This is a genomic window from Pseudomonas sp. B21-035, from assembly GCF_024748945.1.
In the GTDB taxonomy this organism is placed as follows: Bacteria; Pseudomonadota; Gammaproteobacteria; order Pseudomonadales; family Pseudomonadaceae; genus Aquipseudomonas.
Map to the genome: position 1 here is coordinate 5506397 of NZ_CP087179.1, position 56375 is coordinate 5562771.

General features: G+C 62.7%; 52 protein-coding genes (2 of these 52 running past the window's edge). 31 read left to right on the forward strand and 21 right to left on the reverse strand.

Features of this window, described 5'->3' with window-relative positions:
- The 5 genes from LOY22_RS25240 to LOY22_RS25260 form a co-directional block, all read left to right on the forward strand.
- A protein-coding gene (locus LOY22_RS25240; RefSeq protein ID WP_195885249.1) for a type VI secretion system tip protein VgrG crosses the window boundary here: on the forward strand, positions 1-1665 show its 3' portion. 279 nt of this gene lie to the left of the window's left edge; 1665 of the gene's 1944 nt are visible here — the last part of the coding sequence; its start codon lies beyond the left edge, outside the window; it ends in the stop codon at positions 1663-1665.
- Between the two features lie 15 nt (positions 1666-1680).
- The gene (locus tag LOY22_RS25245; RefSeq protein ID WP_258595286.1) at positions 1681-2115 is read left to right on the forward strand and encodes a DUF1795 domain-containing protein; all 435 of its coding nucleotides are present in this window, start codon (positions 1681-1683) and stop codon (positions 2113-2115) included.
- 12 nt (positions 2116-2127) lie between these two features.
- Positions 2128-6423, forward strand: a complete 4296-nt coding sequence (locus tag LOY22_RS25250; protein WP_230090910.1) for an RHS repeat-associated core domain-containing protein — start codon at positions 2128-2130, stop codon at positions 6421-6423.
- 2 nt (positions 6424-6425) lie between these two features.
- Positions 6426-6761, forward strand: coding sequence for a hypothetical protein (locus tag LOY22_RS25255; protein ID WP_093378468.1), 336 nt, complete (start codon positions 6426-6428; stop codon positions 6759-6761).
- 86 nt (positions 6762-6847) lie between these two features.
- Positions 6848-8002, forward strand: coding sequence for a lysozyme inhibitor LprI family protein (locus tag LOY22_RS25260; protein ID WP_045201195.1), 1155 nt, complete (start codon positions 6848-6850; stop codon positions 8000-8002).
- On the opposite strand, the gene LOY22_RS25265 is transcribed toward LOY22_RS25260, so the two are convergent.
- The 3 genes from LOY22_RS25265 to LOY22_RS25275 all read right to left on the reverse strand — a co-directional run bounded on the left by LOY22_RS25265 (position 7973) and on the right by LOY22_RS25275 (position 11348).
- A complete protein-coding gene (locus LOY22_RS25265; RefSeq protein WP_093378464.1) occupies positions 7973-9187 on the reverse strand; it encodes an MFS transporter in 1215 nt (404 codons plus the stop codon). The genes LOY22_RS25260 and LOY22_RS25265 overlap by 30 nt on opposite strands.
- A 125-nt stretch (positions 9188-9312) precedes the next feature.
- Positions 9313-10137, reverse strand: coding sequence for a hypothetical protein (locus LOY22_RS25270; protein WP_045201193.1), 825 nt, complete (start codon positions 10135-10137; stop codon positions 9313-9315).
- An 8-nt stretch (positions 10138-10145) separates the two neighbouring features.
- The gene (locus LOY22_RS25275) at positions 10146-11348 is read right to left on the reverse strand and encodes an MFS transporter (RefSeq protein WP_045201192.1); all 1203 of its coding nucleotides are present in this window, start codon (positions 11346-11348) and stop codon (positions 10146-10148) included.
- Positions 11349-11445: 97 nt separating this feature from the next.
- On the opposite strand from LOY22_RS25275, the gene LOY22_RS25280 reads away from it, so the two are divergent.
- Complete coding sequence (locus LOY22_RS25280; RefSeq protein WP_093378461.1) at positions 11446-12348, forward strand: LysR family transcriptional regulator; 903 nt, start codon at positions 11446-11448, stop codon at positions 12346-12348.
- 114 nt (positions 12349-12462) lie between these two features.
- Positions 12463-14127, forward strand: a complete 1665-nt coding sequence (locus tag LOY22_RS25285; RefSeq protein ID WP_093378458.1) for an FMN-binding glutamate synthase family protein — start codon at positions 12463-12465, stop codon at positions 14125-14127.
- Between the two features lie 30 nt (positions 14128-14157).
- Here the strand turns inward: LOY22_RS25285 and LOY22_RS25290 are convergent, their stop codons facing one another.
- Together LOY22_RS25290 and LOY22_RS25295 are read right to left on the reverse strand one after the other, a co-directional pair.
- Positions 14158-15459, reverse strand: a complete 1302-nt coding sequence (locus tag LOY22_RS25290; protein ID WP_045201189.1) for an OprD family porin — start codon at positions 15457-15459, stop codon at positions 14158-14160.
- 227 nt (positions 15460-15686) lie between these two features.
- Positions 15687-16376, reverse strand: a complete 690-nt coding sequence (locus LOY22_RS25295; RefSeq protein WP_093378455.1) for a DsbA family protein — start codon at positions 16374-16376, stop codon at positions 15687-15689.
- Between the two features lie 246 nt (positions 16377-16622).
- Here LOY22_RS25295 and LOY22_RS25300 point away from each other — a divergent pair, with 246 nt between their 5' ends.
- Positions 16623-18725: a TonB-dependent siderophore receptor gene (locus LOY22_RS25300; RefSeq protein WP_093378453.1), complete on the forward strand. Its 2103-nt coding sequence runs from the start codon at positions 16623-16625 to the stop codon at positions 18723-18725.
- 70 nt (positions 18726-18795) lie between these two features.
- Here LOY22_RS25300 and LOY22_RS25305 read toward each other — a convergent pair whose 3' ends face one another.
- The 4 genes from LOY22_RS25305 to LOY22_RS25320 form a co-directional block, all read right to left on the reverse strand.
- Positions 18796-18996, reverse strand: coding sequence for a hypothetical protein (locus LOY22_RS25305; RefSeq protein ID WP_045201186.1), 201 nt, complete (start codon positions 18994-18996; stop codon positions 18796-18798).
- A gap of 184 nt (positions 18997-19180) precedes the next feature.
- Positions 19181-20287 (reverse strand): agmatine deiminase, encoded by a 1107-nt coding sequence (gene aguA / locus LOY22_RS25310; protein ID WP_195885252.1) that lies wholly within the window; start codon positions 20285-20287, stop codon positions 19181-19183.
- A 20-nt stretch (positions 20288-20307) separates the two neighbouring features.
- On the reverse strand, positions 20308-21186 hold the full coding sequence (aguB, locus tag LOY22_RS25315) for an N-carbamoylputrescine amidase (RefSeq protein WP_258595292.1): 879 nt from the start codon (positions 21184-21186) through the stop codon (positions 20308-20310).
- 170 nt (positions 21187-21356) lie between these two features.
- Positions 21357-24266, reverse strand: a complete 2910-nt coding sequence (locus tag LOY22_RS25320; protein WP_258595294.1) for an aminotransferase — start codon at positions 24264-24266, stop codon at positions 21357-21359.
- 213 nt (positions 24267-24479) lie between these two features.
- On the opposite strand from LOY22_RS25320, the gene rfbB reads away from it, so the two are divergent.
- Genes rfbB through LOY22_RS25355 form a run of 7 tightly spaced genes read left to right on the forward strand, consistent with a single transcriptional unit; the run spans position 24480 to position 31556 of the window.
- Positions 24480-25562 (forward strand): dTDP-glucose 4,6-dehydratase, encoded by a 1083-nt coding sequence (gene rfbB / locus LOY22_RS25325; protein ID WP_258595296.1) that lies wholly within the window; start codon positions 24480-24482, stop codon positions 25560-25562.
- Complete coding sequence (gene rfbA, locus LOY22_RS25330; RefSeq protein WP_093378435.1) at positions 25559-26431, forward strand: glucose-1-phosphate thymidylyltransferase RfbA; 873 nt, start codon at positions 25559-25561, stop codon at positions 26429-26431. The genes rfbB and rfbA overlap by 4 nt, the downstream gene beginning before the upstream one ends.
- Complete coding sequence (gene rfbC / locus LOY22_RS25335; RefSeq protein WP_045201180.1) at positions 26431-26976, forward strand: dTDP-4-dehydrorhamnose 3,5-epimerase; 546 nt, start codon at positions 26431-26433, stop codon at positions 26974-26976. Before rfbA ends, rfbC begins: the two co-directional genes overlap by 1 nt.
- A complete protein-coding gene (gene rfbD, locus LOY22_RS25340) occupies positions 26973-27848 on the forward strand; it encodes a dTDP-4-dehydrorhamnose reductase (RefSeq protein WP_213602961.1) in 876 nt (291 codons plus the stop codon). Before rfbC ends, rfbD begins: the two co-directional genes overlap by 4 nt.
- Positions 27849-27883: 35 nt before the next feature.
- Complete coding sequence (locus tag LOY22_RS25345) at positions 27884-29698, forward strand: ATP-binding protein (protein ID WP_045201178.1); 1815 nt, start codon at positions 27884-27886, stop codon at positions 29696-29698.
- A complete protein-coding gene (locus LOY22_RS25350; RefSeq protein ID WP_258595298.1) occupies positions 29695-31104 on the forward strand; it encodes a sigma-54 dependent transcriptional regulator in 1410 nt (469 codons plus the stop codon). The genes LOY22_RS25345 and LOY22_RS25350 overlap by 4 nt, the downstream gene beginning before the upstream one ends.
- On the forward strand, positions 31101-31556 hold the full coding sequence (locus tag LOY22_RS25355) for a YiiD C-terminal domain-containing protein (RefSeq protein ID WP_045201176.1): 456 nt from the start codon (positions 31101-31103) through the stop codon (positions 31554-31556). The genes LOY22_RS25350 and LOY22_RS25355 overlap by 4 nt, the downstream gene beginning before the upstream one ends.
- Here the strand turns inward: LOY22_RS25355 and cysQ are convergent.
- On the reverse strand, positions 31545-32372 hold the full coding sequence (cysQ, locus tag LOY22_RS25360; protein WP_093378418.1) for a 3'(2'),5'-bisphosphate nucleotidase CysQ: 828 nt from the start codon (positions 32370-32372) through the stop codon (positions 31545-31547). The genes LOY22_RS25355 and cysQ overlap by 12 nt on opposite strands.
- Positions 32369-32935: an ADP compounds hydrolase NudE gene (gene nudE, locus LOY22_RS25365; protein WP_038998207.1), complete on the reverse strand. Its 567-nt coding sequence runs from the start codon at positions 32933-32935 to the stop codon at positions 32369-32371. The genes cysQ and nudE overlap by 4 nt, the downstream gene beginning before the upstream one ends.
- 79 nt (positions 32936-33014) lie before the next feature.
- Here nudE and yrfG point away from each other — a divergent pair, with 79 nt between their 5' ends.
- Entirely contained in the window at positions 33015-33677 is a 663-nt protein-coding gene (gene yrfG, locus LOY22_RS25370) for a GMP/IMP nucleotidase (RefSeq protein ID WP_195885258.1), read from the forward strand.
- Here yrfG and lysM read toward each other — a convergent pair whose 3' ends face one another.
- A complete protein-coding gene (lysM, locus tag LOY22_RS25375; protein WP_093378408.1) occupies positions 33678-34118 on the reverse strand; it encodes a peptidoglycan-binding protein LysM in 441 nt (146 codons plus the stop codon).
- An 84-nt stretch (positions 34119-34202) separates the two neighbouring features.
- Between lysM and LOY22_RS25380 the strand changes: the two genes are divergently transcribed.
- From LOY22_RS25380 to LOY22_RS25405, 6 genes are all read left to right on the forward strand, one after another.
- Positions 34203-35090, forward strand: a complete 888-nt coding sequence (locus LOY22_RS25380) for a LysR family transcriptional regulator (RefSeq protein WP_123565238.1) — start codon at positions 34203-34205, stop codon at positions 35088-35090.
- 95 nt (positions 35091-35185) lie between these two features.
- Positions 35186-36025, forward strand: coding sequence for a formate dehydrogenase accessory sulfurtransferase FdhD (gene fdhD / locus LOY22_RS25385; protein ID WP_045201171.1), 840 nt, complete (start codon positions 35186-35188; stop codon positions 36023-36025).
- A complete protein-coding gene (locus LOY22_RS25390; protein WP_093378405.1) occupies positions 36022-38358 on the forward strand; it encodes an FdhF/YdeP family oxidoreductase in 2337 nt (778 codons plus the stop codon). Before fdhD ends, LOY22_RS25390 begins: the two co-directional genes overlap by 4 nt.
- Positions 38359-38568: 210 nt before the next feature.
- Positions 38569-39048 (forward strand): glycine zipper domain-containing protein, encoded by a 480-nt coding sequence (locus LOY22_RS25395; RefSeq protein ID WP_176794206.1) that lies wholly within the window; start codon positions 38569-38571, stop codon positions 39046-39048.
- Between the two features lie 287 nt (positions 39049-39335).
- Complete coding sequence (locus LOY22_RS25400; RefSeq protein ID WP_258595313.1) at positions 39336-40148, forward strand: protein-glutamate O-methyltransferase CheR; 813 nt, start codon at positions 39336-39338, stop codon at positions 40146-40148.
- 121 nt (positions 40149-40269) lie between these two features.
- On the forward strand, positions 40270-40926 hold the full coding sequence (locus LOY22_RS25405) for a response regulator transcription factor (protein ID WP_026001197.1): 657 nt from the start codon (positions 40270-40272) through the stop codon (positions 40924-40926).
- Between the two features lie 6 nt (positions 40927-40932).
- Here the strand turns inward: LOY22_RS25405 and LOY22_RS25410 are convergent, their stop codons facing one another.
- Entirely contained in the window at positions 40933-41361 is a 429-nt protein-coding gene (locus LOY22_RS25410) for a thioesterase family protein (RefSeq protein WP_093378395.1), read from the reverse strand.
- A 139-nt stretch (positions 41362-41500) separates the two neighbouring features.
- Between LOY22_RS25410 and LOY22_RS25415 the strand changes: the two genes are divergently transcribed.
- Both LOY22_RS25415 and LOY22_RS25420 read left to right on the forward strand, forming a co-directional pair.
- Complete coding sequence (locus tag LOY22_RS25415; RefSeq protein ID WP_258595315.1) at positions 41501-41929, forward strand: hypothetical protein; 429 nt, start codon at positions 41501-41503, stop codon at positions 41927-41929.
- Entirely contained in the window at positions 41929-42201 is a 273-nt protein-coding gene (locus LOY22_RS25420; RefSeq protein ID WP_093378391.1) for a type II toxin-antitoxin system RelE/ParE family toxin, read from the forward strand. The genes LOY22_RS25415 and LOY22_RS25420 overlap by 1 nt, the downstream gene beginning before the upstream one ends.
- A 63-nt stretch (positions 42202-42264) precedes the next feature.
- Here LOY22_RS25420 and LOY22_RS25425 read toward each other — a convergent pair whose 3' ends face one another.
- Complete coding sequence (locus LOY22_RS25425; RefSeq protein ID WP_093378388.1) at positions 42265-43806, reverse strand: phosphoenolpyruvate carboxykinase; 1542 nt, start codon at positions 43804-43806, stop codon at positions 42265-42267.
- Positions 43807-43985: 179 nt separating this feature from the next.
- The gene (hslO, locus tag LOY22_RS25430) at positions 43986-44888 is read right to left on the reverse strand and encodes an Hsp33 family molecular chaperone HslO (RefSeq protein WP_045201165.1); all 903 of its coding nucleotides are present in this window, start codon (positions 44886-44888) and stop codon (positions 43986-43988) included.
- A gap of 105 nt (positions 44889-44993) precedes the next feature.
- On the opposite strand from hslO, the gene LOY22_RS25435 reads away from it, so the two are divergent.
- Positions 44994-45797 carry a phosphatase PAP2 family protein gene (locus LOY22_RS25435; protein WP_093378385.1) on the forward strand — a complete coding sequence of 268 codons (804 nt, stop codon included), beginning with the start codon at positions 44994-44996 and terminating at the stop codon, positions 45795-45797.
- Here the strand turns inward: LOY22_RS25435 and LOY22_RS25440 are convergent.
- On the reverse strand, positions 45794-46195 hold the full coding sequence (locus LOY22_RS25440; RefSeq protein ID WP_213602942.1) for an RNA-binding S4 domain-containing protein: 402 nt from the start codon (positions 46193-46195) through the stop codon (positions 45794-45796). The two genes, LOY22_RS25435 and LOY22_RS25440, sit on opposite strands and share 4 nt — an antisense overlap.
- Positions 46196-46404: 209 nt before the next feature.
- On the opposite strand from LOY22_RS25440, the gene LOY22_RS25445 reads away from it, so the two are divergent.
- Together LOY22_RS25445 and rimK are read left to right on the forward strand one after the other, a co-directional pair.
- Entirely contained in the window at positions 46405-46821 is a 417-nt protein-coding gene (locus LOY22_RS25445; protein WP_371128664.1) for an ATP-dependent zinc protease, read from the forward strand.
- Positions 46818-47723, forward strand: a complete 906-nt coding sequence (gene rimK, locus LOY22_RS25450) for a 30S ribosomal protein S6--L-glutamate ligase (RefSeq protein WP_010221234.1) — start codon at positions 46818-46820, stop codon at positions 47721-47723. Before LOY22_RS25445 ends, rimK begins: the two co-directional genes overlap by 4 nt.
- Here rimK and LOY22_RS25455 read toward each other — a convergent pair.
- Positions 47720-49033, reverse strand: coding sequence for an ATP-binding protein (locus LOY22_RS25455; RefSeq protein WP_038998193.1), 1314 nt, complete (start codon positions 49031-49033; stop codon positions 47720-47722). The genes rimK and LOY22_RS25455 overlap by 4 nt on opposite strands.
- A 128-nt stretch (positions 49034-49161) precedes the next feature.
- Entirely contained in the window at positions 49162-49902 is a 741-nt protein-coding gene (gene ompR, locus LOY22_RS25460) for a two-component system response regulator OmpR (protein WP_045201163.1), read from the reverse strand.
- Between the two features lie 241 nt (positions 49903-50143).
- On the opposite strand from ompR, the gene LOY22_RS25465 reads away from it, so the two are divergent.
- From LOY22_RS25465 to LOY22_RS25480, 4 genes are all read left to right on the forward strand, one after another.
- Positions 50144-52462 (forward strand): Tex family protein, encoded by a 2319-nt coding sequence (locus tag LOY22_RS25465; protein WP_093378382.1) that lies wholly within the window; start codon positions 50144-50146, stop codon positions 52460-52462.
- The gene (locus tag LOY22_RS25470; protein WP_258595333.1) at positions 52462-52845 is read left to right on the forward strand and encodes a PaaI family thioesterase; all 384 of its coding nucleotides are present in this window, start codon (positions 52462-52464) and stop codon (positions 52843-52845) included. The genes LOY22_RS25465 and LOY22_RS25470 overlap by 1 nt, the downstream gene beginning before the upstream one ends.
- A gap of 153 nt (positions 52846-52998) precedes the next feature.
- Entirely contained in the window at positions 52999-54585 is a 1587-nt protein-coding gene (gene gshA, locus LOY22_RS25475) for a glutamate--cysteine ligase (protein ID WP_045201160.1), read from the forward strand.
- A 1-nt stretch (position 54586) separates the two neighbouring features.
- The gene (locus LOY22_RS25480) at positions 54587-55213 is read left to right on the forward strand and encodes a TetR/AcrR family transcriptional regulator (RefSeq protein WP_045201159.1); all 627 of its coding nucleotides are present in this window, start codon (positions 54587-54589) and stop codon (positions 55211-55213) included.
- Between the two features lie 56 nt (positions 55214-55269).
- On the opposite strand, the gene LOY22_RS25485 is transcribed toward LOY22_RS25480, so the two are convergent.
- The 3 genes in view from LOY22_RS25485 to ssuC are tightly spaced (at most 19 nt apart) and all read right to left on the reverse strand, a layout consistent with a single transcriptional unit that may run on beyond the window.
- A complete protein-coding gene (locus tag LOY22_RS25485) occupies positions 55270-55485 on the reverse strand; it encodes a molybdopterin-binding protein (RefSeq protein WP_010221227.1) in 216 nt (71 codons plus the stop codon).
- A 19-nt stretch (positions 55486-55504) separates the two neighbouring features.
- Positions 55505-56317, reverse strand: a complete 813-nt coding sequence (ssuB, locus tag LOY22_RS25490) for an aliphatic sulfonates ABC transporter ATP-binding protein (RefSeq protein WP_093378378.1) — start codon at positions 56315-56317, stop codon at positions 55505-55507.
- On the reverse strand, positions 56314-56375 hold the 3' portion of the coding sequence (gene ssuC / locus LOY22_RS25495) for an aliphatic sulfonate ABC transporter permease SsuC (protein WP_045201157.1). Its footprint extends 733 nt past the window's final position; the window shows 62 of its 795 coding nt (coding positions 734-795); its start codon lies off the right edge, out of view — the gene reads right to left on this strand; the stop codon is at positions 56314-56316. Before ssuC ends, ssuB begins: the two co-directional genes overlap by 4 nt.

A 56375-nucleotide genomic window follows, 5' to 3' on the forward strand; every position in this document is an offset into this window, starting at 1 on the left:
GTGACGCTGCGGCCTTGGCTGTGGCTGCTGAGCAAGACCTCCGATTGCCGCATTTTCCAGAACCAGAGCATCCCGCAGATCATCAAGCAGGTATTTCGCGACCTGGGGTTTTCCGACTTCGAAGACAGCTTGAGCCGCCCCTATCGCGAGTGGGAGTACTGCGTGCAGTACCGCGAGACCAGCTTCGACTTCGTCAGCCGCTTGATGGAACAGGAAGGTATCTACTACTACTTCCGCCACGAAAAGGACCGCCACGTGCTGGTGCTGGCCGATGCCTATGGCGCCCACCAGGTGGTGCCGGGCTACGAGTCGGTGCCGTACTTTCCACCTGATGGTCAGCACCGCGAGCGTGACCACCTCAACGACTGGCACCTGGCCCAGGAGGTGCAGTCCGGCTCGCTGGAGCTTAACGACTACGACTTCCAGCGCCCCAGCGCGCGCATCGACGTGCGCTCGCAAATGCCGCGCCCGCACAGCGCCGGCGACTACCCGCTGTACGACTACCCCGGCACCTATGTGCAGAGTGAGGACGGCGAGCATTACGCCCGTACCCGTATCGAAGCGCTGCAAAGCCTGCATGAACGCATCGAACTGCGCGGCAATGCCCGCGGCCTGGCGGCAGGCAACCTGTTCAGCATGAGCGGCTTCAGCCGCCAGGACCAGAATCGCGAATACCTGATCGTCGGTGCCCGCTATTACATCGTCCAGGAGCGCCTGGAAACCGGCGCCGGCGGCGGCAATGCACAGTTCGAAAGCAACCTCAGCTGCATCGATGCGCAGCAGAGCTTCCGCCCCCTGGCCAGCACCCTGCGCCCGCAGGTCAAGGGCCCGCAGACCGCCATCGTGGTTGGCCCGGCCGGGGAAGAGATCTGGACCGACCAGTATGGCCGGGTCAAGGTGCACTTCTACTGGGACCGCCATGACCAGTCCAACGAGAACAGCTCGTGCTGGATTCGCGTGTCCCAGGCCTGGGCCGGCAAGAACTGGGGTTCGATGCAGATCCCGCGGATCGGTCAGGAAGTGATCGTCAGCTTTCTTGAAGGCGACCCCGACCGGCCGATCATCACCGGCCGGGTCTACAACGCCGAGCAGACGGTGCCCTACGACCTGCCGGCCAATGCGACCCAGAGCGGAATGAAAAGCCGTTCGAGCAAAGGCGGCACGCCGGCGAACTTCAACGAAATCCGCATGGAGGACAAGAAGGGCGCCGAGCAGTTGTACATCCACGCCGAGCGCAACCAGGACATCGAAGTCGAGAACGACGAGAGCCACTGGGTGGGCCACAACCGCAACAAGGTGGTGGACTTCAGCGAAGTGGCGACCATCGGCGAAGACCGCATTCGCGCGGTCAAGCGCGATGACATTTTGCTGGTGGGCTCGACCAAGACCGACAGCATCAGCCGCAGCTACCTGATCGAGGTTGGCGAAAACCTGCGCCTGGTGTGCGGCAAGAGCGTGCTCGAACTCAACGCCAGCGGCCAGATCAACCTCACCGGCGTGCAGTTCAACTTCAACGCCGAAGGCAATGCCCAGTTCAACACCGGCGGCACCCTGGACCTGAACATCGGCGGCGCCCCCGGCGCCACTGCGGACGGGCAAGGCGTCAAAGGCACCATCGATGGCGCCGTGGAAGCGATCTTCCCCAAGCCCAAAGCCAGCCAATAAAGAGATTTGTGCGTCATGACTTATCGCCTCAACGAATTCCAGCTCGCCCTGCCCGATGCCGAAATGCAGGACACCAGCATCAACATCCTGCGCTTTGCCAAGCTCGGCACCTCGCTGATCATCAGCCGCAGCTTGCTGGCCGACGGCGAAACCCTGCAAAGCAACTTCGACGGCCAGCTCGAGCGCCTGCAACAACAGGTCAAGGACCTGCGCTTCCAGCCGCGCCAGGCCGTGCGCTTGGGCGCCGAGCAGACGGTGGAAAGCATCGAGCTGCGCAGCCAGTTCAGCAAGGGCAACGAAAAGGTCTTCCAGTACCAACTGGCCCTGGTACTGCCCGGCACGCGCAAGATGTTCGCCCTGAGTTACGTCAAAGCCCAACCGCTGGGTGATGCCGAGGCTGCGCACTGGGCAGCGATCAAGCAATCACTGAACTTCGACACCCTGGCCTGATGAGCACCTTGCATGTCTGACGCTCTTTGGGCCGCCCGCCAGGGCGATGCGCTGATGCACACCTCGATGATGGCCGACATCGTCGGCGGTGTGCTGGAAGTGGCCGCCAACGTCGCCATCGGCATGTTGGCCACCGCGGCGGTGACTGCGGCGCTTGGGCTTACCGTGGTCACCGGCGGCCTCGGCTGCTTCGTGCTCGGCGCGGTGGTCGGTATCGTGGTCGGCGTGGCCATGAGCAAGACCGGGGCCGACAAGGGTTTAAGCAGTTTATGCGAGGGTATCGGCAATTTTCTGTTCCCGCCTTCGGTGCAGGCCAACATCCTCACTGGCTCGAAGAACACCCACACCAATGGCAAACCGGCCGCCCGCGCTGCTGGCGTCATCGTCGCCGCGGCGGCGCCCGCTGGCAGTGATGCCGCCCAGCCACCTGCCGAAGAGGAAGAAGAAAGCTTCCTCGACATGGCCAAGGGCTTTTTCTCGCAGATGTGGCGGCCCACGGTCGCCAGCCCCGCACCAAACACCGAGCCTGCCGACGACGACAAGATCCTCTGCAGCAAGCACCCGCCAATGCCGCCGCAGTACCTGGCCGAAGGTTCGAGCAAGGTCACCATCAACGGCCATCCGGCTTGCCGCAGCGGCGATCGCAGCACCTGCGAGGCGGTGATCGTCGACGCCGGGCTGATCTCCAGTAACGTGCGCATTGGCGGCGGCTCGATCGTGGTCCGCGAGATTCGCAGTGGCAAGACCCCGGGCATCGGCCTGGCGATAACCGCTTTGATGCTGCTGCGCGGGCGTGGCGGCAAGTTCTACAGCGAACTGGGCTGTATGGTAATTGGCGGCGTTGCTACCTACCTGACCGAGCAGGTAGCAGGTGCGTTGACATCCGCTGTAGCCGGCTCTGCGCATCCGGTCCATAGCCCCACCGGGGCCAAGGTTCTTGCTGACGACGATGATCTGGACTTCAGCTTGCCCGGCTTGATCCCGCTGGAGTGGCAGCGCTTCTACAGCAGCCGTGACACCCGCCACGATGGCCTTTTCGGTGCGGGCTGGAGCGTCGATTACGAGGTATTTGTCAGGATCGAACTACACCCGCAAGGCGGCGAGCGAGTGCTGTTTACCGACGATCAGGCGCGTATTATCGACATGGGCCACATACCCCGCGGCGATGCCGTCTTCAGCGCAGGTGAAGGCCTGAGTGTACGCCGCGAGCATAACGGTGAACTGCTGATCGAGCGTACCGACGGATTGTATCGCCTGTTCCAGCCGACTCCGAACGACCCACTGCACCTGCGCCTGGCGCAATTGGGTGACCGCAACGATAACCGCATCTATCTTGATTACGACGCCAGTGGTCGTTTGACCGGGCTGCGCGATACCTTCGACTTGATCCAGGTACAACTGCATTACAGCACTCAATGGCCAGGGCGGATCAGTTCTCTCGAGCGCCTGTATAGCGACGGCGCATCCGAACTGCTGGTCAGTTATGGTTATGACGACAACGGCGACCTGGCCCAGGTGCGCGACGCCAATGGCCAGTTGCAACGCAGCTTCAGCTACGACCAGGGCCGACGCATGGTCGAGCACCAGTTGCCCAGCGGCCTGCGCTGCTTCTACGAATGGACTCGCGCTGCCGACGACTGGCGCGTCGCTCGGCACTGGACCGATGATGGCGACGAGTATCGTTTCGACTACGACATCGAGGCCGGCATCACCCGGATCACCGACAGCCTGCAACGGGTCAGCAGCCGCCACTGGAACCCGCAGTACCAGATCACCCAATACACCGACGCCCTCGGCCACACCTGGTGCTTCGAGTGGAACGACGAGCGCCAGTTGCTCGCTGCCACCGACCCGCAAGGTGGGCAATGGCAATACCTGTACGATGAGTCCGGCAACCTGTGCGAAAGCATCGACCCACTCGGGCGCAGCGAGTCAACCCTATGGCTGGAGCATTGGTCTCTACCCCGAGTAGAGACCGACTACGCAGGCAATCGGCGAAGCTATCGCTACGATCAGCGCGGCAACTGCAGCAGTGAAACCGACCCACAAGGCAACATAACTCGCTATCGCTACGACGAACGAGGCCAAGTGGTAGAGGTGATCGACGCTACAGGCAAGCGCCAACACTTGCGCTGGAATGATTACGGCCTGCTCAGTGAGCAGGTTGACTGTTCGGGCTATCCCACCCGTATGAACTATGACCGTCGTGGCCATCTACAATCTGTCACCGACGCCCTCGGCGAACGTACCGAATATGAATACGACGCACGAGGCCGCTTGCAACTGCGACGGTTACCGGATGGGCGCAGCGACCTTTACCAGTATCACTGCAACGGTCAGCTCAGTACCCATACCGACCCGGCCGGGCACACCACCCAGTTCCTCTATACCCGTCGCGGTCAGCTGCACCTGCGCATCGATCCGCACGGGCGCAAAGTTCAGTACGGCTATGACGCCTACGGCCGTTTGCTCACGCTGACCAACGAAAATGGTGAGCGTTATCGCTTCGCCTGGGATCAAGGAGATCGCTTGACCCAGCAACAGTATCTGGATTCAAGCACCCGCTGTTATCACTATGATGCGCTGAACAACGTTACGGCTCAGACCTATGTCCCGGCGCCCGATGACAACGAGCCGACACTCAAACCGATCTGTCACCACTACCAACTGGATGCCGCCGGCCGGGTAATCCAAAAACGCACTGACGATGGATTAACCGAGTACAGCTACGACGCACTTGATCACCTGATCGCCATCTGTTTCACCGATACCAGCGGCAACAGCGAACAATTGGAATTCGGCTATGACGAACTCGGACAGCTTGTTGAGGACTGCAGTCAGGCCGGCTTACTGCAGCACTACTACGATGAACTTGGCAACTTGACCCAGACCCGACTGGGCGACGGCCGCTGGCTAAATCGTCTTTACTATGGCAGTGGCCATCTGCACCAGCTCAATCTCGATGGCCAGGTGATCTGTGACTTCGAGCGCGACCGCCTGCATCGAGAAGTGTTTCGCTCCCAGGGACAGCTCTGCACCCGCAGCGAGTACGACCGTAGCGGCCGCCTGCGCTCCCGGCTGCGTCGTTCACTCCAGCAGCCGCCACAGCTACCAGCGCCCGTTCAACAACGCTTTGACTTCGACCCTGCCGACAATTTGATCGGTCGTTTCAATCAGGATCTTGCAGGCCAGCACCAGCAACTGCTGCATTACGATGCCAGCGCTCGCATCATGGCCAGCCAGAACACAGGTCAGGGCCAGAGCGAAGTCTTTGCCTACGATGCCGCGGCTAATCTGCTCGACGGTTCAGAGCTCGGAAAGGGCCTTGTCCGCCATAATCGTTTGCTTTCTTACCAAGACAAGCGGTATCGCTACGACGCCTTTGGTCGGATGATCGAAAAACGTAGCAGCCGCCACGGCGTGCAACGGTTCAGCTACGACGCAGAACACCGCTTGATCCAGGTCCGCAGCCATATCGGCGGCCGAGAACGGGTGCTGAACATGCGTTATGACCCATTGGGTCGACGCGTCGAAAAAAGCCAGCACGACGATGCTGGCAATCTGCTGGAAAAGACCCGTTTTACCTGGGATGGACTGCGCCTTTTGCTGGAGCAGCAGCATGGCCGAACCAGTCTCTATCTCTATGATCAGGACAGCCATGAGCCTCTGGCGCGGGTCGACGGCGCTGGCGCACAACAACACGTGCGCTACTACCACAACGACCTTAACGGCTTGCCAGAGCAATTGACCGAATTCAAGGGTGACGTTCTCTGGCAGGCGAGCTATCTGGTATGGGGCAACACCCTGCAGGAAACCCGCGAAGGATATTACCTCGAAGAGCAGAATCTCAGGTTCCAAGGGCAGTACCTGGATCGGGAAAGCGGACTGCACTACAACACGTTTCGCTTCTATGATCCTGATATCGGACGCTTCACCACACCCGATCCCATCGGCCTGCTGGGGGGCATCAACCTTTATCAATACGCACCGAATCCGCTCGGTTGGATCGACCCGCTGGGTTGGAAGAAGAAATGCAGCTTCCGAAAACCCCGACGGGTAAAAAGCAAATCAACGGGGCGCACCAGACCCCGGAACCGCAACGAAGAGTTCGCTCTGGATCATGTCAAGAAACATCCGGAAAACGGGATAGAGATCATCAAGCCCGACCAGATCGGAGACCCTCACTTCAAAGGCAAGGGCTGGTCAAAAATGGAGCGTAAAGTAAACGGGGTCAACGTCCACTACATGGCCAAGCTCGATCCTAAAGGGAAAATGACCCACGTCACTGACTTCAAGATAAAGGACTGAAGATGAACTACACCCATCGAAACAGCAAAAATCAGAAGAGCCACTGGGAACAGTGCGAGCGGCAGCAGGCGCCCTACATAGAGATCAGCGACATCAATGAAACGTACAAGAATGTTTTCTACGACATTACCAATCTGTCAGGGGACCTCGAAGAAATTTCCGAAGCAGTGAAAGCGATCTACACAAGTTATGTTGCGTTCTACCTTGTGCCTCAGATCGATATCGAGCCTCTGTTCGAGCAATATTACTTTTTTAACCTGATCGTCAAATCTGCACACGCAGAGATCATTGCAGAGCAGCTGCATTGCTACCTGAGCGCACAACTCAACGGCCAATGAACCCCAGGCACATTGCTGCGGCAGATTCCGCAATGGCCCTTGCTGACGTATCATCCGCACCCTGCTCAACCTCACATGGATGTCCGATGAAAGCCGCCGCGCGCTTGCTTCCTGCTGCCCTGTTCGCTGCCTGCCTGCACAGCCCCGCGACCCTTGCCGCAGGCTTTGACTGCAGCAAGGCCAGCACCCTGCTGGAAACCGCGATCTGCACCACACCGTCGCTGTCGGCCAAGGACGACACGCTCAACGAGCGCTACAAGCCGCTCAAGGACCGCAAGATCTTCCGCGAGCTGGAAAACTTCTGGCTGCGCGAGGTGCGTAACCGCTGCGAGACTGCCGCCTGCCTGGAAGTCGCCTACGACCAGCAGATCAAACTGCTGACGCCAGTACCGGCACTCTCCCAGGTTGATCCCAAAAGCCTGCAGCCCCTGCCCCGCGACCAGCGTTATACCCAGGTCGAGGATGAGCCGTGGCAGCGCTTTCCCCTGGCCACCGTTGCCGACATGAGCGAAGACAGTTTTGCCTATCTGGTGGACGTTGCCACCCTCGATGGCGTGCTGAACGTGGTGCTGTTCGTTGCCGAAAAGCAGGATGACGAAGGCAGCAACCCCGGCAATATCTATGACAGCCGCCCGATCGGCACCCTCTACGAATACTCCGACGCACGCCCTGGCCTGCACCCGTTCGCGCGCAATGTGCGCTTTGATGGCTGGAACAGTATCACCGCCAACGATCAGGGCCGGCGCTATGCCGGGATCATTGACGGGGTGTTCTACTACCGGCAGAAAATGAGCGGCGAGGCGCAGCAAAGCATGGCCTACACACTGGGTTCCAAGGCCACGCCGCAGCCTTCAACGCAACTGTACGCGGCCGAGTCCAACAGCAAGCGTTTCGCCAAGGCGCAGATCAGCGGCGACCTCAACCACGATAACTCCGGCCTGCTGATCTATTACCCGCACCTTACCGGCGACAGCAACCCCTACGACCGGGTGATGGACAAGGATGCCGGCGGCTGGAGCCTGGTCAACCCGACCTGGAGCCCGACCCGGCCGGTCCTGTACTTCGACAACAACGGCGGCTTCGCCTGCATCTGGAGGGTCGACCTGGTGACCAAGCGCCTGGAGAAGATCGTCCCCGAGCATGAGGCAGTTGCCGCTCGCCCGGTGGATGTCATCGGCCGCGAGGCGATCGTTTACCTGGAAGCCGACCAGTTAATGTTTGCCATCGCCCCGGACCAGTAACGCCTGCGCAACGTTACGGGCGCGCCTGCGCCCGAACAGGCGGCCAAGGCTGACCGCCCAGTTGAGCAACGCCACCAGCAGCAGGCACAGCATCATCGCCTCGGTGCCGCCGCTGACGATCAGCTGCCCGGCCAGCCAGGGAAAGCCGAACACCCCGAGAAAGTACGCCAGGCTGAATAGCAGCAAGGCCTGCGGGGTATGCCCGGGCGGTGCCTGGTTGGCGGCCAGGCCGTTGATTACCGAATAGTTCAGACCGTATCCAACCCCCAGCAGCGCTGCGGCCAGCAGATAGCCAAGGTTGCCCTGTACCCACCAGCCCAGCGCCAGCACGGCGAGCACGATAAAGCCCGAGAGCAGGCACGAGGCACGGTAGGCATCACGCTTGACCACCCAGCCGGCGATCAGCAAACGGCAACTGATGGCCGCACTCATGAAGCCGATGAAGAACAGCGAATAATCCAGGCCGCGCCCGGCGGCATAAGAGGTCTGGAAGCTGCCCAGACCACCGAAGATCGCGCCGCCCAGGCCGACCATGAGAACCGGCCAGCGTGCGGGCGAGGCCAGTACGGTTGCGCCAGCGCGGCGGCTGATGCCAACCGGCTGAGTGGCGTGCCGTGGCTGGCGGGCCAGATGGTTGAAGATCAGCAGGCCCGCGACTGCGGCACCCGCGGCGGTGTAGAACGCCGTCTGCACCGGCAGTTGCAACAGCGCTGCCAGCTTGCCCGCCAGCGGCCCGGAACCGATGCCGCTCATCATGCTGCCCGAGAGCAAAGCGAAGCAGTGGGTACGCCGCTGGGCTTCGACCCGCTCGGCCACCAGGATCGGGCCCAGGGTGTAAAAAGCCCCCCAACCCAGGCCCAGCATCAGGCCGCAGAGCATCAAGCCCGCGCCGGTGCCAGGCACCAGGGCGAAGCCCAGGCAAGCCGCCACCAGGCTCAGCGCCGACAGGGCGATGGCTCGTGCCGAACCCAAGCGGTCGGCCAGATGGCCACTGCCAAGTACGGCGACGATGGTGCTAAGCATGGCAACTGAAATGATCTGCCCGGCATCCTGCTCGTTGCCGCCACGGCTGCTGACCAACAGCGACAACAGGAAGGTCGAGCCATAGGACAACGACAGCAGGTAGCTGGCCAGGCACAGCAGGCCAAAGCCAGGGGCAGCTTGTTCGGTACGGATGGCGGACATGCTCGGACGTCACTCGGCGAAGTGGAGCTGCCTTGTAGCATGGCCTAGCTCCACGACCGTTATAAAACTGCCGGAGTTGGGTTCAGCCGGCAGCGAACTGTGCCTGCGCGCGGCCTATCCAGCGGTCAGTGCAACAGCTCGGCGCATTCCTTCATCACGCCAGCCTTCAACCGCAGGTAGTGCTCGAAAATCTCTCGCGCCGCCGCCTGGTCGATATTGATCTGCATGGCTTCGACAAACTGCTCGACCGCCGCCACCGCGTGGGCAAAATGATTGCTCTCGGTGCCGCCAGTGTGCACGGTGACCCAGGCCACCGTTGCCCGCGCGCGCTCTGCCGGTATGCCCATGTCACGGACGAACCACTGCTTGAACAACGGATGGATGAACTCGACCTCGCCGTGGGTATAAACCTCATGCACCAGGGTGGTCAGCAGGCCTTGCAGCAGGTCGCGCTCGCGCAGGCGCTGGCGATCGGTCCAGTCCTTGAAGGACTGGGCCGAAGGCAGGCAGTTGGCCTTGAGCATCCACTGATCATCACCGCAGAGGGGCGTCGCCATGTTGTAGAACAAATCGGCGTGCAGGGTATTGCCCAGGGCCCCGAGGTCTTCATCGGTGATCCGCTGCAGGCTGCCGCAGGCCCGATACAGCTGGTCGGCAGCCATGGAGCCGGCGTCGGAGCGGGCCAGCAGGGTCAGGCGGTTGGCAAGGCCCGAGACACTGGCCGCGGAGTTGTTGGTTTTCGACCAGCTGGCGAAGAACTTGCGCAGCACTGCCGGTGAATGCTTGCGCTCAGTCAACAGGGCAAAGGCCTTTTCAATCTCCATCAGCTCTTCTTCTACCGCCCAGAAGGCTTCGAACAACGCGTGCTTGAGGGTGCTGGCCGGCATGTCATTGAGGACCGGCTCGACGATCGAAAGCAGCTTGCTGTGCAGGGCTATCACGGTGTTCATTGGCGTATTTACGTCCTTGTAATGGAGGGGTCAGCGGTTTCTTTGAACGCGTTCTTGTCGGTGGAATCGGTGGGCTGCCAGCCGAACCAGGCGATCAGCATCACCAGCAACTGCGCGGCCATGATCAGCGGCACACAGCCTGACCAGCCCCAGCGCTGCCACAGCAGCGCCGGCAACAGCGCACCGACGCTGCCGCCCAGGTAATAGAACGTCAGATAGCAGCCCACCGCGCCGGCCTTGTTGTGCCTGGCAGTGGACGTAACAAAGGCATTGGCCGCCGCCTGGGCCAGGAACACGCCGGTGGAACTGAGCGCCAGCCCCAGCACGATCCACCACAGGCTGCTGAGCAAGGTCAGCATCGAGCCCAGCAGCCCCAGTACCCCGGCGAATACCACCAAGTGCGCCGGCGGCCTGGCGCTGGCCAGCTTGCCGGCAATCGGCGTGACCACCAGCGCCAGCAAAAACACCGCATAAACCGAACCCAGCGCGGCAACGCCAAGGTTGAACGGCGCGGCCAGCAGGTGCAGGCCGACATAGGTGAAGGTGGCGATCTGCGAAAACAGCACACAGAAACCAACCAGATAGGCCGCCAGCAACGGTCGGTTGCGCAGCATGCTGATACGACTGTTGGCGATGGTGATTTCGATCAGGCGCGCGCCGCTGGGCAGCAGCCGGTGAATGCTCAGGCCGATCAGCACGGTCAGCAACGCCAGCAGGATGAACGCTTCGCGCCAGCCCAGGTATTGGGTCATGACCCCGGTCAGAAAACGCCCGGCGAAACCGCCGAGAATGGTCCCGGCGACGTACAGGCTGGTAACTTCGGTGACTTTCGCCCCCTGCCAGCGCTCGCCGACGTAAGCCACGCTGGTGGCGAAGATCACCGGGATCAGCATGCCCTGGACAAAGCGCCAGAACAGCAGGCTGTTGAGGTCACTGGCCCCTGCCAGCATCAAGCCCGGCACGCTGAGCAACAGGGTTGCCGCCACCAGCACGGTCTTCTGGCTCCAGCGCCGGGTCAGCACGCCGACGAAGGGCGCGACCAGGGCCACGGCCAGGGTCGTGGCGGTGATGCTCCAGCTGACGTGCCGCGCATCCACGGCGAAGCTCTGCGCCAGCTCGGCGAGGATGCCCTGGGTAGCGTAGAGCGGCAGAAACGCGGCGCATCCGCAGAGGAACATCGCGATTCGTGCGGCAGACAGGCGCGATTGCATGGGAAAACTCGTTACAGTGACGAGTATTGTTTATAAGGTGCGGTCATTGGCACTGGCCAATACCGATTTCCGACCGATTGATACCTCAAGGTGCAACATGCTCGATGTGCGAAAGCTGCGCTATTTCATTGCCGTCGCCGACGACCTGCATTTCGGCCGCGCCGCGCAGCGCCTGCACCTGGCGCAACCGGCACTGACCCGGCAGATCTCGGCCCTGGAAAGCCAGCTGGGTTTTCGCCTGTTCGAGCGCAGCAGCCGTGCAGTCAGTCTGACCGGCGAAGGCCAGCAGTTCCTGCCTTACGCCCGCGGGGTACTGGAGCAACTGACACGCAGCGAAAGCTTCGCCGCCAAGCTGGCCGCCGGCACAGCCGGGCAGTTGAGCATCGGCTATGCCAGCTCGGTGGCCTTGAGTGACCACTTCACCCAGGCAATCCAGCAGTTTTCCCACGCCTACCCGCAGGTTCGCCTGACCCTGGTTGAAGAAGCCTCCAGCGCGCAATGGCGCAACATCGTCGAAGGCACCCTGGAAATCGGCCTCAGTCGGCTGTTGCCACCCCAGGAGTTCACGGAGCTGCACGTCCAGCCACTCGACCAGGAGCCGCTGCTGGTGGCACTGGCCACGAACGATCCGCTGGCGGCACTCGACACCATCAGCCTCACCCAGCTGCAAGCGCATCCTGTGGTGCTGTACACCGACGAGCAAGGCACCGGGCTCAACGATGCCATCGAGCGCTTGTTCCAGCATTGCCAATTGCCCTTGCTGCGGGGCCCGCGCGGACGGCAGATCACTTCGATCATTGCCCTGGTAGCCGCCGGCCAGGGCATTGCCCTGGTGCCTGCCTGCACCCGTGCCCTGAACCAGCGCGGCGTGTGCTACCGGCCCCTGAACGAAGCAGCCGCCAGCATCGACCTGCTCGCCATCAGCCACCGCCAGCGGCGCTCGCGGGCAGCCGAGGCGTTTCTGCAAATACTTGCCCGGGCAACCACACCCTGCGCATGAGCACGGCCCTCTGGCAAGCACGCCCGGGATAAAAGTGTTTTACCGAAACCACTGGTTTTCTGGCGGGACGCTTTGCCTATCCTAGGAAGGATCTCTCATATCAGCGGAAGATCCATGAAAGCTTCGCTTCCCAGCCGCTACGCCTGCCTTGTCGGCTGTCTCGTTTTCAGTTTTGCCAGCCTGCCGTTTGTTTCTGCCCATTCCTGGTTGTGGCCGTTCACCCTGATCAGCGCCCTGCTCAGCCTGGTCGGCCTCAATGACCTGCGCCAGAGCCACCACGCGGTGCGGCGCAACTACCCGATCCTGGGCAACATTCGCTACCTGATCGAAACCATCCGCCCGGAGATCCGCCAGTACTTGCTGGAAGGCGACGATGACAAGCTGCCGTTCTCCCGGGCCCAGCGCTCGCTGGTGTATGCACGGGCCAAGAACGAGAGCGCCGAGAAGGCCTTTGGTACGCTCAACGATGTCTACCGGCCAGGCTTCGAGTTCATCAGCCATTCCATGCTGCCAGTCGAAACCCCCGACCCTGCCTCATTTCGCATCAACATCGGCGGCCCGCAGTGCCGCCAACCTTACTCGGCGTCGATCTTCAATATCTCGGCGATGAGCTTTGGGGCACTCAGTGCAAATGCCATTGCCGCGCTGAACAAGGGCGCAAAACGTGGCCGCTTCGCCCATGACACCGGCGAAGGCAGCATCAGCCCCCATCACCGCGAGCACGGTGGCGACCTGATCTGGGAAATCGGCAGCGGCTATTTTGGCTGCCGCACCCCGGAGGGTCGTTTCGATCCGCAGCGTTTCGCCGAACAGGCCGGCGACCCACAGGTGAAAATGATCGAGGTCAAGCTCAGCCAGGGCGCCAAACCCGGCCACGGCGGGATCCTGCCTGGGCACAAGGTCAGCGCCGAAATCGCCGCCACCCGTGGCGTGCTGATGGGCCAGGACTGCATCTCACCGGCGGCGCACAGCGCCTTCCGTAGCCCCGTGCAACTGCTGCAGTTCATTGGCCAGTTGCGCGAGCTGTCTGGCGGTAAACCGGTGGGCTTCAAGTTCTGCCTTGGCCACCCGTGGGAATTCATGGGTATCGCCAAGGCCATGCTGGCTACCGGCATCGTCCCGGACTTCATTGTCGTCGACGGCAAGGAAGGCGGCACCGGCGCCGCGCCACGGGAGTTCAGCGACAACATCGGCGTGCCGATGCGCGAAGGGCTGATGTTCGTGCACAACACCCTGGTGGGCCTGAACCTGCGCGACAAGATTCGCATTGGTGCCGGCGGCAAGATCGTCAGCGCCTTCGACATCGCCAGCGTGCTGGCCATTGGCGCCGACTGGGTCAACTCGGCCCGCGGCTTCATGTTCGCCATCGGCTGCATCCAGTCGCAAAGCTGCCACACCAACAAATGCCCGACCGGCGTGGCGACCCAGGATCCGTTACGCCAACGCGCCCTGGTGGTGCCGGAAAAGGCCGACAGGGTTTACAGCTTCCATCGCAACACCCTGCATGCCCTGGCCGAAATGCTGGCTGCTGCCGGCCTGGACCATCCGGCCGAGCTCAAGCCCAAGCACCTGGTGCGGCGCATCAGCGCCAGCGAGATCCGCCTGTTTTCGCAGTTGCATGTGTTCCTCAAGCCCGGTGAGTTGCTCAGCGGCTCGATCGACAGTGAATTCTATGCACGGATGTGGCGCATGGCCCGCAGCGACAGCTTCGAGCCGGAGAGCGGCGAGGTGCAGGCGATCAAACCTGCTGTGCGGCGAAAACAAACAACCCCGGCCTAGGCCGGGGTTGCTGGAGACACCAGACAGCTATCAGAGGATGCTGATCGGGTACTCGACGAACACGCGAACTTCGTTGCCGTCGTCGTTGTAGCCGTTCTGACGAACGCTTTCGGAGGTACGCAGGAACGAGCTACGCAGTTTGACGGACAGGTCCTTGGCCGGGCCTTCCTGAACCACGTACTTGAACTGGTTGAAGATTTCGCGCTCTTTACCTTCGCCGAAGCCGTGGGTGTTGATGTTGTCACCACGCACGTAGGCCACTTTGTAGGTCAGGCCCGGTACGCCAAAGGCGCCGAAGTCCAGGCCGTAGCCCAGCTGCCAGGAACGCTCGTCTTCAGCGTTGAAGTCGGACCAGTAGGAGTTGGCCAGGTAGATGGTCGAGCCACCGTCACCCACGCCACCGGCGTTCTGGTAGAAGCCGTACTGATAACCGGTGTCGCCAGTGCTGCGCTGGTGGGCGATGGTGATCGAGTGCGGGCCGAAGGCGTAGGTAGCCGCCAGGCTCCAGATGGTGTTGGAGTCACCGGTCAGGTCGGCGGCAGCGACGTACTTCTTGTCGATGTCCGACTTGTAGCCGTTGAAGTCCAGGGTCAGCGACTGGTCGTCGGCGATCGGGTGAACGTAGTTCACGCCCAGGTAGTGCTTCTTCAGCACGTCTTCGACGTCGGAGGTGTACAGCGACGCCGAGAGGTTTTCGCTGAACTTGTAGCTGCCGCCGAATACGTTGATCGACTTCAGGCCACCGCTGTCACGGCCTTCAGCACTTTTACGGGCTTCCTGGGTGAAACGACCGGCGTTCAGTTCCAGGCCCTTGATCTCCTTGGAGGTGATCAGGGTACCGGTGTAGCTTTCTGGCAGCAGGCGACCATCGTCGTACTGCAGCACTGGCAGCTCAGGCATCTGGTCACCGTACTTCAGTACAGTGTTGGAGATGCGGAACTTGATTGCTGCGCCACCACGGGCCAGGTTGTGCGGGGAGTTCTGCTGGTTGGTCGGCGAGTCGCCGTCCGCCGGCTTGAAGAAGTCGATACCGCCACCGCCGTTGCGGCCTTTACCACCGTCCAGACGCACTGCGTACAGGCCGAAGGCGTCGACACCGACACCAACGGTGCCCTGGGTGTAGCCGGAGGAGAACTTGCCGATGAAGGCCTGGCCCCACTCGCTCTGGTCGTTGGTATGGTGCTTCTTGTCACGATTGATGAAGGCATTGCGCAGCAGAACGCTGGCTTTGCTGTCTTCTACGAAGCCCTTGGCCTCGGCCTGGTCATTGGCCATAGCCTGAGTCGCGGCCATAAGCCCCAGCGCGACCAGACTGATCCTGGTTTTCAACATTTTATTTTCCTTATTACTTAGTCAAAGACGCTCTGCGACCAAACGCCAAAAACCACGCCCCCTGCGTGGGTTGACGCTCACGGGTCTGAAAATAAAAAGCCCGCCTGCGAGTGTTCGCAGCGGGCCTTTTTTCTGGACTCTTGGCCGATGGGCCTACAGGCGTTGACCGAATCCTATCCGTGTGCGGATCAGCATGTCAAAAATTCGTGAAAAGTAAGTGTTTCTGCTTACAGATCGCAGCCATCCGCGGCACAGAACGCCGCGTTTGCGGTATCTTTCTCCGCGCTCAGATAGAACTCCCTGTCCAGCCAATGCACGAAGGCCTCAGGCTTGCCGAGGAAAGGACCGATGTCGATGACCTGCAGCCGCCCTTCGCGTTCCAGCACCAGGGTTGGATAGCCCTGGCCACCGACGCTGGCCATGAACGCACGACTGGTGCGCATATGGCTCTGGGTATCCACATCGCGCAATGCACTGGCAAAGGCGGGTGCAGGCAGGCCCATCTCGGCGGCGATGGCCTTGAGCACGCCATCATCGGCAATCCGCCGGCCTTCCACGTAGTGCGCACGCTGCAAGCGCGCCAGCAACTCCAGGCCACGCCCGGCGAGCTGCTCTGCTGCCAGGATCGCCGCTATGGGTGGCTGTGAATCGAAGACGGCGTCGTTGTCACGCAACAGGCCCTCGAAGTAGTCCTGGCCGAAGGGCTGCCCGGTGTACTCGGCAATACGCCGGTCATGGGGCATGACGAAGTCGCGCAACTGCGCCGAGACCTTCTGGCGATTGGCTCCGGCCATCATCCCGCCACCGTGCAGCACAACCGGCATCAGCCCGCTGGCCGCATTGATCAACGGCTCGGCGCCGTAGCACCAGCCGCACAGCGGATCGAACACATAGTGAAGGGTGGTTTGTACCGGCATGAGCGCCTCCTGAAAAAATGATGACGTCAGGTTAGGCCGGATGAAGGTTGCGAAAAACGCTGCACGGGTTACAGCTTTGTTGCGAAAAACAGTACAAATTCACCGCTAAAACTAAAGGCTGATAGACAGAAATATTTTGAAACAAACAGCTCGTCGATAGATCCAGAAACAATTAACGTTAGTAAATGGCAAGCATTATCATTCGCGCAAAATTTCCTCACTCTAATAAATGCCCGGATGTCCGTCATGCTTGCCCCTTGCCGCCTCTCTCCCCTGACCCTGGGCCTGTCGCTGTTTTTCAGCTCAGGGTTGGTCACTGCTGCCACCACCACGTTGCCCGAAGTCTCGGTTACCGCCGAGTCTGACCGTGAACGCGATGACCCGCGGGTACGTGAAGTCAGCACCGCAACCCGTACCGCCACGCCCGCCCGCTACGTGCCGCAGGCTATCGATTCGGTGAAGACCAGCAACGTGCTGGATTACGGCAGCAACGACCTTGGCAAAGCCCTGAGCGGCATCCCCAACGTCAGCAGCGGCGCCGATACGCGCTTTGACAGCGTGCGCATCCGTGGCTTCGATGCCAGCAACGACTTCTACCTCGACGGTATTCGCGACGACAGCCAATACGTGCGCGACCTGCACAATATCGAGCGGGTCGAGGTACTCAAGGGCCCTGCCGCGGTGCTCTATGGCCGTGGCAGCCAGGGCGGGATCGTCAACCGGGTGAGCAAGATGCCGGAAGCCGGCCGCCGTTCCAGCATCGAGGCCCAGGGCGGCAGCGAGGACCTGCGCAGCCTGTATGCCGACCTCAGCGCCGACCCGAGCGACAACATCAGCCTGCGCCTGAACATGGGCAACCAGGACAACAACAGTTTCCGCGACGGCATCGACGGCAGCCGCCAGCTGTTCGCTCCCTCGATGAGCTGGCAGCTGACACCGCAGCTGAACTGGCTGGTGCAATACGAGTACAGCCGCTACAACCGTACCCCCGATCGCGGCATCCCCAGTGTCAACGGCCGCCCGGCCGACGTTGGTCGCGACACCACCTACGGCGATACCCAGCGCGACTTCATCGACGACAAGGCGCAATCGCTGCGCTCGCGCCTGAACTACCAGCTCAACGACACCTGGCAAGTGCGCCACACCCTGGGCCTGTTCAAGCTCAACAGCGATTTCGACAACACTTACCTGACCGGCTACAACGCCACCACCAACCAGGTTACCCGCCAGCGCTGGCAGCAGGACCTGAACACCCGCAACCTGTTCAACAACCTGGAACTGGAAGGCAATTTCGACACCTTCGGCCTGCAGCACACCCTGCTCACCGGCCTTGAGTTCGGTAACCAGCGCCGCGATCCGATCCTATACACTGCAGCGACTTCCGGCGCAGGCGCTCGCCCGGTGCCGGGCCTGGACCTGAACAACCCCAACCGTAACCTGCAGCACAACGGCACCATGGTGGTCTCCAGCAACAACCACACCGTGGTCGACAGCCGCGGCCTGTACCTTCAGGACCAACTGCGCCTGAATGATCAGTGGCAAGTGCTGGCCGGGGTGCGTTTCGACCAGTTCGAAGTGCAAACCACCAACAAGGTCCGCGGTATCTCCGAGAAGCAGGACAGCAACAGCACCAGCCCGCGTCTGGGCGTGGTCTATTCGCCGTGGAAGGAACACTCCTTCTATGCCTCCTGGAGCAAGACCTTCTCGCCAGTCGGCGGCGGCCTGATCGGCATTACCCCGGGTGCGGCCGGCAATACCAACGAAACCAGCCCGGAGCAGACCCGGCAGAAGGAAATCGGGGTCAAGAGCGACTGGCTCGACGAACGCCTGAGCACCACTCTGGCGGTCTATGAGCTGGAACTCTACAACCGCCGCACCAGCGACCCGAACAACCCGGGCATCACCTTGCTCAGCGGCCTGCAGCGCTCACGCGGCGTCGAGCTGACCGCCACCGGCAACATCGTTGGCAACTGGTACGTACGCGGCGGTATCGGTATCCAGGATGCAACCATCGTCGAGGACAACAACGGCCAGGAAGGCAACCGCGTGAGCAACGTTGCCAAGCGCAACGGCAGCCTGTTCGTTACCTGGAAACCGGAAATGGGCTGGTACGGCGAAACCGGCCTGACCCTGGTCGGCGAGCGCTATGCCGACAACCAGAACACCGCCGTGCTGCCCGGCTATGGCCGTTGGGACGCGCTGGCGGGCTTTCGTACCAAGGACTGGGACCTGCGCGCGGCGCTCAACAACATCACCGATAAAACCTACTACAGCTCGGCCACCAGCGCCGCGCAGATCCAGTTTGGCGACCCGCGCAGCCTGATCGTGACCGGCACCTACAGCTTCTAAACACCAGGCAATAAAAAAGGGCGGTATTGTTCAGGCAATGCCGCCCTTTTCATTGTTGTTGCCGAACCCTCTAGCGGCTGCCATCACCCAGCAGCGCTTCCAGCTCTGCCTCGCTCAGCAGGCCTGCCGGATAACGCGCCAGTAACGAGCGACGCTGATCGGCCTTCCTGACCCGGTTTGCTCCATGGTGTTTCAACCATTGCGCCACGCGCTGGAGGGACTCGTGATTCACCGCTGATGGGGGCGAAGCCGGCTCACTTGCTGCATTCATTTCGACACGTACTCCCTGGGGCCGTGAGCGGCTAACCTACTCAAACTTTGTGACAGAACCATGCTGGTCTATCTGTTTGAAATACAATGCAAAACAAATACAAGAGGTGTGCCAGAAGACTATGCCGGTCGTCGTCCACGCATAAAAAAGCCCGTCAATCGACGGGCTGTTTTCTTACTGCACTTCAGCCTTTGGCTGGCGCCGGTTGTTGCTGGGTCAGGCAATGGATGTTGCCGCCGCCCAGGAGCATCTCGCGCCCGGGGATCATGACCACTTCATGGTCAGGGAACACCCGCGCCAGAATCGCTCTAGCCTCGGCATCTGCCGGGTCGTCGAAGCTCGGGGCGATGATGCCACCGTTGACGATCAGGAAGTTGACGTAGGAGCCAGCCAGGCGCACCGACGGGTTGCGCTCCTGGCTGCCGGCCACCGGATCGACCCCGGCGCACTCTTCTTCAGTGGCGAACAGCGGCCCCGGAATCGGCATCTTGTGCACGGTGAAGGCTCGACCTTTGGCGTCACGGCTGTTTTCCAGCACCTCAAGTGCGCTATGGCAGCGTGCATAGTTGGGGTCTTGCGGATCATCGGTCCAGGCCAGTAACACTTCTCCTGGGCGGACGTAACAACAGAAGTTGTCGACGTGGCCGTCGGTTTCGTCGTTGTACAGACCATCGGGCAGCCAGATGATGCTGTCCACGGCCAGGTGGTCACGCAGGATGGCTTCGATCTGCTCGCGGTTCAGGTGCGGGTTGCGGTTGTGGTTGAGCAGGCATTCTTCAGTGGTGATCAGGGTGCCTTCACCGTCGACATGGATCGAGCCGCCTTCGAGCACGAAGCCTTCGGTGTGGTAGCGCTGGCAGCGCTCCATCTCCAGCACCTTGCTGGCCAGTTGCTCGTCGCGGTTCCACGGCGCGTACAGGCCACCCTCGAAGCCGCCCCAGGCATTGAACCCCCAGTCGACGCCGCGTACTTCACCGCTGTCGTTGATGACGAAGGTCGGGCCGGTATCACGCACCCAGGCGTCGTCGTTGCTGATTTCCACCACGCGGATGTTCGGCAGGTCCAGGCGGGCCCGGGCGTTGTCGTACTGCGCGGCCGAGACGGCAACGGTCACCGGCTCGAAACGGGCGATGGCCTTGGCCAGGGTCACGTGGGCAGCCTGTACCGGCTTGCCACCCAGGCGCCAGTTGTCCGGGCGCTCGGGCCAGACCATCCAGACCTGGGTTTGTGGCGCCCATTCGGCAGGCATGTGGAAGCCGTCGGCGCGCGGGGTACTGGTAAGCGTTTTCATAGAGGATCCTTGCTGAACTTTCAGGATTGCAGCGCGCCGTCGAGGGTCTTCAGCGGGCCGTACAGATTCGGACGACGGTCGCGGAAAGTACCCCAGGCACTGCGGGTGTGCTCAAGTTTATCGAGGTCGAAAGTATGCACCAGCACACCCTCCTCGGTCTCGTTCAGCGCCTGGACCTTCTCGCCGTACTGGTCGGCGATGAAGGAGGAGCCGTAGAAGGTGATGTCGTAGCCGTCCTGTTGTTCGCGGCCGATACGGTTACTGGCCACCAGCGGCATCAGGTTGGCACCGGCATGACCTTGCTGCACACGCTGCCAGTGGTCGCGCGAGCAGATGCTCTGGTCGTGCGGCTCGCTACCGATTGCGGTCGGGTAGAACAGCACCTCGGCGCCGAGCAGGGCCATGCTGCGTGCGCACTCGGGGAACCACTGGTCCCAGCAGATGCCGACGCCGATTTTCGCGTAGCGGGTCTGCCAGACCTTGAAGCCGGTGTCGCCCGGGTTGAAGTAGTACTTTTCGTGGTAGCCGGGGCCATCCGGAATGTGGGTCTTGCGGTACACACCGAGGTTGCTTCCGTCGGCATCGATGATCGCGATGCTGTTGAAACGCGCACGCCCGGCCAGCTCGTAGAAGCTGATCGGCAGCACCACCTGCAGCTCCTTGGCGAGCTTCTGGAAATGGCCGAGGGCGGCGTTGGTTTCAACCGCTGTGGCCAGTTGCAGGTAGTCCGGATTGGGCTTCTGGCAGAAGTACGGGGTTTCGAACAGTTCCTGGATCAGGATGATCTGCGCGCCCTTGGCAGCCGCTTCGCGGACCAGCCGCTCGGCGGTTTCCAGGTTGCCCTGGCGGTCCCAGGAGCAGGCCATCTGGGTGGCGGCAACAGTGACAGTGCGGCTCATGCATTCCTCCTCGGCAGGTGCTCGGGCCAACAAGGCCAGGCCACCCTGGTAATAATGGAGGCATTTATATCCGATAAATATCGACTTTAAAAGTGGCAAATAGAAAATATCAGGCGTAAAAAAGCCGGTTAATTCGATAACAATCGTATTAACCGGCTTTAGCTCAAGGGTTACAGGTCTTCCAACAGTACCCGGTCGATGCTGTCGACGAAGAAGTCCACGCTCGCGCGGGTGGTGCACATCGGCGGCTTGATCTTGAGGATGTTGAGGTAATCGCCCGTAGGCTGCATGAAGATACCCAGGTCACGCAGGCGGTTGCACAGCAGGGTAGTCTCGGCACTGGCCGGCTCCAGGCTCTGGCGGTCACGCACCAGTTCCAGCCCCAGGTAGAAGCCGGAGCCGTGCACGGCACCCGCCAGCGGATGTTTATCGACCAATTGTTGCAGCCGTGACTTGAAGTAGCCGCCGACTTCCCGGGCGTTGTCCCATAGCCCTTCTTCTTCCATGACATCAAGCACGGCCATGCCGATTCGGCAACTGACTGGGCTGCCGCCGGCGGAGGAGAAGAAATAGCCCTCGGCTTCCAGCGCCTCGGCAATCTCGCGGCGGGTGATGACCGCGCCCAGTGGCTGGCCGTTGCCCATGCCCTTGGCCATGGTGATGATGTCCGGCACCACGCCCTGCTCTTCAAAACCCCAAAACCAGGTGCCCAGCCGGCCATAGCCGACCTGCACTTCGTCGGCGATGCATACCCCGCCCGCAGCACGCACCTTGGCATAGGCTTGCTGCAGGTAACCCGCAGGCAACGAGATGCCGCCGGCATTGCCGTACACCGGCTCGCAGATGAACCCGGCCAGTTGCCGCTGCTCGGCAGCCAGCGCGTCGAGCTTGGCATCGACGTCGCGCAGATAGTCGGCGGCGCTCTCGGCGCCACGGTAGGCGCCGCGATAGGTGTTGGGCGCAATCACCGGGTGAACCCAGTCCGGCCGGGTGCTCAAGGCCTGGGGGTTGTCGGCGATGGAGGTGGAAATCGCATCGGTGGCCACCGACCAGCCGTGATAGGCCTCAAGTACGCTCAGCAGGTCACGCCCACCGCTGTAGGCCCAGGCCAGGCGGATCGCCAGATCGTTGGCCTCGGTGCCGCTGTTGACCAGAAATACCCGGTCCATGCCGCTTGGTGCCAGGGCCAGCAAGCGCTCGGAGAATTCGGCGATGGCGGCATAATGAAAACGCGAGTTGGTATTGAGCAACGACCATTGCCGCGCCGACTCGGCGACCATGCGCGGGTGCCCGTGGCCGAGCACCGCAACGTTGTTGAGCATGTCCAGGTAGGCCCGCCCCTGCATGTCGAACAAGTAGTTGCGCCAGCCGCGCTCGATATGCGGCGGCTGCTGGTAATAGTGTTTTTGCGAGCGGGCGAAACTGGCATCGCGCCGAGCCAGCAAAGCCTGGGCATCGACCAGCGGTTCGGCGTCGCAGGCAAAGCCGAGGATGGCTTGCGGCGAGGGGCACAGTGCCTGCCAGGCCTGGGCCCGCGAAGGCACGACAAAAGCTGGTGGATACAAGCCGGCCACCCGGCATAACTGGACCGTCAACAATGCGCCAGTGGCGCCCAGAGACTGTCCGATGGCCAATGCCTGCCCGTCGGCCGGCGTCTGATCCAGCCCGTGCAACCACAGGCTGCATTCACTGCCCTCAAGGCAGCCGCTGTCTTCGCCATACTGGTGCCAGGTCCCGGCCCAAGGAGCCTGGAGCACCGTGGCGCAAGGCAGATGCAGTTCGACATGCAGGGCGAACGTCGCAGGTTCCGCGGGATTGTCGATGTGGGTCTGCGACAGACGATACTGCCCATACAGGCTGCTGGCAGCGCCTGAAGCACTGGCCTGCTGCGCCAGCAAGCGCTGGTCAATGCCGGCTTGCTCCCAGTTGCCGGCCTGGTAATGCTCGCTTAGCACGCCCAGGTCCACACCAATCACCTGGGCAGCCACCGGGTTCGGCAGGAGTGGCGCCGAGCCTTCCAGCGCCAGCGCAGGCAGCTCATGCCCGCTCGCCTGCATAATCGCCGCCTGCATCAGTTCGAACGGCACACTGGTAGCGACGTCGAAAATTTCCCACTCATGGGCCAGATTGTCCCGGCTGTAGCTGTTGCCGGGGTCGATGCTCAGTTGTTGCTCGCTGCTTAGCACCAGCACCGCAGCGCGGGCCACCACCAATGGCCACAAGGCGTTGAGTTCGGCGGCGCTCAGCGGGTTGAGCGCATGATAAGCCTCGATCGCCGGCAAGATGCGCAGGGGATCGCCTTCGGCGTGGTGCAGCAAGGCCGCGCAGGTGACCGAGAGGTCGGCAATGCGCCAGGTGTGCATCAGGTCGCCGAAATCGATGACCCCCTGCAGTTGCCACTGGCGCTGCTCATCGCGCGCCCACACGGCGTTGTCATCGGTGATGTCCAGGTGCACGGCTTGCGATGGCAGATCGTTGATCAACGGCTGCAGATGTTCCCAGGCCTGATCTGCGGCGGCTTTTACCCTGGCTTGCTGCGGGTTGTTATCCAGTATCGGCAACAGGTGATCGATCAACGCCTGGGCATGGCGCGGATCCCATTGCAATATGCGCTCAAGGCCCGGGTGAGTGAAACTGGCCAGAGCCTGGTCGACCCGCGCGCACAGGCGGCCGAGTTCCGCCACCAGACGCGGCTCCATGTGCTTGATGCGGGTCAGTGACTGGCCTTCTATATAGTCGAGCAGGCGCACGCGTAGCGGTTGGCCGTCGACAGTCACCGTCAGCAGTTGCTCACCGGATCGGGCAGCCTGCACCGCAGGCACTGGCAGCCCCTGATCGCGCAGGAAGCCGAGGGCGGCATGCTGGGCTTGCAGTTCCTGCTCGGCATAGGCGCCATGGCAAACCTTCAGCACGTAGCGCCCATGGTCCGAATCGATAAGAAAATTCAGGTCTTGCTGGCTGCCCAATGCCTGCAATGAGCCGCTCAGGCCAAAGTGTTCCTGCAACAGGGTTGCGGCCTGCTGTTCACTGACTTCAGGGCATGGCTGGCTGGAGCGATGGATCAGGGTACTGAGCGACATGGGCAGGGGACCTCATTTTTTTGTTGCCTATATCGCCACTGCTTGTGCCGGTTGGCAAGAATAACGGCTAAAATTGCGCAACATTTGCTCAGTTTCATCGAGCAGCCCGGGTAAGAAGGACTGTTCGGCGCTTTTTGCTTGCGCCTGCCTGCACCCGGCCACAAGCTGTGCACCCTAAGTTCAATGTCAGTTACGGAAGAAAGGCAGTCCGACATGCGAATTCTTATCACCGGCGGGGCCGGCTTTATCGGCTCGGCGCTGGTGCGTCACCTGATCACCAATACCGAGCACGAAGTGCTCAACCTCGACAAACTGACCTATGCAGGCAATCTGGAATCGCTGACCAGTATCGCGACCGACACCCGCTATGAGTTCGTCCAGGCGGATATCGTCGATCAGGCCACCGTTAGCGCTGTGCTTGAGCGCTTCAAGCCACATGCGATCATGCACCTGGCGGCAGAGTCGCATGTCGACCGCTCGATTGACGGCCCTTCGGACTTCATCCAGACCAATATCGTCGGCACCTACAGCCTGCTCGAGGCCACCCGCGCCTACTGGCTGGGCTTGCCGGCCGATGAGCGTGGCGCGTTCCGCTTCCATCACATTTCCACCGACGAAGTGTATGGCGACCTGCATGGCGTCGATGACCTGTTCGCCGAAACCACGCCTTACGCTCCAAGCTCGCCCTACTCCGCCAGCAAGGCTGCGTCCGACCACCTGGTCCGCGCCTGGCAGCGCACCTATGGCCTGCCGGTGCTGATCACCAACTGCTCGAACAACTACGGGCCGTTCCACTTCCCGGAAAAACTCATTCCGCTGGTGATCCTCAATGCCCTGGCGGGCAAGCCGTTGCCTGTGTATGGCAACGGCCTGCAGGTGCGTGACTGGCTGTTCGTCGAAGACCATGCCCGCGCCCTGCTCAAGGTGGTAACCGAAGGCAAAGTTGGCGAGACCTACAACATTGGCGGCCACAACGAGCAGAAGAACATCGACGTCGTACGCGGCATCTGTGCCCTGCTCGAAGAGCTGGCGCCACAACGTCCGGCTGGCATTGCCAACTACGCCGACCTGATCACCTACGTTCAGGATCGCCCTGGCCACGACCAGCGCTACGCGATCGATGCCAGCAAGATCGAGCGTGAACTGGGCTGGGTTCCCGAAGAAACCTTCGAGACCGGGCTGCGCAAGACCGTACAGTGGTACCTGGACAACCTGCAATGGTGCCAGCGGGTACAAGACGGCAGTTATCAAGGCCAGCGCCTGGGCGCCAGCGAATTCAAGGATCTGATTGCATGACCAAAGGTATCGTCCTGGCGGGCGGCTCCGGCACCCGCCTGCACCCCATCACCCTGGGTGTTTCCAAGCAACTGCTGCCGATCTACGACAAACCGATGATCTACTACCCGATCTCGGTACTGATGCTGGCCGGTATTCGCGAAATCCTGTTGATCTCCACCCCGCAGGATCTTCCGCACTACAAGCAACTGCTGGGTGATGGCAGCCAGTTCGGTATCGAAATGAGCTATGCCGAGCAGCCCTCTCCGGACGGCCTGGCACAGGCCTTCCTGATCGGCGAAGAATTCATTGGTGATGATTCGGTGTGCCTGATCCTGGGCGACAACATTTTCCACGGTCAGGGCTTCACTCCGCAGTTGCGCAAGGCAGCCCAGCAGGGTGCCGGTGCCACCGTGTTCGGCTACTGGGTCAAGGACCCGGAGCGTTTCGGCGTCGTCGAATTCGACGATGAAGGCCGCGCCCTTTCCATCGAAGAGAAACCGGCACAACCCAAGTCCAGTTACGCAGTGACAGGCCTGTATTTCTACGATAACGACGTGGTCGAGATCGCCAAGGCGGTCAAACCTTCGCCACGCGGCGAGCTGGAGATCACCGACATCAACAACGCCTATCTCAAGCGCGGCGACCTCAATGTCCAGTTGCTCGGGCGCGGTTTCGCCTGGCTGGACACCGGCACCCACGACAGTCTCCTGGAAGCATCGCAATACGTGCAGACCATCGAACACCGTCAGGGCCTCAAGGTCGCCTGCCTTGAAGAAATCGCGTACCAGCAGGGCTGGATCGATGAAGCGCATCTGCTGGAGCGAGGCAAGATGTTCGGCAAGACCGGCTACGGTCAGTACCTGTTCGGTCTCGTAGGGAAACGTTAATGAAAGTAACAGCCAGCGCGCTGCCTGATGTTCTTGTGATCGAGCCGAAGGTCTTCGGTGATGAACGAGGCTTTTTCTTCGAGAGCTTCAATGAGCGCTCGTTCCAGGAAGCAACAGGCATCGATGCCCACTTTGTTCAGGACAATCATTCCGGCTCACAAAAAAATGTGCTGCGCGGTTTGCATTACCAGGTTGAACATACCCAGGACAAGCTTGTGCGGGTAACTGCAGGCGAAGTGCTGGATGTGGCCGTCGATATCCGCCGCCACTCACCGACCTTTGGCCGTTGGGTCAGTGTCAGGCTTTCGGCCCAGAACAATCGCCAGTTGTGGATTCCCAAGGGCTTTGCCCATGGTTTTCTGGTGCTGAGCGACTTCGCCGAGTTTCTCTACAAGACCACTGACTACTATGTGCCGTCTGCCGAGCGCTGCATCCGCTGGGATGACCCGGACCTGGCGATCGACTGGGAACTTGAAAGCGCACCGGTGCTTTCAGCCAAGGACCAGGTCGGCAAGTTCCTGCATGAGGCAGACCTGTTCCCGTGAAGCACAGCCAACCGCGCATCCTTATCGCCGGCCGCAACGGCCAGGTTTCCCAGGCGCTGCAACAGCAACTGGGCAACCTGGCGCAGTTGCACGTCCTGGGCAGTGACCAGCTCAACCTGGCGTACCCCGAAGCCATCCGTGGCCAGGTGCAGCAGCTCAAGCCCGACCTGATCATCAACGCCGCGGCCCACACTGCGGTGGATCAGGCCGAAAACGAGCCGGATCTGGCCTTTGCGATCAACGCCCAGGCCCCTGGCATTTTTGCCGAGGAAGCCGCGAAGCTTGGCATTCCGCTGATCCACTACTCCACCGACTACGTGTTCGATGGCAGCAAGGCCACCCCTTACACGGAGGGCGACGAGCCCAACCCGCTCGGCGTCTACGGCCACAGCAAGCTGGCCGGCGAACAGGCGATTGCCGCGGTAGGTGGCCAGCATCTGATCCTGCGTACCAGCTGGGTGTACTCACGCCACGGACGCAACTTCCTGCTGACCATGCAGCGCCTGCTGCAGGATAAGCCCGAGCTGCGCATCGTCGCCGACCAGATCGGCGCGCCGACCTGGGCGGGCACCATCGCCCGCAGCACCCGTGCCCTGGTCGAACGCTGGCAGGCTGGCCAGGCCGGTGCCTGGGGTGTCTATCACCTGACCGCGCAAGGGGAGACCTCGTGGTTCGGTTTTGCCCAGGCCATTGGCGAGCAACTCAAGGTTCAAGGCCTGCCCTGCGCCAAGCTGTTGCCAATCGCCTCCAGCGACTATCCGACCCCGGCTCGCCGCCCGCTGAACTCGCGCCTCGATTGCAGCCGCCTGCAACGCGAGTGGCACGTCAGCCAGCCGCACTGGCAGCAGGCGCTGATCGACTGCCTGAAGTAGCGCATAATGCGCCAGATCATTCTGGCGCAGTTGCGATGAACATAACTCCACCCGTACCCCGCCGCCCTCGCTGGCGCAGCCTGGCCATCCTTGCCGTGTGCCTGGCACCCTTGCTGTGGCCGTTGCAGCACCTCGCCGAGCGCTACTACCAGGACGAACTGGCCGGACAGAACCGCCAGACCCTCGACCTCTACGTGGCCAACCTGCTCGGCACCCTGCACCGTTACGAAACCCTGCCGCAGATCCTCGGCGACCTGCCGGCCCTGCGCGCAGTGCTGGCCGACCCGCTGCGCCTGGAAACCCTGACCAACGCCAACCGCCTGCTCAAGGACATCGCCACCCAGACCGGCGCCGAAGTCATGTACCTGATGGACGCCAACGGCAACACCCTGGCGGCCTCCAACTGGGACAAGCACGACAGTTTCATCGGCCGCAACTTTGCCTTCCGCCCTTATTTCAGCGAAGCCATTGCCGGGCGCCTGGGGCGCTTCTTCGGCCAGGGTACTACCTCGGCCAAGCGTGGTTACTTCTTCGCCGCCGCGGTGCGCGACCGCGATCAGGTGATCGGCGCGCTGGTGGTCAAGGTCGATCTGGACCATACCGAAACCCTCTGGGGCAAGACCCCGGAGCAGTTGCTGCTGACCGACCACAATGGCGTGGTGATCCTGACCTCGCGCCCCGACTGGCGCTTCCGTGCCACCCGGCCATTGAGCGACGCCGAGCGCGAAGCCATCGTTGCCATCCAGCCCTACCCGACCCAGTCACCCAAGCCGCTGACCCTCGACCCCAAGGCCTGGCTGACCCAGACCCAGGCCATCGACGAGACCGGCTGGCAGGTCAGCATCCTCGCCCCGCGCACGCTGATCGACCGCTCGGTACGCACGGTGGTGGCCATCGGCGGCGCCACCTTGCTGGTGCTGATGTTGCTGCTCGGCCTGATCATGCAGCGGCGCCGCCACTACATGGACCGCATCGACTTTGAAGCCCACGGCCGCCAGGAACTGGAAAAGCGCGTGATCGAGCGCACCGCCGACCTCGAAGGCCTCAACAGCCGCCTCAAGGAAGAAGTGCTGGAGCGCGAACAGGCCCAGCAAGAACTGGTGCGCGCCCAGGACGAGCTGGTGCAGGCCGGCAAGTTGTCGGTACTGGGCACCATGTCGGCAAGCATCAGCCACGAACTCAACCAGCCGCTGGCGGCGATCCGCAGCTACGCCGAGAACGCCGAGATCCTCCTCGATCACCAGCGTACCGACGATGCCCGCAGCAACCTTAAGCTGATCAGCGAACTGACCGGGCGCATGGCCTCGATCATCGCCCATCTGCGCGCCTTCGCCCGCCGCGACCGCCACGCCCCGGAAAGCGTGGCCCTGCAACCGGCGCTGGACGATGCACTGGCGCTGCTGGCCAAACGTCGGCGGGCAATGGCCGTGGAACTGGTGCGCGACCTGCCAGAGGCAACCCTGTGGGTCCAGGCCGGCGAAACCCGCTTGCGCCAGGTGCTCGGCAACCTGCTGGCCAACGCCCTCGACGCACTGACCGAAAAAGCCAACCCGCGCAAACTCTGGCTCAGTGCCGAACAGCGCGATGGCAACGTCTACCTGTACATACGCGACAACGGTCCGGGCTTCAGCAGCCAGGCCCTGGCCCGCGCCCGCGAGCCGTTTTTCACCACCAAGACGCGCACCCAGGGCCTTGGCCTGGGCCTGGCAATCTGCGATACCTTGATGCGGGCGCTGGGCGGCGAGCTGCTACTGGGCAACCACCCGGAAGGCGGCGCCCTGCTTACCCTGCAACTGCGCATCGCCAAGCCCGGCGCCACCCTACCCACTTCGGAGGACCCATCGGCATGACGACCGAGCCGCTCATCGACAGCCGCACGCAGGTGATTCTGGTCGACGATGACCCGCACCTGCGCCAGGCGCTGAGCCAGACCCTCGACCTCGCCGGGCTGAAGATCCTGCCCCTGAGCGACGCCCAGGGCCTGGCCGGGCGCATCGAGCGCGACTGGCCGGGCGTGGTGGTCAGCGATATCCGCATGCCTGGCATCGACGGCCTCGAGTTGCTGCAGCAACTGCACGCCCAGGACCCGGAGCTGCCGGTGCTGCTGATCACCGGCCACGGCGACGTGCCGCTGGCGGTGCAGGCCATGCGTGCCGGCGCCTACGACTTTCTGGAGAAACCCTTCGCCAGCGATGCCCTGCTCGACAGTGTGCGCCGCGCCCTGGCCCTGCGCCGCCTGGTGCTGGACAACCGCAGCCTGCGCCTGGCCCTGAGCGATCGCCAGGAGTTGAGCACGCGCCTAGTCGGTCACTCGGCGCCGATGCTGCGCCTGCGCGAGCAAATTGGCGCATTGGCCGGCACCCGCGCCGATGTGCTGATCCTTGGCGAAACCGGCGCCGGCAAAGAGGTGGTGGCCCGCGCCCTGCACGACCTGTCGAGCCGCCGCGACGGCCCGTTCGTGGCCATCAACGCCGGCGCCCTGGCCGAATCGGTGGTCGAGAGCGAGCTGTTCGGCCACGAGCCAGGGGCTTTCACCGGCGCGCAGAAGCGTCGCATCGGCAAATTCGAATTCGCCAACGGCGGCACGTTGTTCCTCGATGAAATCGAAAGCATGAGCCTGGATGTCCAGGTCAAGCTGCTGCGCCTGCTGCAGGAGCGTGTAGTCGAGCGCCTGGGCGGCAACCAGTTGATCCCGCTGGATATCCGCATCATTGCCGCAACCAAGGAAGACCTGCGCCAGGCCGCTGACCAGGGGCGCTTTCGCGCCGACCTGTATTACCGCCTGAACGTCGCGCCACTGCGCATTCCGCCGCTGCGCGAGCGCGGCGAAGACATCCTGGTGCTGTTCCAGCACTTTGCCCACGCCGCCGGCGAGCGCCATGGCCTGCCAGTGCCGGCATTGCAACCGGCGCAACGGGCGTTGCTGCTGCGCCATGAATGGCCGGGCAACGTCCGTGAGCTGCAAAACGCTGCCGAGCGCTTCGCCCTGGGCCTGGAACTGGCCCTGGACGGTGACCTGCCGCCTGCGGCCAACGGTCCCGTGGCCAGCATCGGCAGCGGCAACCTCAGCGAACAGGTCGAGCAGTTCGAACGCTCGCTGATCGCCGCGGAGCTGGCGCGCTCGCACAGTTCGCTACGCAGCCTGGCCGAGGCCCTCGGCATCCCGCGCAAGACCCTGCACGACAAGCTGCGTAAACACGGCCTGAGCTTCGGCGACAACCATCACAGCGATGACCTGGAGGACAACCGTCCATGAGCACGGACAGCCACTACCTGGAATCGGTACTGCACAGCGACATCCCGCTGACCCGGCAAATGGGCCTGCAGGTGCTCGACTGGCAGCAGCATTGCCTGCGCCTGCAGCTACCGCTGGAGGCCAACGTCAACCACAAGAGCACCATGTTCGGCGGCAGCCTGTACTGCGCGGCGGTGCTGGTCGGTTGGGGCTGGCTGCACCTGAGGTTGCGCGAAGCGGGGGTCGATGACGGGCATATCGTCATCCAGGAAGGCCAGATCAGTTATCCGCTGCCGGTCACCGGCGCGGCCATCGCCACCTGCGCGGCACCGGAGGAGAAGGTCTGGGAGCGTTTCATCGCCACCTATCAGCGCCGGGGCCGGGCGCGGCTGAACCTGCACACCCAGGTCAGCAATGCCGGCAGCAGCGAGGCTGCCGTGCTATTCAGCGGCCAGTACGTGCTACACCGCTAGGGCTTGTTGCAGCAGCTTGTCGCGCCACGGCGCGGCCGCCGGCAAGGCCAGGAAGAACGGGTTGAGCAAGGACTCGCGCGCAGGGTAGACGAAGGCCTGGCCATCGAGGCCAAGCACTTCGCCGCCGGCGCCTTCGAGCACGCCCTGGGCTGCTGCGGTGTCCCACTGCGAGGTCGGTGCCAGGCGCGGGTAGCAATCGGCAACGCCCTCAGCCAATAAGCAGAACTTCAGCGAACTGCCGATATTGGCCAGCTCCAGCTCCCCTACCGACTGGCTCAGGCCGGCCAGCAAGGCTTCCTGTTGCGGGCTGGAGTGCCGGCGGCTGGCAACCACGGTAAATCGCTCACCCGCAGTCGGCGCGTTGCGCACGCTGATGGCCTTAGGCACGCCGCCCGCTTCCGCCAGCCAGGCCCCGAAGCCCTTGCCGCCGTAATAGCAACGCCCGTTGGTGGGAATCGCCACCACGCCAAACACCACCTGGCCTTGCTCGATGAGAGCGATGTTGACGGTGAATTCTTCAGTGCCGGCAATGAATTCCTTGGTGCCATCCAGCGGATCGACCAGCCACCAGCGCTGCCAGCCTTGCCGTTCGCCCAGGGGAATATCGCAGTCCTCTTCCGACAACACCGGGATCTGCGGCGCCAGGGCGCGCAAACCCTCGGCAATGACGTCATGGGCAGCCAGGTCGGCGGCGGTGACCGGCGATTCGTCGGCTTTGGCCGTCACCGCCACATCGGCACGCCAGAACGGCAAAATGGCCTTGCCCGCCTGGCGAGCCAGCTCCACCACGTGCTGCATCAGTTCAATATCGTTCATAGCGGGAACACCCCACGCTGGCTCAGCAAGTCGCGCACCAGGTACAGCGCCGCCAGGGCCCGGCCTTCGGAAAACTGCGGATGCTGGGCCAGGGCCGAGAGCTCGCGCAGGTTGATCTTGTCGACACGCATCGGCTCGGGCTCATCGCCTTCCAGGCGTTCCTCGTAGAGGTCGGTGGCCAGCACCACCTGGATCTTCTGGCTCATGTAACCCGGTGACAGCGAAAGCTCGGTCAGGTGCTCCAGTTGCCGGGCACCGAAACCTGCTTCTTCCTTGAGCTCTCGGTCGGCCGCCGCCAGCACGTCTTCGCCCGGCTCGATCAGGCCCTTGGGCAACGACAGCTCGTACTCGTCGGTACCGCCGCAGTATTCCTCCACCAGCACCGCGTGCTCGGCGTCGAGCATCGCCACGATCATCACCGCGCCATAACCGTTGCCGCGCCCGACCAGGCGCTCATAGGTGCGCTCGGCGCCGTTGGCAAAGCGCAATTGCACGGCTTCGACGCGAAACAGGCGACTGCTGGCGACAATCTCGCGAGAGAGGACGGTGGGTTTCTGGCGCATGGGGCGGCTCCTTGGCGTGAACGGGTTACTATACCGTGGCTTGCCCGGCCGCTGCCTAATGACTGTTCGAGAATTTCATATGCCCGTTTTAGCCTGGTCCACCATCGATACCGTCCTGCTGGACATGGACGGCACCCTGCTCGACCTGCACTTCGACAACCATTTCTGGCTCGAACAGCTGCCCCAGCGCTACGCCGAACTGCACGGCATCAGCCGGGCCATGGCCGAGCTCGAGCTGCAGCCGCTGTTCGAGCAGCACGCCGGCTCGCTGAACTGGTACTGCCTGGACTTCTGGAGCCGCGAGCTGAACCTCCCGGTGCGCGAGCTGAAGCTTGAGACCGCCCACCTGATCGCCCTGCGCCCGGATGCCGACACCTTTTTGCAGGCGATCAAACAGGCCGGCAAGCGGGTGATCTTGATCACCAACGCCCATCGCGATTCGCTGTCGCTGAAACTGGAGCGGGTGGAGCTGGCGCCTTACTTCGAGCGCCTGATCAGCTCCCATGACTACGGCTACCCCAAGGAGAACCCGCAGTTCTGGAGCGCCCTGCAGGCCGATATCGGCTTCAGCCCGCAACGTAGCCTGTTTATCGATGACACCTTGTCGATCCTGCGCAGCGCCCGCGACTTCGGCGTGGCGCACCTGCTTGCGGTGCGCCAGCCCGATAGCCGCAAAGGGCCGCGGGATACCGAAGAGTTCGCCGCGGTGGAAGACTACCGGGCGTTGCTCGAAGGGTTGTGATTACTCGGGGATGCGCAGGGTCTGGCCCGGGTAGATCTTGTCCGGGTGGCTGAGCAGCGGCTTGTTGGCTTCAAAAATCTTGTTGTACTGGTTGGCATTGCCGTACACGGCCAGGGAAATGGCGCTCAGGGTGTCGCCTTTCTTGACCACGACGAAGCGGGCCGCCGCAACAACCGGGCCGGTAACGGTGATCTGGTCATCCACCGACTCCACACCTGCAATGTTGCCCAGGGCCAGGAGGATTTTTTCCTTCTCTTCCTGGGTCGCCACCTCGCCGGTGACCGTCACCTTGCTGCCCTCGACAGTTGTCTGAATGTTCGGATTGCCCAAGCCTACCTTGGAGACATGCTCCTTCAACTGCTCGCTGGCATTGGCATTACCCGGGGTCAACAGGTCGATAAGTTTCTCGCCTGCTTCTTTGACGAAACTGAAAATGCTCATACCGCTCTCCTTGGTGATGAATCTCGGAGCCTGGAGTCTAGGACAGGTTAGAATGCTTCGCCTGCTTTGCGCCGTGGAGCGACGATGGACATCAAACAACTCAAATTCCTCATCGCCCTGGATGAAACCCGCCACTTCGGCCAGGCCGCCGCCCGCTGCCACGTGACCCAGCCAACCCTGTCGATGCGCTTGCGCAACCTGGAGCAAGAGCTGGACCTGGCCCTGGTCAACCGTGGCCAGCGCTTCGAGGGTTTCACCGCCCAGGGCGAGCGGGTGCTGGCCTGGGCGCGCTCGGTGATCGCCGCCTACGATGGCCTGAACGCCGAAGCGGCCGCCTGCCGTGGCCACCTGGTCGGTACCCTGCGCCTGGGCGTGGTGCCGTTGTCGAGCTTCGACCCCTTGCCATTGTTACGGCGCATGCACCAGCAGCACCCGGAACTGCGCTTCGAACTCAGCGCCCTGAGCTCCGAGCAGATCCTCGAACAGCTGACCAGCAACCAGCTGGACCTGGGCGTGTCATACCTCGACCGGCTCGACCACGAACGCTTCCAGGCGCTGCCGCTGGGCGAGACGCGCATGGGGCTTTTATATGATCCAGATCATTTCCGCTTCGACGAGCAGCCCCTAAGCTGGCAACAGCTGACCGAACTGCCGCTGGGCTTGCTCACCGCCGGCATGCATTTTCGCCAGTCGATCGACCATAACTTCCACAGCCGCGGCCTGACCCCGCAGCTGTTGCTGCAGACCGATGCCGTCCATCAGTTGGCCCAGGCCGTCAGCGGCGGCCTGTGCTGCGCGATCATGCCGTTGGCGGCAGGGCTGGAAGTGCTCACCGAACGGCTGCGCCTGCAACCGATCGAACAGGCCTGCACCCTGGCACCATTGGGCCTGATCATGCGCCGCACGGCGCCGCGCTCGGCCCTGGCCGAGGTGTGCCTGGGCGAATATCAAGCGCTGCACGGCGAGGCTTGATCGACGCCGTCTATCAAAGCATCAGCATTAGCGATTAGACGATACCCGAGCGCAAGCCTAGGCTTAAAGCTGAACAGCCGCCGGTACCTCTGCTGATGAGCACTAAACCCCCGGCCTGTGCGGCGTCCACCCCGCTTGTGACTGCGCCCGCGGCCAGCAACACCTACGACTACTGCCACCTTGACGACGACAGCCAGGCCCATACCGCACTGGCCGAGGAAGTCGCGCTGGCGATCGCCTATAACGGAATCAGCCAGGCCGTGATGCTGGTCAGCCCCACGGACCTTGAAGACTTTATCGTCGGCTTCAGCATCGGCAGCGGCATCATCGCTTCGGCCAACGAGATCTACGACGTCAAGTTCACCGGCAACGGTTCTGCCGTGCATGCCGAAGTCGAGATTGCCAACCGCGCCTTCTGGAACCTCAAGACCCAGCGCCGGCAACTGGCCGGCACCAGTGGCTGTGGCCTGTGCGGTGTTGAGGCGGTGGAGCAGGCGCTGCCCGACCTTGCCGTGCTGCCCGGTGCTCCGCTGCCACCCGCGCAATGGCTGGCCGGCCTGCGCCAGCGCATGGATGCCTTCCAGCCCCTGGGCCAGCACTGCGGCGCGGTGCATGCGGCACTGTTCATGAACAACCAGGGCGAGATCCTCCTGGGCCGCGAAGACATCGGCCGGCACAACGCCCTCGACAAGTTGATCGGTGCCCTGGTGCGCCAGCACATCAGCCTCGACGGCGGCCTGGCGATCGTCACCAGCCGCTGCAGCCTGGAGTTGATCCAGAAGGTGCTGCGCGCCGGCATCCAGACCCTGGTCAGCCTGTCCTCGCCTACCGGCCTGGCCCTGCAGTGGGCACGGCGGCACAACCTCAACCTTATTCACCTGCCCAAACACAGCGCACCACGGGTGTTCAGCCCCGTGCGGGAGAACCGAACGTGAGCCTGCATCACCAAGCCGACCACAAGCCTGTGCCCCGCTACAAACCCTACCACGGCGCCGCTGGCGGCTGGGGCGCGCTGCGCAGCGTGGCCCAGGCCTGGATCGGCAGCGACAATGCCCTGAAGAACATCCGCGCGCTGCTCAAGACCAACCAGAACGGCGGCTTCGACTGCCCTGGCTGCGCCTGGGGCGACTCGCCGGAAAGCGGCATGGTCAAGTTCTGCGAAAACGGCGCCAAGGCGGTGAACTGGGAAGCGACCAAGCGCCGCGTCGATGCCGCGTTCTTCGCCCGCCACAGCGTCACTTCGCTGCTGGCCCAGAGCGACTACTGGCTCGAATACCAGGGCCGGCTGACCGAACCGATGGTCTACGACGCCAGCACCGACCGCTACCAACCAATCGACTGGGATGGCGCCTTCGCCCTGATCGCCGAACACCTGCAACAGCTCGAAAGCCCGGACCAGGCCGAGTTCTATACCTCTGGCCGGGCCAGCAACGAGGCGGCCTACCTGTACCAACTGTTTGTGCGCGCCTACGGCACCAACAACTTCCCCGACTGCTCGAACATGTGCCACGAGGCCAGCGGCGTGGCGCTTGGGCAGAGTGTCGGGGTCGGTAAAGGCACGGTGACTTTCGACGATTTCGAACATGCCGACGCGATCTTCGTCTGGGGCCAGAACCCCGGCACCAACCATCCGCGCATGCTCGAACCGCTGCGCGAAGCGGTCAAGCGCGGCGCCCAGGTGGTCTGCGTCAACCCGCTGAAAGAACGCGGCCTGGAACGTTTCCAGCACCCGCAGCACCCGCTGGAGATGCTCACCAACGGCGACCGCCCGACCAACACCGCCTACTTCCGCCCAGCCCTGGGCGGCGACATGGCGGTGCTGCGCGGCATGGCCAAGTTCCTATTGCAGTGGGAGCGTGAAGCCCAGGCCAGCGGTGCCCCGGCAATTTTCGATCACGACTTTCTCAACCAGCACACCCAGGACGTACTGGGCTACCTGGCCGCGGTCGACGCCACCTCCTGGGAGCAGATCACCGCGCAGTCGGGCCTGACCCTGGCCGAGATCAAGCAAGCCGCGCGCATGTACTGCAAGGCCAAGAAGGTCATCATGTGCTGGGCCATGGGCATCACCCAGCATCGCCATTCGGTGGCGACCATCCAGGAAATCGCCAACCTGATGCTGCTGCGCGGTAACCTCGGCGTTCCCGGTGCCGGCCTGTGCCCGGTGCGTGGCCACAGCAACGTGCAGGGCGACCGCACCATGGGCATCAACGAACGGCCGCCGGTGGCCCTGCTCGACGCCCTGGAGCGCCGCTTCGGCTTCAAGGTACCGCGCCACAATGGCCACAACACCGTCGAGGCGATCCGCGCCATGGCCGACGGCCAGGCCAAGGTGTTTATTGCCCTGGGCGGCAACTTCGCCCAAGCCACCCCGGACACCGAACGCACCGCCCAGGCCCTGCGCAACTGCGCGCTGACCGTGCAGATCAGCACCAAGCTCAACCGCAGCCACCTGCTGCATGGCAAGCAGGCGCTGATTCTGCCGTGCCTGGGCCGGACCGATATCGACCTGCAGGGCCAAGGCCCTCAGGCAGTAACGGTGGAAGACTCGTTCAGCATGGTCCACGCCTCCAATGGCCAGTTGCAGCCACTGTCGCGGCAAATGCGCTCAGAGCCTGCAGTGATCGCCGGGATTGCCAACGCCACCCTCGGTGCCAAGCCTGTGGACTGGAACTGGCTGATCGCCGATTACGGGCGCATCCGCGACCTGATCGACCAGACCATCCCCGGCTTTGACAACTTCAACCAGCGCCTGCAAAACCCGGGCGGCTTCTACCTGGGTAACAGCGCCGGCCAGCGGCAATGGAAGACCGCCAGCGGCCGGGCCAACTTCAAGGCCAACGCCCTGCCGGACGACCTGCTGCACGAGCGTGTGCGCGCCAGCGGCCAGGTGCCGGACCTGATCATGCAGTCGATGCGCTCGCACGATCAGTACAACACCACCATCTATGGCCTGGATGACCGCTACCGTGGGGTCAAGGGCCAGCGCAACGTGCTGTTCGCCAATGAGGCCGACATCGTCCGCCTGGGCTTCCACCCCGGGGACAAGGCCGATATCGTCTCGTTGTGGAGCGATGGTCGCGAGCGGCGGGTCAAGGGCTTCACCCTGCTGGCCTTCGATATTCCGGCCGGCCAGGCGGCGGCCTACTATCCGGAGGTCAACCCGCTGGTGCCGCTGGAGAGCGTGGGCGATGGCAGCCACACTCCGACCTCCAAGTTCGTCGCGATCCAGTTGCAACCTGCCAGCGACAACGCCCGGATCCTCTGACAGAATCGGCGGCAAACAGGCACAAAAAAGGCCCTGACATCACTGTCAGGGCCGCGTTCCAAGTAAGCTCAGACACGCGAAAAACGATAAAGTTTCACAGTGAAAACAGTAACTTAGAAAATTGTGTACAACTCGTGTTACTCGTCGGATTTCGTTTGCCAGCCCCCCTCCCCAGCCTCAGGATCGCCTCGTCATCCCTATGAGGCTTTCTTGATGAAGTACTCCTCGATTCTGTTGTTGTCTCTTGGCCTGCTCAGCGGCGTTGCCTCGGCAGGTGGCACCACCGAAGCCGGTATTGGCGGCGCATTGGGTGGGGTACTGGGCTCGGTGGTCGGTCAGTCGATCGGCGGCAGCACCGGCGGTGCAATCGGTGCGGGCCTGGGCGGCGCAGCCGGCAGTGCGGTCGGTGCCGACAAGCGCCAGCGCGGTGAAGCCGCAATCGGTGGTGCCCTGGGCGCAGCCGGCGGCAACGTGGTCGGCCGCAGCATGGGCGGCACCACCGGTAGCTACATCGGTGCGGCCGCAGGCGGTGGTGCCGGCGGCGCGCTGGGTAACTACATGGGCAACAAGGCCGATGAAGACGAGCGCGATGACCGTCGCTACCGTCGCGGCTACGACGACCGTCGTTACTACGACCGTGGCCACCACTACGGCCACCGCAAGCACAAAAAGCACTGGCGTCACCGCTGAAGCCTTTCGGGCTTAAGCCAAACTCCTAGTCCCTGCCCCCATGGGCAGGGATCGCTGCATCACCCCGCGCGTTACCGATCAAGCCCTGCAGGCCGATCTTCCGGCCAGTCCCGGCAGGCCCTGAATTCCCTTCTGCTTGCCAGCCACCTGTGACCTAGGGGCAACCCCGATTCTGGCGGTTATAGCCAGTAGCTATCATCGGCCGTTCCCAATCAGCCAATGGACGCAGGGAATGCGCAGCTATCACGCAAAGACGGCCCGATTGCCCTGTGCACGAGGGGTGTGAGATGCCTGCCGGCAGCCGCCCTCCGTTGCTGAGCGAAGCCCAGTTCCTGCGCTTTCGCACCCTGGTCAGCCAGCGCACCGGCGTGTTCCTCGCCGCCGACCGCCGCGCCGCCGTGGCAGCGCGCCTGGGAAAGCGCCTGCGGCACCTGCAACTGGCCTCCTTCGAACAGTACCTGCATCTGGTCGAACAGCCTGATCAGCAGCAGGAACAACAGCGGGTGCTCGACCTGCTGGTTGCCCGCGACAGCTACTTCTTCCGCGAACATCGCCATTTCGAATTCCTCGCCCAGTGGCTGCGCGACATGCCCCGCCCGTTAAGGCTCTGGAGCGCTGCCTGCGCCTCTGGCGAAGAAGCCTACAGCCTGGCCATGGTCGCCAGTGAACACGCCGTGAACGACGACTGGAGCGTGCTGGCCAGCGACGTCAGCCGCAACCTGCTCGAGCAGGCAGGCGAAGGCATCTATGACGTCGCCCAGGCCCGTTACTTTCCCCAAGGCTGGCTGCAACGCTACTGCTTGTGCGGCGTCGGCGAAATGGCCGGGCGCATGCGCATGGTGGCGTCCCTGCGCGAGCGCCTGCGGTTTCGCCCGATCAACCTGATCCAGTCGCTGCCCACCGACCTGGGCCTGTTCGATGTGATTTTTCTGCGCAATTTGCTGACCTATTTCAGTCAGGATGAGAAGCGGCGCGTGGTTCATCGCCTGCTGGCCTGCCTGCGCCCGGGTGGCCTGCTGCTGATCGGGCATAGCGAGAGCATCCACGGCCTCGACCTGCCCTTGCGGCCGATCCTGCCCTCGGTGTTCGAACGCCTATGATGGCCGGCGCTGTCGGGACCTGCGGCAGGCCCCCGATACTGATCGCGCCACCGCGCGGCAGCGCTCATCCGGACCGAGCAAACCTGCCGCCCCTCTTCTTTTGCGAAACAGGCTCGAACCCATGCTTTGCCGAATACTACTTGCCGATGACTCGCCGCTCTTTCGAGCGGGCCTGCGAGCGCTGCTCGAACAAAAAAAACAATACGCCGTAGTCGGTGACGCAGGCGACGGCATGACCGCTGTCGCCCTGGCCGAGAAGCTCAAGCCCGACATCATCCTGCTGGACATGACCGCCGACACCCTCGACAGCGAGCAGATCCTGCGTGAGCTGTTTTTGCGCGTGCCCTCAAGCCATGTATTGATGCTCTCGTCGCGCTCGGAGCTGGACTTCGTCATGCGTTGCCTACAGCTGGGTGCTCACGGGTTTCTGCTCAAGAGCGCCACCGTACTGGAGCTGGAGCAAGCCCTGCAGGCGCTGAAAAACGGCGGCCAGTACCTGTCGTCAGCGGTGCTGCCGATGGTCATTGGCCAGGCGGTGAAGCACAGCCGCAAGCGTCCCAGCGGCAGCACCACGATGCAGTTGACTGCGCGCCAGCTGGAAATCCTGCGCTTGATTGCCCGCGGCGAGTCGACCCGCTCGATTGCCGACGGCCTCGGCCTGAGCGTGAAGACTATCGAGGCGCACCGCTCGCAGATCATGCATCGCCTGCAGATTCACGATGTACCCGGCCTGGTGCTGTTTGCCGTACGCGAAGGCATCATCCGCCTCAACGATTGAGCGGTCTCAGCCTTGCAAGCGCTCCAGTGCCGCCTGCAGCGTGGCCGGCAACTGCGCCGGCCGCCCTGACTCGCGCTCGACGAACACCTGCACCACCTTGCCGGCCGCGCAAGGCTGCCCGTCCTCGACCCGGAACAACGCCAACTGGTACTCCACCGAACTGCCCGCCAGGCGTGCCACCCGCAGGCCGACTTCAAGGGTGTCGGGGAAGGCCGGCAAGGCGAAAAAATCCGCCGCCGAACTGACCACGAACCCGGCCACCTCGCCTTCCTGCAAATCCAGCCCGGCCTGTTGCAGCAGGTAGGCCTGGATCGCAGTGTCGAAGTAGGCGTAAACCGTGGCACCGGCGATATGACCATTGAGGTCGCTGTCCTGCCAGCGGCTGAGGATCGGGTGCAGATGGCGGAAGGCTTGGCGTTGTGGGAGTTCGGACATGAGGGACCTGAGACACTTGTGGAAGAGTGCGAAGCTTCCCACAAACACTTCAGAAGCCCTATAGTTGCAATCAACTATAGATTGCATAGCATGGATCGACCTTATGAAGCAGAGACATTCACCCATGCCAACTCATAACATGGACCATGCCGAACTCAGCAAGATGGTCGAGATTGGCTGCATCAACACCACGCATGTAGTCGCGCAAGCGGGGGGCTGGGCTGTTCAAGTCTCCGCCAGGGACCAGGAGCACATACTCACTGCACAACGCAGTGGCAATGTCCGGTTGTTCAAAAAACTCGAGACGCTGGTGAGCTATCTCCAGGCGCTAGGCATTGACTACTTCAAGGTCGACACTTCCAGCTACGACCCCGAGACACTCCAGACCTATCAAAGACCTGATCGTGCCCAGGCCCTTAAAACAGCACATGAAGCGGCGGCCTACGAAACCTGGTTCAGCGCACAAGTCGAAGCCAGCCTGCAGGACACTACTCCGTCAATCGAGGATGATGAAGCTCGCCGCTTGTTCGCCGAGCGCCGCGCAGCGCTGAAAGCTCGTTCGCATTGATGAGACTGGTGTGGCGAGCCATGGCACTGAGCGACCGCGAACTGATCATGGACCACATTGCAGCCGACAACCCGGAAGCGGCAATCGCGCTGGACGAGGCTTTTGAAAGCAAAGCCCGGAAAGCGCAATACTCACCGACGATGTACAAAGCGGGAAGATTTCCCGGTACGCATGAAATCGTGGTTCGTCCCAACTACTTAATGATCTATCGCGTGGTGGAAGACTGCGTCGAGATCATCCGGGTGCTGCATGCCAGGCAACAATGGCCATGATTGAACAGCCGGAAAACAAAAAGCCGCCCCTGAGGGCGGCTTCTTGTTTACGCAGGCTTCAGCTTACAGCTGTGGGCCAGCAGCCTTGATGGCGTCGGACACTTCGAACTTCTTGAAGTTTTCGATGAACAAGCCAGCCAGGGCTTTTGCAGCTTCATCGTAAGCAGCCTGGTCAGCCCAGGTGTTGCGTGGGTTGAGCAGGTTGGTTTCAACGCCCGGTACGGCCAGTGGCACGTCGAGGTTGATGGTGTCCAGGTGCTCGGTTTCGCTGCCGATCAGGGCGCCGCTCTGGATCGCTGCGATCACCGCGCGGGTGGTCGGGATGTTGAAGCGCTTGCCCACACCGTAGCCACCGCCGGTCCAGCCGGTGTTGACCAGGTAGACCTTGGAGCCGAAACCGCGGATACGCTTGATCAGCAGCTCTGCGTATTCGCCAGCCGGACGCGGGAAGAACGGCGCGCCGAAGCAGGTGGAGAAGGTCGACTTGATGCCGCTGCCCGAACCCATTTCGGTCGAGCCCACCAGAGCGGTGTAGCCGGACAGGAAGTGGTAGGCCGCTTGTTCTTCGTTGAGGATCGACACTGGCGGCAGCACGCCGGTCAGGTCGCAGGTCAGGAAGATGACCGCGTTAGGCTCGCCACCGAGGTTCTTCTCGGAACGCTTGGCAACGTGCTCCAGCGGGTAGGCGGCGCGGCTGTTCTGGGTCAGGCTGACATCGGTGTAGTCGGCGTGCTTGGCATCGTCGATGACGACGTTTTCCAGTACTGCGCCGTGCTTGATGGCTTTCCAGATGACCGGCTCGTTCTTCTCGGACAAGTCGATGCACTTGGCGTAGCAGCCACCTTCGATGTTGAAGACAACGCCTTCGCCCCAACCGTGCTCGTCGTCGCCGATCAGGTAGCGGCTTTCGTCAGCCGACAGGGTGGTCTTGCCGGTACCCGACAGACCGAAGAACAGGGTCACGTCGCCCTCTTCGCCGATGTTGGCGGCGCAGTGCATTGGCAGCACGTCGGCAGCCGGCAGCAGGAAGTTCTGTACCGAGAACATGGCCTTTTTCATTTCACCGGCGTAACGCATGCCGGCGATCAGGACTTTCTTCTGGGCGAAGTTGAGGATCACGCAACCATCGGAGTTGGTGCCGTCACGCTCAGGCACGCACTCGAAGTTGGCAACGTTGAGCACTTGCCACTGATCACGGCCAGCAGGGTTGTACTGTTCAGGATTGATGAACAGGCAACGACCGAACAGGTTCTGCCAGGCAGTCTGGGTGGTCATCTTCACTGGCAGGTAGTGATCGGCAGCCGCGCCTACGTGAACGTAGGAAACGAAGTGATCCTGGGCGTTGTTGAACGCCTCGACGCGGTCCCACAGGGCATCGAACTTGTCGGCCGGGAACTTGCGGTTGATCGGGCCCCAGGCGATGGCGTCCTGAGTGGACGGCTCTTCGACGATGAAACGATCCACCGGCGAACGACCGGTACGGTGACCGGTTTTCACGACCAGCGCGCCAGTATCGGCCAGCTCGCCTTCACCGCGGTTCAGCGCTTCTTTTACCAGCTCATCGACGCTCAGGTCGGTGTAGACGGTGTTGTTGGCTTGCGTCATGAGATTCCCCATCCGGCCTGCGGCCGAGTGCTCCAAACGTTTTGTAGTAGAGCTTTGAAAACTACTACAGCGAAAAAAGTGGCCGGATTATGCCAGAAACGCCCAAAAAAAGTAGGGCCCTCCTGTCAGAACGGCGTGTTTCCGGCGTTAGACAGGAGATTTACCTGTGGTGAAACGTTTTAGTGACGAGTATCTGACGGTGTGTCTACACCGCCACCGGCGAACAATTGCTCGATATCGGCGGCATCAAATTGGTAGCGCTGATTGCAGAACTGGCAATCGACTTCGATCTGGCCGCCATGCTCGTTGATCAGCTCCAGCGCGTCATGCTTGCCCAGGCTCACCAGGGCATTGCCGGAGCGCTCACGGGAGCAGCTGCAGCGAAAATGCAGCGGCTGGATATCGAACAGGCGCACGGCATCCTCGTGATACAGGCGATGCAGAACGGTCTCGTTGTCCAGGCCTAGTAATTCCTCAGCCTTCAGGGTATTGGCCAGCGCCTTGACGTGGTTCCAGCTTTCCTCGCGTTCCTCAATGTCCTTCTGGCGGTCGGCCGGCAGCTGCTGCACCAGCAGACCACGGGCACGAATGCCGTCGGCGGCCAGGGTGATGCAGGTGTTGACCTGCTGGGACATGACGAAATAGTTGGTGAAGCATTCCGACAGATCCTTGCCGTCCAGTTCCACCGTGCCCTGATAGCGCTGGCCGTTGACCGGAATGATGGTCAGCACCAGGTGGCCGCCAGGCATCAGATCGGCGAGGGTTGCATCATCCTTGATCTGCTCGGCCGCATAACGGGCCAGGCCACGAATTTCGTGCTCGCTGGTGCACTCGATAGCCAGCAGGGGCACCGGCCCGCTCGACTGCGCCTGGAGGATCAGCAGGCCATCGAACTTCAGCGTACCGACCAGCAGCGCGGCTGCCGCCATCAGCTCGCCGAGCAGCTGTGCCACAGGCTGCGGATAAGGGTGCTTGGCCAGCACTTCGGCGTAGCTGCGCTCCAGCCCGACCATTTCACCGCGAACGTCGCGGTCGTCGAAAAGGAAGCGTTGTGTGTAGTCGGTATCTGGCAAATCGGACATGGGCTTTGGCTTTCTGAATGATGACAAAATAATTTCAAGGGCCTATAAAGCCCAGTCTAGAGCACCAGAATGGTGCACTCGTGGTTCGCAGCAAAGAGGTAGTTTATGGACAATTCTTCACTGTTCCAAGCAAGGTGGGCTTGGGGTCCCTTGATTCTCTGCACGGTTTTGCCCGTTGCTCTACTGTGTTTCTGGTTGTGGCCTGTTGGCCAGATCATCTGCCTGACTTTCGACGAATGGCTGTTTCACCTGCTCAACCGGCCACTGGCCGACAATAGCGTCTGGCGTTACATCTGGACCGTCGGCAGCCTGCGCCCGTTCGATATTGTCGTCGGCCTGATCCTCCTCAGCCTGCTGATCCGTGGCGACTGGGTATTCAAGGCCAGCCAGGTGCGCCAGGCCTTCTTCGGCTTCTTCGCTACCCTGGTCCTGCTGCTGGTGATCCGCGCGCTGTTCTCGAAATGGATGAACGCCATGGGCTGGCAGCACAACAGCCCGTCGATGGTGTTCAGCGATGCCATTCACCTCAGCGATTTCTACCCGCAACTTGAAGCACGCTGGGAACTCAAGGACCGCTCCAGCCAGAGCTTCCCTGGCGATCACGCCTCGGTGCTGCTGATCTGGGCGATGTTCATGAGCCTGTTCAGCCGCAAGCTGCTACAGCAATTGCTGGTCTGGGCTCTGGCGCTGCTGTTCATGTTGCCGCGCCTGGTGGCCGGCGCGCACTGGGGCCAGGACGACTACATCGGTGGCGTACTGATGGCGGTACTGGCCTTGGGCTGGAGCTGCTATACCCCGTTTGCCGCCAAGGCCAGCGCTGCCCTGATGCGCCTGAGCGCGCCGCTGTTTGAGCTCATGGCGCGGCTGCCACTGCTCGGGCGCCTGAATGTGGTCAACCCGCGCGCTTAACCGGCGCTGTCATGCAACTGATGCAGCTGGCGCCGCTGTTTCTTGGTGGGCCGGCCATCAGTGCTGACCCCCAGGGCACCGGCCTTGCGCATCGCTACCGCCTGTTCACGACGGGCGATGCTCTGCGCGGTTTCCTCGTATAGCGCCTGAGCTTCAGGCGCGCCGCGACGCACTACCGACAGCGCCTTGACCACCACCGTACGCTCGTCAAAGCCGGTACGCAGGACGAACTCATCGCCCAACCGCGGCTCCTTGCCCGGCTTGCAGCGCTCGCCCCGGCAATGCACCTTGCCGCTTTCGATGGCCGCCTTGGCCAGCGCCCGGGTCTTGTAGAAGCGCGCCGCCCATAGCCATTTATCCAGACGGACCTTGTCATCCTCTTCCGGCTTTTGTGCCATGACATTTCCCCACTTATTTTCGTAAAGGGAACTGTACTACCGTATCTGGCGGATGCAAAAAACACGCGGCGTGCTTACAGTTCACCGACCTGTCGTTCATGCCCGCCCTGGTGCCTGACGACTTACTACGCTGGTTGAGCATTTTGAAGACATTTGACCATTTGACCGTGATCGGCCTGCGCGAGTGGGTGGCCCTGCCGGACCTCGGCCTGGCCGGCCTGCGGGCCAAGATCGACACCGGCGCTAGCACCTCGAGCCTGCACGCCACCGAAGTCGAACCCTTCGAGCGCGATGGCGAGCAGTGGGTGCGTTTCAACGCCCATCTGGGTTCGGTGGTACAACTGCGTCACCGGCGCTGCGAGGCGCCGCTGGTGACGATGAAAACCATCAAGAGCTCCAACGGCCAGGCCCAGACCCGCTACGTGATCCGCACGCCCCTGGCGCTGGGTGACCGGGTGTGGGAGGTGGAATTCACCCTGGCCTGCCGCAAGGCCATGCGCTATCGCCTGTTGCTCGGTTCCAAAGCCCTGATCCATGGCCAGTTGGTGGTCAACCCGGGGCTCAAGTACGTTCAGGACAAGCCGGCATTCCCGGCCACTATCACTCCCTCCACAGGTGTTGCATGAAGATCGCCGTGCTGTCGCGAAACCCGCGTCTGTATTCCACTCGTCGCCTGGTCGAAGCCGGTACCGAACGAGGCCATGAGGTGGTTGTGATCGACACCCTGCGCGCCTATATGAACATTGCCAGCCATAAACCGCAGATCCACTACCGCGGCAAGCCACTGGAAAACTTCGACGCGGTGATCCCACGAATCGGCGCTTCGGTGACCTTCTACGGCTGCGCGGTGCTGCGCCAGTTCGAAATGATGGGGGTGTTCCCGCTCAACGAGTCGGTGGCCATCGCCCGCTCGCGGGACAAGCTGCGCTCGCTGCAGCTGTTGTCGCGCCGGGGTATCGGCCTGCCGGTCACCGGTTTTGCCCACTCGCCGGACGACATCCCCGACCTGATCCAGATGGTCAATGGCGCGCCGCTGGTGATCAAGGTGCTCGAAGGCACCCAGGGCATCGGCGTGGTGTTGTGCGAAACCACCAAGGCAGCCGAGTCGGTGATCGAAGCCTTCATGGGCCTGAAGCAGAACATCATGGTCCAGGAATACATCAAGGAAGCCGGTGGCGCCGACATCCGCTGTTTCGTGGTCGGCGACAAGGTCATCGCCTCGATGAAGCGCCAGGCCAAGCCCGGTGAGTTTCGCTCCAACCTGCACCGCGGCGGCAGCGCCAGCCTGATCAAGATCACCCCGGAAGAGCGCATGACTGCCATCCGCGCCGCCAAGGTCATGGGCCTGAGCGTGGCCGGTGTGGATATCCTGCGCTCCAATCACGGCCCGCTGGTGATGGAGGTGAACTCCTCGCCTGGCCTGGAAGGCATCGAAGTCACCACCGGCAAGAACGTTGCCGGGATGATCATCGAACACCTGGAGAAGAATGGCGGGCCGAACCTGACCCGCACCAAGGGCAAAGGCTAAACAGCGTCGCGCGGCAGCATCAGCCCCAGCGGCAGCCGCACCCGCGCCTCCAGGCCGCCGCCTGAACGGTTGCGCAACTGCACGTTGCCACCGTGCTGGGCGGCGATCCGCTTGACGATCGCCAGGCCCAGCCCGGTGCCCTTGCCGCTGCGGGCACGGTCGCCGCGGATGAACGGGTTGAAGATGCCCTCCAGCTCGCCCGGGTCGATCCCGGCGCCGCGGTCGAGCACGCTCAATACCACGTAGGGCGCGCCATTCTCGCCAGACACATAGGCCGCCACTTCAACGCCCTTGCCGGCGTGGTACAGGGCGTTGCCGATCAGGTTGTTGAGCAAGCGCTTGAGCGACACCCGGCGCAGCGGGAACGGCGGGATCGGCTCCAGGCACAGGCGCACCTGTTCCTCCGGCTGGTTGAACGGCGCCACCACCTCACGCACCAGTTCACTGAAATCGACCTCTTCGACCGGCTCATCGCGACCATCGCGGATGAACGCCAAAAACTGGTCGAGAATCGCGTCCATGTCTTCGATATCGCGGACCATGTCGTCGGTCAGGTCGCTTTCGTTGGCCAGCAACGACAACGACAGGCGCAGGCGCGTCAGCGGTGTGCGCAGGTCATGGGAGACCCCGGCGAGCATCAGTTCACGTTCGCGCCCGGCCTGCTCGACATCCTCGGCCATCTGGTTGAAGGCACGGTACACCTCGGTCATTTCACTCGGCGTATCGCTGATCGGCAAGCGCACGCTGCGCCCCTGGCCCAATTGCCGGGCGGCGAACACCAGACGCTTGAGCGGCTGGTTGAGCTGGCGCACGAAAATCCAGGCCGAGGCGGTCGACAACAGGCCGATGGCCAGGAACCAGCCAAGCACGCTCCAGATCTTCTGCCCACGCAGCGGATGCGGATACAGCGGCACCTTCAGCCAGCCATCGCCCAGGCTCGGCGCCCGTACCCACAAGGCCGGCGGCGCATGTACACGCAGGCGCACCTCGGTGTCGGCGCCAAGTTCGGCCTGCATCTGGCGCTGGTAGATTTCGCTGTACGGCCAGTGCTGCTCACCCTCGGGCACCCCGGAGCCAACCACCCGGATCAGCCCCGCCGCCTCGGCGATCTTGTCGCGATCGGACTCATCGGCAGCCCAGTAGGCGCGCAGGGTCAGGGCCACGCCATGGCTGTATTGGCGGTCGACCAGCACGTCCTCGTTCATCAGCAGGTACACCAGGGTCAGGGCCTTGGAGAACAGCACAACGATCAGCACCAGCCAGAGGGTGCGGGCGAAGAAGCTTTGCGGGAACCACAGGGGCGTTTTCATCGACAACGGCTACACACTATGCGGGAACGAGCGGGGCTCGCAGGCTTTGCAAAGCGCTGCACAGGCAAAAACAGGGCAACCCCGAAGGCCTGCCCTGCTGGCGGTGAGCTACTCCTGCAAACGAAACATCACTTGCTGGCATTACCATCCGGCACAAACACATAACCAACGCCCCAGACGGTCTGGATGTAACGCGGCTTGGACGGGTCGGGTTCGATCATCCGGCGCAGGCGCGAGATCTGCACGTCGATGGAGCGTTCGAGGGCGTCCCACTCGCGGCCACGGGCCAGGTTCATCAGCTTGTCGCGGGTCAACGGCTCGCGGGCGTGCATCACCAGCGCCTTGAGCACGGCGAACTCACCGGTGGTGAGCATGTGCACTTCTTCGCCGCGCTTGAGTTCGCGGGTGGCCAGCGACAGCTCGTAGTCGCCGAAGGTGACGGTTTCGTCCTCGCTGCCCGGTGCACCCGGTACTGCCGGGGCCTGGCGGCGCAGCACGGCCTTGACCCGGGCCATCAGTTCGTCGGGGTTGAACGGCTTGGCCAGGTAGTCGTCGGCACCCAGCTCCAGGCCCTTGATGCGGCTCAGCTCGTCGCCCTTGGCGGTGAGCATGATGATCGGGATCTGGTTGTTGGCGGCGCGCAGGCGGCGGCAGGCGGTCAGGCCGTCTTCGCCGGGCAGCATCAGGTCGAGCACCACCAGGTTGAAAACCTCGCGGGCCAGCAGGCGGTCCATCTGTTCGGTATTGGGTACTGCACGGGCGCGATAACCCTTGCTGGTGAAGAACCGTTCCAGCAGGCTGCTCAGGCCCGGGTCATCGTCGACGATGAGAATTTTGTCGCCTTCGGCGGTTTGTGCAGTGCTGCTCATGGGTAGCTCCTCTAATCTCGGCACGCATTATGGCTTAGCCATCAATGGCCGTGCCGTGTGCATTGTTAGCAGATTTTTCCCCGGGTGCCAGTATTGCCGGGCCGACAACTGGCCTGCTGCTATCACCGCAAGCCGGACGCGCTGGGTATAATGCGCCGCTTTCAGCCAGCGCCGCATTGACCACAAGCGCTCTACAGCGCCCGCCCGCGGCCTTTGTATTCACAATTTGTCAGGTGGTTTTATGGACAGCATCAACAGCCGCATCGCCGAGGAACTCGGTGTCCGCCCACAACAGGTCGAAGCGGCCGTGGCTCTACTTGATGAAGGTTCGACCGTGCCTTTTATCGCCCGTTACCGGAAAGAAGTCACCGGTAGCCTGGATGACACCCAGCTGCGTCACCTTGAAGAGCGCCTGCGCTACTTGCGCGAGCTGGACGAACGGCGTGTCAGCATCCTTGCCAGCATCGAAGAGCAAGGCAAGCTGACCCCGGAACTGGCCCGTGAAATCAAATTGGCCGACACCAAGACCCGCCTCGAAGACCTGTACCTGCCGTACAAGCAAAAGCGCCGCACCAAGGGCCAGATCGCCCTGGAAGCCGGCCTCGGCGAGCTGGCCGACGGCCTGCTGAGCGACCCGCAACTGAGCCCTGAAACCGAAGCCGCGCGTTTCGTCGACGCCGAAAAAGGCGTGGCCGATGTCAAAGCCGCCCTCGAAGGCGCCAAGTACATCCTCATGGAGCGCTTTGCCGAAGACGCCAGCCTGCTCGACAAGCTGCGCAGCTTTCTCAAGCAGGAAGCGGTGCTCAGCGCCCGCCTGGTGGCCGGCAAGGAAGAGGAAGGGGCGAAGTTCCGTGACTACTTCGAGCACGACGAAGTGCTCAAGAGCGTACCGTCGCACCGCGCCCTGGCGATTTTCCGCGGCCGCAACGAAGGCGTGCTGTCCGCTTCGCTGAAAGTCGGCGAAGAACTGCCGGGCACCCTGCACCCGTGCGAAATGATGATCGCCGAGCGTTTCGGCCTGCAAAATCAGAACCGTCCTGCCGACAAATGGCTGGCCGAAGTGGTGCGCTGGACCTGGAAGGTCAAGCTCTACAGCCACCTTGAAACCGACCTGTTCGGCGAGCTGCGCGACAACGCCGAAGGCGAGGCGATCAACGTCTTCGCCCACAACCTGCACGACCTGCTGCTGGCCGCCCCGGCCGGCCCGCGCGCCACCCTGGGCCTGGACCCGGGCCTGCGCACCGGTTGCAAGGTCGCCGTGGTCGATGCCACCGGCAAGCTGCTGGACACCGCCACCGTCTACCCGCACGTACCAAAAAACCAGTGGGACCAGACCATCGCCGTGCTCGCCGCGCTGTGCGCCAAGCACTCGGTCGAGCTGATCGCCATCGGTAACGGCACCGCCAGCCGCGAAACAGACAAGCTCGCCGCCGAACTGATCAAAAAATATCCAGCCCTGAAAATGACCAAGGTCATGGTCTCCGAAGCCGGTGCTTCGGTGTACTCGGCCTCGGAGCTGGCGGCCAAGGAGTTCCCGGACCTCGACGTGTCGATCCGTGGCGCTGTGTCGATCGCCCGCCGCCTGCAGGACCCGCTGGCGGAACTGGTGAAGATCGAGCCGAAATCCATCGGTGTCGGCCAGTACCAGCACGATGTCTCGCAGTTGAAACTGGCCCGTGGCCTGGATGCGGTGGTCGAGGACTGCGTGAACGCCGTCGGCGTCGACGTCAACACCGCGTCGGTGGCACTACTGGCGCGCATCTCCGGCCTCAACAGCACCCTGGCACAGAACATCGTCGCCCACCGCGACGCCAACGGCGCCTTCAAGACCCGCGCCGCGCTGAAGAAAGTCAGCCGCCTGGGCGAAAAAACCTTCGAACAGGCCGCAGGCTTTCTGCGCGTCATGAACGGCGATAACCCGCTGGACGCCTCGGCGGTGCACCCGGAAGCCTACCCGCTGGTGCAACGCATTGCCGCCGAGACCGACCGTGACATCCGTTCGCTGATCGGCGACAGCGGCTTCCTCAAGCGCCTGGACCCGAAGAAGTTCACCGACGAAACCTTCGGCCTGCCGACGGTCACCGACATCCTCCAGGAACTGGACAAACCCGGCCGCGACCCACGCCCGGAGTTCAAGACCGCCGAGTTCCAGGAAGGCGTCGAAGACCTCAAGGACCTGCAACTGGGGATGATCCTCGAAGGCGTGGTGACCAACGTCACCAACTTCGGTGCCTTCGTCGACATCGGCGTACACCAGGATGGCCTGGTGCACATCTCGGCGCTGTCGGAGAAGTTCATCAAGGACCCGCGTGAAGCGGTCAAGGCCGGCGACGTGGTCAAGGTCAAGGTCATGGAAGTCGACATCCCGCGCAAACGCGTCGGCCTGTCGATGCGCATGAGCGACACCCCGGGCGAGAAGATCGACGGCGCCCGTGGCAGCCGCCCGGGCTCGGCCCCGCGCCAACAGAGTGCCCCGGCCCGCGCCAAGGAAACCCCGGCACCGGCCAACAACGCCATGGCCTCGCTGTTCGCCAACGCCAAGCAGCTGAAGAAGAAGTGATGACGGTTCCCGACGACGTCGTCTTCAGCGCCTTCAGCCAGTTGCTCGGCTGCCGTCTGCAACGCCTGGAAAACGGCGTTGCCGAGGTGTCCATGGCCCTGGAGCCGCACCTGCGCAACCGCGGCGGCAAGCTGCATGGCGGGGCAATCTTCAGCCTGGTCGACACCACCATGGGCCTGGCCTGCTCCAGTTCCCATGGTTTCGACCAGCAGAGCGTGACCCTCGAATGCAAGATCAACTACCTGCGTGCGGTCAGCGAAGGTGACGTGCTGTGCATCGCCCGGGTGCTACATGCCGGGCGGCGCACGCTGGTGGTCGACGCCGATGTACTCCAGGGCGACAAACTGGTGGCAAAAGCACAGGGGACTTTCGTCGTCCTCTAGCCGCAAATGGCCAAACTGCGGTACTTTCGGCAGAGCGCAGGCGCTGCCGAAAGCCGGCCAAAACCAGGCGACAACGCCAGTTCCTCTGTCCACCCTTGTAGACCGTCATCTCTACCCCCATATTGGGGCGACTGACGCGTGAAGGAATCCATCTTGAGCGAACTTCTCAACCGCCGCCTGAGCCTGCTCGGCCAAGGCGACAACCTCTCCCTGCTCAAGCAGTGCCTGCACGGCATCGAGCGTGAATGCCTGCGTGTGACCGAGGAAGGTCGTCTGGCCCAGACTCCGCACCCCGAAGCCCTGGGCGCGGCGTTGACCCACGAGCAGATCACCACGGACTACTCGGAGTCGCTGCTGGAGTTCATCACCCCAGCCCTGGCGGACCCGGCGCAGACCCTCGAAAGCCTGGAGAACATCCACCGCTTCGCTTACACCAAGCTTGGCAACGAGTTCCTCTGGAGCCCGTCGATGCCCTGCCCGCTGCCGGCCGAGGAAGACATTCCGATCGCCTGGTACGGCACCTCCAACATCGGTCAGCTCAAGTACGTCTACCGCAAGGGCCTGGCCCTGCGCTACGGCCGCACCATGCAGTGCATCGCCGGGATTCACTACAATTTCTCGCTGCCAGAAAAACTCTGGCCGCTGCTGCGCGAAGCGGAACACAGCACGGTGGATGATCGCGACTATCAGTCGTCGGCCTACATCGCCCTGATCCGCAACTTCCGTCGCTACAGCTGGCTGCTGATGTACCTGTTCGGCGCCTCGCCGGCCCTGGATGCCGGCTTCTTGCGTGGCCGCCCGCACCAGCTTGAGCAGTTCGACGCCGACACCCTGTACCTGCCCTACGCCACCAGCCTGCGCATGAGCGACCTGGGTTACCAGAGCAACGCCCAGGCCGGCCTGACGCCGTGCTACAACAACCTCGCCAGCTACACCGACAGCCTGCGCAAGGCGGTGGCCACGCCGTACGCGCCCTATGTCGAGATCGGTACGCACAAGGATGGCGAGTGGGTTCAGCTGAACACCAACATCCTGCAGATCGAAAACGAGTACTACTCCAACATTCGCCCCAAGCGCGTCACCTACAGCGGCGAGCGGCCGATCCAGGCGCTGATGGCCCGTGGCATCCAGTACGTCGAAGTACGCTGCCTGGACATCAACCCGTTCCTGCCCACCGGTATCGACCTGCCGCAAGCGCGTTTCCTCGACGCCTTCCTGCTGTTCTGCGCCCTGGAAGACAGCCCGCTGCTGGGCAACCAGGAGTGCGGCAACTGCACCGGCAACTTCCTCAGCGTGGTCAAGGAAGGTCGCCGCCCGGGCCTGCAACTGCAGCGTGACGGCCAGCCGGTCGAACTCAAGCAGTGGGCCGATGAATTGCTCGAACGCATCGCGCCACTGGCCGAACTGCTTGACCGCAGCCAGGGCGGCGACGAACACGCCAAGGCCCTGCAGGCGCAGAAAGCCAAGGTCAGCGACCCTGCCCTGACGCCATCGGCGCAGGTGCTGGCGAGCATGACCGAGCACAAGGAAAGCTTCAGCCGCTTCGCCTTGCGCCAAAGCCAGGTGCATGCCGAGTTCTTCCGCGCCCAAGCCCTTTCAGCCGAGCAGCAGCAAGGTTTCGAAAGCGCAGCGCGCCAGTCCCTGGAAGCCCAGGCCAAGCTTGAGCGTGAAGAGGACAAGGCTGATTTCGACCTGTTCGTCAGCGCTTACCAGGCGAGCATCCTGGCGATCAGCAACTGACATGACCCGCACCGTTACCCCGCGCAAACCCCGGGCCCGCAGCCAGGCGAGGATCGATTCGATCCTCGAGGCGGCGCGCACGCTGCTGGCCAGCGAAGGGGTGGCCAGCCTGTCGATTTACAGCGTGGCCGAGCGCGCGCAGATTCCGCCGTCGTCGGTGTATCACTTCTTCGCCAGTGTCCCGGCGTTGCTTGAAGCACTCACCGCCGACGTGCACGGCGCCTTTCGCGCCTGCCTTGAAGCACCGATTGATTCAGCGGCGCTGAACACCTGGCACGACCTGTCGCGCCTGGTCGAGCAGCGCATGCTGGTGATCTACAACGAAGACGCCGCGGCCCGGCAATTGATTCTCGCCCAGCATGGCCTGAGCGAAGTGACCCAGGCTGACCGCCAGCACGACATCGAGCTGGGCGACCTGATGCACAGGCTGTTTGCCGCGCATTTCCAGTTGCCGGTGTTACCGGAAGATGTCGATGTGTTTGCCCTGGCCATGGAGCTGGGAGACCGGGTGTATGCCCGTTCGGTGCAGTTGCATGGGCAGATTACGCCGCGCATGGCCGAGGAAGGGATGCGGGTGTTTGATGCGTATCTGGGCTTGTACCTACCGCCCTTTCTGCCTAAACGCTGACGGCCTCATCGCGGGTCAAGCCCGCTCCTACAGGGAGCGGGCTTGACCCGCGATTTTCAGAGCTTGGCGATCGACACTTCGGTCGACTTCACAAAGGCAATCACCTCGCTGCCAATAGTCAATTCCAGCTCACGCACCGAACGGGTGGTGATCACCGAGGTGACGATACCCGAGGCGGTCTGCACATCGATTTCCGACAATACCGGGCCTTCGAGGATTTCTTTGACGGTGCCTTTGAACTGGTTGCGTACGTTGATCGCTTTGATAGTCATCTGCTTGGTTCCTTACAGGTCAGAGAGCCCAACGCAATTGCGTCGGCAAAGGTGCGACAGGTTCCGGCTCGGGCGGTGTGCCCGGAATCGACAGAACCCGGTTGAGAACTTCGGTTTCCAGTGCAGCCAGGCGGTGTGAGCCGCGTACCCGCGGGCGTGGCAGGTCGACGATAAGGTCCAGGCCCACCTCGCCGTCTTCGATGAGAATCACCCGGTCGGCTACCGCCACCGCCTCGCTGACGTCGTGGGTAACCAGCAACACGGTGAAGCCGTGCTGGCGCCACAGCCGTTCGATCAACTGCTGCATCTCGATCCGGGTCAGGGCATCCAGTGCCCCCAGCGGCTCATCGAGCAGCAACAGGCGTGGCTGGTGAATCAGTGCCCGGGCCAGGGCCACGCGCTGCTTCTGGCCACCCGACAAGGCCGCCGGCCATTCATTGGCACGCTCGGCCAGGCCGACCGCTGCCAGCGCTTCCAGCGCCCGTGGCCGCCAGTTGCCCGAGAGGCCCAGGCCAACGTTGTCGATAACCTTCTTCCACGGCAGCAGGCGCGCTTCCTGGAACATCAGGCGGGTGTCTTCCTGGGCTTCGCGCAGCGGCGCGGAACCTGCCAGCAACTCGCCGCCACTGGGTTGGTCGAGGCCGGCGAGCAAGCGCAGCAAGGTGCTCTTGCCGCAGCCACTGCGCCCGACAATGGCGACGAACTGCCCAGCCGGAATGTGCAGGTCGATATCGCGCAGTACCTGGCGCTGGCCGAAGGTCTTCTGCAGGTTCTGCGCCGCCAGCGGAATCCCGCGCAGCAGCCGTGGTGGTGGATCCTTGAGGATGGTCATGCGCCCTCTCCCCTGCTCGCTTGATAGGCCGGATGCCAGCGCAGCCAGACCCGCTCGA

Excerpts from the sequence above, each read along its gene's own strand:
- LOY22_RS25245 (WP_258595286.1), top strand. The coding sequence starts at position 1,681 with ATGACTTATCGCCTCAACGAATTCCAGCTCGCCCTGCCCGATGCCGAA.
- LOY22_RS25250 (WP_230090910.1), top strand. The coding sequence starts at position 2,128 with ATGTCTGACGCTCTTTGGGCCGCCCGCCAGGGCGATGCGCTGATGCAC.
- LOY22_RS25255 (WP_093378468.1), top strand. The coding sequence starts at position 6,426 with ATGAACTACACCCATCGAAACAGCAAAAATCAGAAGAGCCACTGGGAA.
- LOY22_RS25260 (WP_045201195.1), top strand. The coding sequence starts at position 6,848 with ATGAAAGCCGCCGCGCGCTTGCTTCCTGCTGCCCTGTTCGCTGCCTGC.
- LOY22_RS25265 (WP_093378464.1), bottom strand. The coding sequence starts at position 9,187 with ATGTCCGCCATCCGTACCGAACAAGCTGCCCCTGGCTTTGGCCTGCTG.
- LOY22_RS25270 (WP_045201193.1), bottom strand. The coding sequence starts at position 10,137 with ATGAACACCGTGATAGCCCTGCACAGCAAGCTGCTTTCGATCGTCGAG.
- LOY22_RS25275 (WP_045201192.1), bottom strand. The coding sequence starts at position 11,348 with ATGCAATCGCGCCTGTCTGCCGCACGAATCGCGATGTTCCTCTGCGGA.
- LOY22_RS25280 (WP_093378461.1), top strand. The coding sequence starts at position 11,446 with ATGCTCGATGTGCGAAAGCTGCGCTATTTCATTGCCGTCGCCGACGAC.
- LOY22_RS25285 (WP_093378458.1), top strand. The coding sequence starts at position 12,463 with ATGAAAGCTTCGCTTCCCAGCCGCTACGCCTGCCTTGTCGGCTGTCTC.
- LOY22_RS25290 (WP_045201189.1), bottom strand. The coding sequence starts at position 15,459 with ATGTTGAAAACCAGGATCAGTCTGGTCGCGCTGGGGCTTATGGCCGCG.
- LOY22_RS25295 (WP_093378455.1), bottom strand. The coding sequence starts at position 16,376 with ATGCCGGTACAAACCACCCTTCACTATGTGTTCGATCCGCTGTGCGGC.
- LOY22_RS25300 (WP_093378453.1), top strand. The coding sequence starts at position 16,623 with ATGCTTGCCCCTTGCCGCCTCTCTCCCCTGACCCTGGGCCTGTCGCTG.
- LOY22_RS25305 (WP_045201186.1), bottom strand. The coding sequence starts at position 18,996 with ATGAATGCAGCAAGTGAGCCGGCTTCGCCCCCATCAGCGGTGAATCAC.
- aguA (WP_195885252.1), bottom strand. The coding sequence starts at position 20,287 with ATGAAAACGCTTACCAGTACCCCGCGCGCCGACGGCTTCCACATGCCT.
- aguB (WP_258595292.1), bottom strand. The coding sequence starts at position 21,186 with ATGAGCCGCACTGTCACTGTTGCCGCCACCCAGATGGCCTGCTCCTGG.
- LOY22_RS25320 (WP_258595294.1), bottom strand. The coding sequence starts at position 24,266 with ATGTCGCTCAGTACCCTGATCCATCGCTCCAGCCAGCCATGCCCTGAA.
- rfbB (WP_258595296.1), top strand. The coding sequence starts at position 24,480 with ATGCGAATTCTTATCACCGGCGGGGCCGGCTTTATCGGCTCGGCGCTG.
- rfbA (WP_093378435.1), top strand. The coding sequence starts at position 25,559 with ATGACCAAAGGTATCGTCCTGGCGGGCGGCTCCGGCACCCGCCTGCAC.
- rfbC (WP_045201180.1), top strand. The coding sequence starts at position 26,431 with ATGAAAGTAACAGCCAGCGCGCTGCCTGATGTTCTTGTGATCGAGCCG.
- LOY22_RS25345 (WP_045201178.1), top strand. The coding sequence starts at position 27,884 with ATGAACATAACTCCACCCGTACCCCGCCGCCCTCGCTGGCGCAGCCTG.
- LOY22_RS25350 (WP_258595298.1), top strand. The coding sequence starts at position 29,695 with ATGACGACCGAGCCGCTCATCGACAGCCGCACGCAGGTGATTCTGGTC.
- LOY22_RS25355 (WP_045201176.1), top strand. The coding sequence starts at position 31,101 with ATGAGCACGGACAGCCACTACCTGGAATCGGTACTGCACAGCGACATC.
- cysQ (WP_093378418.1), bottom strand. The coding sequence starts at position 32,372 with ATGAACGATATTGAACTGATGCAGCACGTGGTGGAGCTGGCTCGCCAG.
- nudE (WP_038998207.1), bottom strand. The coding sequence starts at position 32,935 with ATGCGCCAGAAACCCACCGTCCTCTCTCGCGAGATTGTCGCCAGCAGT.
- yrfG (WP_195885258.1), top strand. The coding sequence starts at position 33,015 with ATGCCCGTTTTAGCCTGGTCCACCATCGATACCGTCCTGCTGGACATG.
- lysM (WP_093378408.1), bottom strand. The coding sequence starts at position 34,118 with ATGAGCATTTTCAGTTTCGTCAAAGAAGCAGGCGAGAAACTTATCGAC.
- LOY22_RS25380 (WP_123565238.1), top strand. The coding sequence starts at position 34,203 with ATGGACATCAAACAACTCAAATTCCTCATCGCCCTGGATGAAACCCGC.
- fdhD (WP_045201171.1), top strand. The coding sequence starts at position 35,186 with ATGAGCACTAAACCCCCGGCCTGTGCGGCGTCCACCCCGCTTGTGACT.
- LOY22_RS25400 (WP_258595313.1), top strand. The coding sequence starts at position 39,336 with ATGCCTGCCGGCAGCCGCCCTCCGTTGCTGAGCGAAGCCCAGTTCCTG.
- LOY22_RS25405 (WP_026001197.1), top strand. The coding sequence starts at position 40,270 with ATGCTTTGCCGAATACTACTTGCCGATGACTCGCCGCTCTTTCGAGCG.
- LOY22_RS25410 (WP_093378395.1), bottom strand. The coding sequence starts at position 41,361 with ATGTCCGAACTCCCACAACGCCAAGCCTTCCGCCATCTGCACCCGATC.
- LOY22_RS25415 (WP_258595315.1), top strand. The coding sequence starts at position 41,501 with ATGGACCATGCCGAACTCAGCAAGATGGTCGAGATTGGCTGCATCAAC.
- LOY22_RS25420 (WP_093378391.1), top strand. The coding sequence starts at position 41,929 with ATGAGACTGGTGTGGCGAGCCATGGCACTGAGCGACCGCGAACTGATC.
- LOY22_RS25425 (WP_093378388.1), bottom strand. The coding sequence starts at position 43,806 with ATGACGCAAGCCAACAACACCGTCTACACCGACCTGAGCGTCGATGAG.
- hslO (WP_045201165.1), bottom strand. The coding sequence starts at position 44,888 with ATGTCCGATTTGCCAGATACCGACTACACACAACGCTTCCTTTTCGAC.
- LOY22_RS25435 (WP_093378385.1), top strand. The coding sequence starts at position 44,994 with ATGGACAATTCTTCACTGTTCCAAGCAAGGTGGGCTTGGGGTCCCTTG.
- LOY22_RS25440 (WP_213602942.1), bottom strand. The coding sequence starts at position 46,195 with ATGGCACAAAAGCCGGAAGAGGATGACAAGGTCCGTCTGGATAAATGG.
- rimK (WP_010221234.1), top strand. The coding sequence starts at position 46,818 with ATGAAGATCGCCGTGCTGTCGCGAAACCCGCGTCTGTATTCCACTCGT.
- LOY22_RS25455 (WP_038998193.1), bottom strand. The coding sequence starts at position 49,033 with ATGAAAACGCCCCTGTGGTTCCCGCAAAGCTTCTTCGCCCGCACCCTC.
- ompR (WP_045201163.1), bottom strand. The coding sequence starts at position 49,902 with ATGAGCAGCACTGCACAAACCGCCGAAGGCGACAAAATTCTCATCGTC.
- LOY22_RS25465 (WP_093378382.1), top strand. The coding sequence starts at position 50,144 with ATGGACAGCATCAACAGCCGCATCGCCGAGGAACTCGGTGTCCGCCCA.
- LOY22_RS25470 (WP_258595333.1), top strand. The coding sequence starts at position 52,462 with ATGACGGTTCCCGACGACGTCGTCTTCAGCGCCTTCAGCCAGTTGCTC.
- LOY22_RS25480 (WP_045201159.1), top strand. The coding sequence starts at position 54,587 with ATGACCCGCACCGTTACCCCGCGCAAACCCCGGGCCCGCAGCCAGGCG.
- LOY22_RS25485 (WP_010221227.1), bottom strand. The coding sequence starts at position 55,485 with ATGACTATCAAAGCGATCAACGTACGCAACCAGTTCAAAGGCACCGTC.
- ssuB (WP_093378378.1), bottom strand. The coding sequence starts at position 56,317 with ATGACCATCCTCAAGGATCCACCACCACGGCTGCTGCGCGGGATTCCG.